We start from the raw sequence: 53,699 nt of genomic DNA on the forward strand, positions 1-53,699 counted from the left end.
CTTTTTAGGATATACACTGACATGGCATAAAAGACCCTTGTTGAAAGTAGCTTTGAAATCAATCAAGCGCCTTAAGGGAAAGATCAAAGAGATTTTCAGGATTGGAAGGGGCAGGAGCCTTTCCCAAACCATCCAAAAACTAAAGCCGTTACTGAGAGGCTGGTTTAATTATTTCAGCCTTTCAGAGGTAAAAGGCATCTTTGAAACTCTGGATGGGTGGTTGCGCCGGAGACTGCGCTGTATCTTGTGGAGACAATGGAAACGCATGATAACCCGCGCCAGGAATCTGATGAAACGTGGTTTGGATGAATCCACTGCATGGAAATCAGCAGGAAACGGACGGGGGGCCTGGTGGAACTCGGGTGCCCAACATATGAATAAAGCTTTCCCAAAGAGTTATTTTGACTGTTTGGGTTTGTACTCGTTCATCGATAATTGTGCGTTAAATCGTAACTGACTACGAACCGCCGTATACGGAACCGTACGTACGGTGGTGTGAGAGGTCGGAGGGCGTAAGCCCTCCTCCTACTCGATTGTTTCCGGTAATCGAGACCTTCGATCAGCGAGTCCAGTACGATTCCATTATGGGTGTTCCAGAAAAGAACGACCTCCCCTCTCGGGAGATTATCTTTGGCGTCACTCATGAGTGCGGCGAATGTTTTTCCGGTATAGGTCCTTTCAAGAGAAACACCTTCATGTTCCCCGACAAGCCGGATCGCTTCTTTGCCCTCGGGTGTCATATAGGCATATCCCTCACCGGCGAACCCGTACCTGACTTCGAGCATATCGCAGGGAAAGCGGAAAAGAGGAAAGCGTGGATCGTTTTTATGCAAATACCTGTTCGTATATACGAACAGACATCTGATCTTGTTTTTATCGACGAATTTCCCGCCCAGAATCGAGACCGCGTGGACCGTTGCTTCGAGACCGGTCGCGCAAAGGCCGAGTAAAATACCGGCAGTCGTTCCCATGGTTCCGGCCGCGACATAGATCCTTTCCGGTTTCGGCATGAGGCCGAGATCGATTTGTTCCCTGAGTTCGAATATGGCGCTGACAATGCCGGTGATGCCGGACGGGGTCGAGCCGCCAGACCAGATAATTTCCGGGAACCTTCCTTTTCCCATCGCGGAAACGAAATAGTGAAATAATGAGCCCAAAAAGAGGGAGACGATATTCGAATAATAATGAATGCCGGTTTCACAGCCCAGGAGAACGAGAAGGTTTTTCCGTACATAATCTGCACCGGGCTGCGGTAAAAGCATCGCGAGGGTTTTAGCCCCGCATTGACGGGCGTAGAGTGCCGTGGCTACCGCGTGATTCGACCCCGCATTACCCGAACGTCATCACCTCATCCGCGCCGCAGGCCGGCCCTTTTCCCAAAAGGAACTCCAGTTTCCGGATCTTGCTTCCCCCATAGTGTTGTCCGCTGACCGCATCGTCTTTCATATAAAGCCTGTCGAGGCCGATTAATCGGCCGCTGCGATCGAGTTTTTTGACCGCCGTCGGGAATTGTCCGAGTTTTATATACGGCAGTCTTTTTTGTAAAGCCGGAAAATACTCGAATATCGGTATCATACCTCGTCTTCCTTCCTTTCAAATATAGAAAAAATCAGTCAATAATGGTAGTAAAAGAAAACCGGTTTTACCGTCTTTTTTCGGCCGGCAAGATGCGATAGATAAATGACGGCCCTTTGTTTGCCATACGGCTGTGATGACGGCGTTTACATAAGCAGGCGTGTATGGTAGGGTCGTGAACATGAGGTGGTTCACAGGACCGGTACGGTCACTGACGGCAGACGGTCCATATGAAAGGAGTCGTTATGAGAATAGTATGTATCGCCGTTTTCGCTTTGATCTTCTGCAGGTGTGTCCCCCGGGAAACCCCGGAGATCGTTTCAGGGCGGACGCAAAAGCATGTCCTTTCGATCGATGCCTTGCGGGAGAGGGAGTACGCGCCTTCCCCGGTCGTTATCGAAAAAATGATATCGGAATCGGAGGAATACATCACATACATCGTTTCGTATATGTCCGAGGGGCTGAAATTGTACGCCCTCATGAATACCCCCCGGGGCGGTGACGGCGGATACCCTTTGATGATCATCAATCACGGCTACATCCCCCCAGACGAATATTCCACGACAAGATCTTACCGGACAATTTCCGACCGGTATGCGAAAAACGGATTTCTGGTACTCAAGCCTGATTACAGGGGGCATGACGAATCCGAAGGCAGAGGGGAAGGGCCGCTTCGAACCATCCATTACTCGATTGATGTCCTCAACCTGATCGCCTCCGCCGTTTCGATCGATGAGTGGGACAGTGAACATCTCTTTCTCTACGGCCATTCCATGGGGGGTGAGGTGACACTTCGTGTCGCAGAGGTAGCGGCCGGTATAACGGCATTCTCGCTCTGGGCCCCGGTTTCCGCGTTGATTCCGGAAAACACCCTCTATTTTATACGCCGGGATTCGTATAAAAATTCGGAATCGCATTTGACCGCCCTTCATAAAATAACATCCCGTTCGGATTATCCCGATTTATCACCGGTCGAACATACCGCCTTTATCACATCCCCGGTTGTTCTGCATCACGGCACGGACGACGAATCCGTCCCTTTTGACTGGAGTCTGAATCTCATCGAGGCTTTCACGGAGACGGGGGTCCGTTTTATCTTTTACCGGCACCCCGGCGACAATCATAACCTTTCCCGTTACGACTATCTCGGGCTGATCGACAAGGATATCGCCTATTTCAAAACGCTGATCGACTGACAAAATAAATACATCGATGCGGGATAACGGCATTGAACTATAACCGTTTGTGAGTAAACCGTATCAAAGGCCGTCAAGCGGGTTCCGGCCGTACCAGTTCGAGTAGGTTTTATCCGCGGGAAACCTGAATGTCGATGAGAGAACCGGGAGGTTCTGGATGCCGAGGCTTCCGTAATCGAGATGCCAGTCGGGCGGCGGACAGTCTTTCATGAAAACGACATACATAATCGTGTCATTGAAATCGACCTCGCCCGTATTGTCCTCGATTCCGAGTTTGAAAAAATAGGCGATACCACCCTTTATAACGCCTTTGCCCAATACATCAAAGGTTTCGCCTTTTTCCCTGATCACCTTGTACTTGATATATGTTTTTTCCTGCCGGACGTCGAATATTTTCAAGCGGCAGTAATGTGTTTCATCCGTTTTCATCCCGATCCAGATAAAATCGTGTTCAGTGGGAATGGTAAATTTCTTGAGTTGTTTAAAACTGTTTTCTTTGAGTTCTTCCCGGAAATCAACCGGCTTTTGACAATTACCCTTTGTGTAATAAAACTCGGTGGTTATACATGTCTCTTCGTTTCGATCGCACGCATACCAGAGACCGATATAGTCGTTTTCTTCTTTGAGTTTTTTCATGTTGATGAACAGGGCGTCCCCTTTCACTCCCCCCGCGAAATCGGTCTGAATAATCTCGAAGCTTTCTTTCATGGCGGCTCTCCTTTTTTATCAGTCAGTGATGCCCGGTTCCGGCGGCAGATCGTTTACCAGGGCTTCTGTAATAAGTGTAGGTGCGGGAAATCGGTAATGCAAGGGGAGACGGCGGAAATACGTGAATTATTTCAGGTATTGAAAGGCCGGTTACAGCTGATCCGGCGATTGCGGGACCGCCGCTTCCCGGTCATTGATTTTTTCATCCGAAAGACCGAATATATCCGTTAATATAGCGCGTGCTTCCCCGGCAAGGATGCCTTTTCTCACGAGATCGACGAGGTCGCCGACGGCCCCGTCATGGGCGGTCTTTTCGAGTTTTATCTCGCCGTTTTCGAGTTCGGAATACAGCCTTCGGGCCTCTTCGAATCGTTCCATCCTGAGATAGCAGAGCGCGATATTGTAATGTGCATAAAGCGCGACGACGGGATCGAGGTCGACCGCTTTTTTGGAAAGTTCGATGCACCGGGAGAAATCCCCCTTCAGATAGTATTCCCATCCGGCATTTCCGTAAACGACGGATTTCATGCTGCGAATGACCTGACTGTCTTTATCGGCGGGGGCATGTTGCTCGAGTACTTCCAATGCCTTGATATACTGTCCTTTTTCGAAATATTCCCTGACCGCCTCGGCCGGCAGGACATTGTTCCGGTAAAACGGCGATACGGTTAAAAGTGTTATCAAAAGATACGCGGCGATTCCCGCGACACCGAGATAGCGGAGATATCGCCGGGGTGCCCTGACGGGGGGAAGGCGTCGCCTGAGAAAGAATCCCGCGCCGAGGCCGGTAAGAAGCCCGCCGATATGCCCCGCGTTGTCGATCCCGTTGAAGGAAAACCCGATCACGAGGTTGATTCCCACGATAATGAGAAGGTTCAGCAGGATCCGGCGGGAAATCTGTTGAGGAATCTTCAGTTCCTTGGTCGCGAAAAAGGCGATAAGTGCGCCGACAATGCCGAAAATTGCGCCGGAAGCGCCTGCGCTCGCGCCGACCGGATTGAAATACAGACTGGCGACACTTCCGCCGAATCCGCTAACGAGATAGATAGTCAGAAAACCGATGTTCCCGAATAGCCGTTCCGCGAGGATGCCGAGATACCAGAGGGCCCACATGTTCACGGCAAAATGAAGCAGGCCGATATGAATGAAAACGGAAGTGGCAAGCCGCCACCATTCGTTATTGATGAGGACGAGCGGAGTCACTTTCGCCCCCCATCGGATCAACTGATCCGCCTGGGGAGAGAATATCGAGACCCCGTTCAGCGCCATGACAATGAAGACGATCGCGTTGATTGCGATGAGGGCGATCGTTACGTAGATACGGGGAGTGACCAGTTCGAGAAACTCACGGAAACTCATGACTTTCATACGATGTCCCGTGTTATATTCTATTGCGGCGTCATCCCGTGCGGATGAGGTCGAGGGGTGTTCGCTCTCCGGTGTATATATCTTTCCGCCGTTATCCTTTTCCGCCTCAGGTGCTTCCGTATCATTTTCAACCGGTTTTTCGGCGTTTTCAGTCGCTTCGCTTTTCATATCTGCCGTTTCCCTGTTTTCGGGCATGATCTCTTCGTTCTGCGGCTTTATGCGTATTTTACAATTGCACGGTTTTTCCGTTTTTACCGTTTCAACAGGGACTTCCGTCCAGGAAAGGCATTCAGGACAGAGGGCTTCCTTTCCCGTATCGCTTTTCAGCACAATCAGATCGTTCCCGCAATGGGGACAGCGGAACATATTCGGCATTCGATTTCCTCCGTGATCGTAATAATGGCAGGGCCGCACATACAATACCATAGAAACGGGAAAACGGCAATATTAAAGGCTTTTTATCCCTGCCGTTTCAAGATACTTTTTACGTCTTCACCTCCCGGCAGAAGTCATGACGGCATGATATGCTGTCCGGTTCTTTATAGACGGCGGTTTCTTTTATCGTCAATAAGCCGAAAATGATTTTTATTGTGGTAACGACAGAAATATGGTATACTACGTCGTCAATGAAGAAAATGTAAGTGTCGGGAAAACCGACAGGGAGAAAATATATGAAAAAAGATATCAAAATGATTGCCGCTCTCATTATATGCTTTCTTTTTCTCCCGACCGGTTGTGATTTTCACAACCCGGAGTTCATGAAGCCGGTTGAGTTGAAAACAGAAACAGTCGGCTTTACAACGACAGGAACCTATGTGTGGCAGCTCCCCGGGAACGCTTATGAAGAAGAAATCACACTGGAAATGATAGGAGGGGGGCAAAGCGGCGGAATGGCGGAAGCGGGAGGAGGACAAAGCGGCTGTTGGTGTATCACGGAACAGGGTCAGCGTGGAAGCTGCGGGGGATACTTTCTGGAAAAAATTTTAGTAAGTAAAAACACCGAATATACCGTTATCGTGGGACAAGGTGGAAAGGGCGGTTATCTCGTGTACGGAGGAATATCAGCTTTTTCGGGAAAAGATGCCAATAAATCGACCCCTTCTGCTTCTCCAACCTGCCATCCGGAAGGGTACGGGATGGGTGGGTTAGGCGGGACATGTTCACTTTGTAATCTCTCCCCAGGCTCTCCTGGCGCATCAGGTGCGGTCTTTATCTCCTATACGGCGAAAGTTGAATAACAGCGTACAGCAATAGCGGTGGGCGATACGGGAAAAACCGTTCTCCTGCCGTGGAATTTCGAAACGATGCCCTTTCATTCCCCCTGAAAGTCAAGCGCCTCCGAATTAATGCATTATTTCAGCCTGCACAGGCGTATGTCTCCTCTTTTTGTTGTTATGGAATATACCTGTAAAAGCCGATTCCGGGGCCGGATATCAATATCCGTCTCCGGATATTGACCTCCGGCCCCGGATGCGTTAACATGAAAAGGGGAGGGGAAGGAGCGACCAGGTGTCATTACTGAGAAAATTCGCGGTTTCAGAGGGTCGTGCCATGGTGCGCGTGAGGTATTCCGGTACCCATGACCGCGCGACTGTCGGTGTGTGTCCGGGGTGCTGGAATATCAGGGAACGCAGAAAGGTACTCCTGCTGAAACTCGAAAAAATGGGGCTCGAGGTGGTACACAAAGATGACGGGCTTGACGGAATATACCGGTTCGGTAAGGGCCACGCGCCCGGCTGCAGGTATGGGCGGATTTCTTCCGATCCGTGGAAAAGGTTTGAATCGGTTTTAAAAAAGGGAAAACCGTAGGGGCCGAAACCCGGCGGGCAGCCCGTTTTTCATGTCCGCTTTTACGGTCAATCAGTCGTTCCGGGCGATGGCGTGTTGCAGTTTTCTGTTTGCCCGCTCGTCCATCAGATATGAACGTACTTTCGGATTCTTTTTCGCATTCACTTCCCTGAAATAGACAAACTGGACGCCGATCGACTGGTTTTTCTGGATAATCGTACAATCGACCGTATACAATTCATCACCCAGCAAAAGAGAGCAGCGATCCAGTTTGACGCCCGGCTCCAGATCCTGGATGCGTTGCGGCAGTTTCGGGCTGAACCTGAGTCCGTCGGCGGAAATATCGATGACGCTGCCGCTTATGAGGATGAGGATTTTCGGATGCGTGAAGATAAATCCGATTTTATCCGATTCTTCGACCGGATAACGGGAATACTTGCGGTTGTCGGGGAGTTTCAGGTATCTTCGGATAATTTCTTCGAGGCGGTAGATCACGCGGTTGTTCCAGATATTGTCGGTGACGATACCGTTGATATCGAGGAAAATGGCTTTGGATGCCTCTTCGAAGGGGAAATCCTTGTCGCTGATCAGAATAAAAATACCTTTTTTCCTTGGATACTTTTCCCGCAGGACCTTGAGCAGCGGTTTCCAATGTCTGGGGTAATCGATTTCATAGTAGATGATGATATCGAAGTCGAGGGTGTCGATTTCATTGATGACCTCGATGGGATCTCTTTTATGAATGATATCCAGGCCGAGGGGCTTAAAATGATAGTCAAGAACATCCTTGAAATAGAGTTCATAGGAAATAAATATGATATTCATTTATTCGGTCCTGATCGGTACAACGGTATATCCGGATATGAGCCAGTATTGATCGTATTTCCTGACAGTATACGTATATTCTTTCACATCAGTATAGTCCGAATATCTGAATTTTTCAAGAACAACGACGCTTCCTTCCAATGGCCGGTATTCCGTTTTGAGGATTTCAAACTCCGTTGGTATTGCCAGAATTGCCTGCTCTATTTTCTGAAGCATCAGGCTGTTTCTGAAGTCTTCGAGCATCTGCTGCTGTGCTTCCTGGGACGCTTTTTTGAAACGGTTCGCCCGCGAATAATTCTGGAGAAAAAGGCTTTTCAGATCGAGGTAGAGAAAAAACTTTTCCCATTGGGATTTCTGACGGGCATGCAGCATATAGGTGACCACTTCATCCGGCGGGATCTGTTCACGTTCAAGTGCCTTTCCCGTTTCCACCTCAATCACCGCCTGCATTTCTTTGGAAACGACCGGAGGGCGTATGCTGAGTGATAGTTTATTCGATCTGATAAAAGTCGAACCCTGATACGCGAGTTCGGGATAAAAAACGGCCTGGATCGTATACAGTCCCGCCTGTTCGAATTTGACATACTCGTTCAGAATTTCCGTAAAACTGTATTCCTCCCCCGGTTCGATACTTACCTCGCGGTAAAAAACATGTTGCCTCGATGATCGTTCTGTGATAAATTTTTCCGCGTGGGGCAACGTGAGATTGGTCGGGGTTTTTACGTCGAAGTCGAGGTTGAAGAACCTGTTTGACGCGATCTTGAATCTGTAGGAACCGGTTCCATTGTTCGTGAGAGAGATTTTAACGGCGATATCGGTCTGATTGAGATAGTATATTCTCTTTTCGAAAAAACGGATGGTAACATCGATTCCTTCGACCGGCTGCGCAAAGATCAGCGGTGCGAACGACATGAGAGTGATAATAATGAAACATTGTATACTAAAAGATTTCATCCTTTTCTTTTATAATCTTCGGTAAAATAAATGATAACATTATGTATAAATGAAATTTTAGAAAAATTAAAGGGGTATCAGCCATTTTCTCACCTAATTAATTCCTTCCGAACGGGAAAACTTCCGGTTTCGGTATTCGGAATACAGGACGGTCTCCTGCCGTTTATCGTCAGTGAGATCCACTCACACGCGAAGGCCCCTTCTCTGGTGCTTGTTTCAACCGAAAAAGAGGCAGAAGATGTCATGGAGGATCTCAAATCGCTTTGCGGTGAAGAGGTCGTGCCGTTTCCCTGGTGGGGTGTGGCACCTTATAAGGATGTATCACCCGTGAGTTCGGTTTTTTTTGAACGGACAAGCGTTCTCGAAAAACTTCTTGCACATAAACCCGTCATTATCGTTGCCCCCCTTCGCGCATTTGTCGTCCCCCTCCCGGATCCCGTCTGGTTCAAACAACGGCTTTATACCGTAAGAAAGCGTGACGAAATACACGCTTCGGAAGTGGGGGAACGGCTGACACAGTACGGTTATCTCCGGGTTCCAAAGGTGAGTGTCCGGGGAGAGTTTGCCGTCAGGGGCGAGGTTATCGATATTTTTTCTCCGGATGCGGAGCATGCGATCCGTATCGTTTTTGCCTTTGATGAAGTCGAGGAAATCAGGCTTTTCGATCCCGCCACGCAGACATCCATCTCGAGGAAGGAAGAAATCACCATTTATCCGCTGCGGGAAGTGCTTTTCACGGAAGAGACCGGAGAGGTGCTTGGGGAATCACTCCGGGACCTCGGCGTCGCGGAGGATGACATCGCGGATCTCAAAGAAAAAATCGGTCTCAATACGGAATTCGACGGTATCGAACTCTATTATCCCCTCTGTTTCCGGGGAACATACTCCCTTCTGGACTATCTTTCCCCGAATTCTTCCATATTTCTCGCGAGAAATGAAATCATGCTCACGCTTTTTGACGCCATCGAAAAGGAGTATAACGAACAATATGCGAGGGCGAAACGCCTTGTTAAAACGTCTCCCCCGCCCGAAAGAATTCTCCTGGATTTTCCCCGTCTCGCAGAAAAAGACATGAGGAAAATACTCTTTTCATCACTCAAGAAAGAGTTTCACATGGACGGATTTCTCTTCCACTGTGATCCTCCGCGCTCATTCTTCGGCAATATTCCTTTTTTGAAGGATGAACTGCAAAGCCTTCTCGATGTCGGGTATACCATAGTGATCTTCGGTGTCTATGAGTCGCAGGCAAAAAGGATAGAAGAGATGCTCAAGGACCTGCAGCCGAAAAAAGGGAGGCTGCTGGTTGTCCCGGCGAGTATATCCGGGGGGTTCTCCGTAGCCGAGAGAAAACTGATATGTATCAGTGAGAGCGAGATCTTCGGAAGAAAGCGGCCGATTCCCCGTTCGATAAAAAACGCGAAAACTCAAATCATCGACAGTTTCGTCGATCTCGAACCGGGCGATTACGTCGTACACCTGAATTACGGTATCGGGTTGTATTGCGGTATCGAGCGTATCCGCACCCACCTGAACGAGAGGGATTATATCCATCTTGAATACGGGGACAGTGAAATCGTGTACCTTCCCATCGAGCAGGTCAATCTTATCCAGCGGTATATCGCCCAGGAGGGGAGAAAGCCGAAACTCGACAGGATCGGGGGCAAAGGGTGGGAAAAACGGAAGGAACGGGTACGGCGTTCGGTCGAGGATCTGGCGGACCGGCTTCTTTCCCTTTATGCAAAACGAAGGCAGCAAAAGGGATATTCCTTTCAAAAAGACAGTGAATGGCAGAAGGATTTCGAAGCCGGTTTCCCGTTTCAGGAGACCGACGATCAACTGCGCTGTATCGAGGAAGTAAAGACCGATATGGAGGCGACACTTCCCATGGACAGACTGGTGTGCGGTGATGTGGGATACGGGAAAACGGAGATCGCCCTCCGAGCCGCTTTCAAGGCCGTCATGGGGGGCAAACAGGTCGCGGTGCTGGCCCCCACGACAATTCTCACCGAACAACACTATGAGACCTTTACCGAGCGTTTCAGGGACTTCCCCGTTTCGATTGAAATGCTGTCCCGTTTCAGACCCAGGAGAGAACAGAAGTCGATTCTCGGGCGGCTCGCTTGCGGGGGGGTGGATATCATCATCGGGACGCACCGTCTCGTGCAAAAGGATGTCGTTTTCAAAAACCTCGGTCTGATCGTCGTCGATGAGGAGCAGCGTTTCGGCGTGAAGCACAAGGAAATACTCAAGGAGTTGAAGGTGAGTGTGGACTGTCTGACACTCACGGCAACACCGATTCCCCGAACCCTCCATATGGCGCTGATGAAAATCCGCGATATGTCGATTTTGAACACACCGCCCCAGAACAGACTGCCGATAGAGACCTCTATTCAGGAGTTCGACTCACATATTATCGGGCAGGCGATCAGGCGTGAGGTGGAAAGGGAAGGTCAGGTCTATTTCCTTCACAATAGAATAGAAACCCTTCCCCAGACCTTTCTTTTCCTGAAAGAACTCGTTCCCGATGTTTCCATCGATATCGCCCATGGAAGGATGACCGCGCTGGAACTCGAGGATGTCATGCATCGTTTCATCCACCGGGAATTCCGGATTCTTCTCACCACCACGATCATCGAAAACGGCATCGATATTCCGAATGTCAACACCATCATCATCAACCGGGCGGACATGTTCGGGATTTCCCAGCTGTATCAACTCCGGGGAAGGGTTGGCAGGTCCGACGTGCCGGCTTACGCCTATCTCCTCTATCCGAAATCGAGGGTACTGAGCGAGATCGCAATGAAGCGCTTGAGGATCATATCGGATTACACGGAGCTGGGTTCGGGATTCAAGATCGCGCTCAAGGATCTCGAAATACGGGGTGCCGGTAATCTGCTCGGGCGCGAGCAGCACGGCGATATTCTTGCCGTGGGATTCGACATGTACATCAAATTACTCGATGATGTAATCGCCGAGAAGAAACACGAAGGAAAGGAAGAAGAGGAAGAGGTATATCTCGAACTCGAATATTCGGGATATATTCCCGATTCCTATATCAGCGAACCGGTCGAAAAAATGGAGGTGTATAAAAAGGTCGCATCGATAACCAATGAAAGCGAACTCGAGATCATCTACGGGGAAATCACCGACAGGTTCGGTCCGCTTCCGGACGAAGTGACGAGTATTTTCTCCATCGCGGAGATACGTGTCATTTGCAAGAAACTTTCGATTTCGTCGCTCAGGGAACGGGACGGGGTGATAACCGTCGAGTTTTCTCGTCTGGCAAAGGTCTCGGCGGACAGGGTGCTGCGGCTTATACGGGAGAGCGGCGGATCGGTTTTCCTCGACAGCAGGCGGCCACAGTGCATCTGCTTTAAAATAAAAAATATCGGACTCAGGGAAAAGGCCGAGTTCCTCAGGGACAGGCTTTCCCGGCTGGTCTGAGGTGCCGCCGTTATGCCGGATTACTTGACAGCGGACCCGGAATCGATATAGTTAAAGCAAGGATATGGATCGACCATTCGAAAAACGGGAATATCGGCGTCTCGATATCAATATCGCGGTTTCCTACGATCTCGACAAGGGCCGGAAGTGGACTGAAACGGAGACCAAAAATCTGAGTGCCGGCGGCATCTGCCTTCTCACAAAGGAAGCACTCCAGGCCGGAACTCATCTCACATTGAAGTTCAGGCTTCCCGATACAAGCGAGTCGCTCGAGGTGAGGGGTGAAATTATGTGGAACCAAAAATATGTCATTAATGACGAGGAATATTACGATAATGGAATAAAGTTCATCGCGATGAGTGAAAGGGAACGGGGACTGATCGGGAAATACATCGACGGTATTGCCGTTAACGGTTGAATGAAAGCGAAAAGCGGTGAACGATAACAATCAATCCGGAGGAGCATGGTGAAAGACAAAAGACGATACAGACGGCGGTTTATTTCATTGAACGTGGCGTACGACATGAGTCCGGAACAGCGGTGGCTCGAGTCAACGACAAGGGATATCGGAGCGGGGGGAATCTGTCTGATTACGACATCCCCGATCGAGGTCGGAAAGGTCGTCGATATCAAGTTTCATATACCGGACGAACAAAAACCGGTCAAAGTTTCGGGCAAAATCGTGTGGAATGAAGAGTATAAGGAGGGTGGGGGCGGCAAATTCTACAACGGTATCCAGTTTATCCGGATCGATGAAGCGGACAGGGACCTGATCGGGAAATATGTGGACAGCGCGACCTTTCTGCGTAAATGATACGAAAGACCGCATGATCGATGAAACTTCTTGACAGATTCGGTAAAAAACGGTAGATTATAGCGTCTTTTATCGATGAATGCGAGGCCCCTTCGTCTATCGGCTAGGACAGGAGATTCTCATTCTTCAAAGAGGGGTTCGATTCCCCTAGGGGCTAAAAAAAAAGGCGGGTGGTTCCGTTCAATGTCGGAAACGGATTGCATTTTATTTCGAGCCGGCACCTGACCGAACCGACCACATTCGCGTACCACGGAGGGTAACCGCTGTAATAACTTTCGAGACCGAGTGAATGATACGTAAACCGGCCCAATCGTGAATCCTGTACGGCCCCATAATCATAAAAGGTGTCTATCCCGGTTTCGAAAGACACCCTGTCCCCGAAAGCGGTAAAAAGAATATCACTGACGGATTATTACTCCTCGTCGCTGATTAGAAGCGTTTTCGGATCGAGTGAGAGATGGAGGTCGTCTCCGGGGCTTCTCCGGTGATCCTTGACGAGGTTCAGCCTGATCCTTTTTTCTTCCGGTTCCAGGAGGATGATGACCTCCGCCTTTGATTCGTAGCCGGCAAGAACGGCGGGTAGTTTTTCATTTGCCGGGGCTTTCACCGTATCACGTAACGATGCACTGAACCAGAACCTGAGGCCATTGTCCTTCGCGAAAGCCTTGATCGTTTCAAAATCCTCCTTCGAACCCGAATAAAAATCATAGCCGTCGACGGCGATGCAATCGGCATTGAAATCCGCCTTTTGTATCATTGTTCCGATACGGTCAAGTATCTGTTGGATCGAAAGGCGTCCGGGGGTGAAGTTCATGATGATCCTGTTCCTGACGATTTCGTCGTGAACCTCCATCGCGTGTTCGAGGCTGCGCCGTCTGGCTATTTCGGTGAAAATGTCTTCGTACCACGATATGATGTGATCCGGCCTTTCCGTGAATGAGACATGGATGACATGATTTCCCTGCAAAAGCTGATCCGTCGCGATATGGACCAGACAGGCCGTTTTGCCCACTCCTTTTCGCGCCGCGATTATCCCGATATTTCCCTTCCCGACCCCGCCGTGTTCCGAAGTGTCGAGAACGCGCAATGGGCTTTTTTTTATCAGTTCGGATTTCAGCATTATTCCTTGCTCCTCTCCTTTTTTACAAGTTCCTCGGCGATAGAGGCCGGAACCCTTCCGTATCTGGCGAACTCCATGGTAAACTCGGCCTTGCCCTGGGACACGGAACGAATGACGGTCGAATACCCGAACATTTCCGAAAGCGGCACTTCGGCTTCTACCTGCGAGAATGTATCGTCTTCACTTGTGCTGACGATCATCCCCCTCCGCTGATTAATCGTGGTGAGGACCGCGCCGAGAAACTCGGAGGGGCTTTCGACAACGACCTTCATCACCGGTTCGAGGATAACGGGTTCCGCTTTCATGTAGGCCTGTCTGAATCCCCCGATTGCGGCAGACTGAAAGGCGACGTCGGATGAATCCACGGGATGGAACGTCCCGTCATTAATTGTGACCTTTACCCCGACAATCGGAAAACCGATAAGCCCCCCCTTCGAAAGACAGGCACGAAAGCCCTTTTCGCAGGACGGGATATATTCTTTCGGAATCACCCCCCCCTTGATCTCATCGACGAACTCGAAGCCATCCTCTGAAAAGGGCTCGATGGCACCGGCGATCCGGCCGTATTGTCCGGCGCCTCCCGTCTGCTTTTTATGGGTGTAGTCGAAGGCCGCCGGCCGGGTAATGGTTTCCCTGTAGGCGACCTGGGGCATACCCGTTTCGAGTTGTACGCCGTATTCTCGCCGCATCCGTTCGATGTAGACATCGAGATGGAGTTCGCCCATTCCCCGGATCAGGGTCTGGTTCGATTCGGGGTCGACCTCGCTCTGGAACGAGGGGTCTTCTTTTGTAAAGCGATTCAGCGCTTTCGACATCGCGTCTTCGGACTTTTTATCTTTTGGTTTCAGGGCAAGGGAAATCACCGGTTCGGGAACATACATCCCGGTCATCGCATACGCGCACCCATTCTCGTTAAAGGTGTCTCCGGACACGCAATCTATTCCGAAGAGTGCGACAATATCGCCGCCCGAAGCCTCGCTTATATCTTCCATCGTTTCCGCGTGCATCCGGACCAGCCGCCCGATTCTGACTTTTTTTCTTGTTCTGATATTGGTAAGTTCGGTGCCTTTTCTAATGGTTCCCCTGTACAGCCTGATGTAGGTCAGCTGTCCGTAAGGTCCGTCTTCGAGTTTGAACGCGTGTGCCAAAGCCGGGAGAGAAGGGTCCGGTTTCAGCTCGACTTTTTTTTCGTTTTCGTTCAGATCGAACGCGTGATGGACGACATCAACCGGGGAGGGAAGGAACCGTATAACCGCGTCAATAAGGGGTTGAACCCCCTTGTTTTTATATGCCGAACCGATAAATACCGGAGTCAATTCACGGGAAATGGTGCCTCTTCGTATCGCTTCGATAATGTGCCGTTCAGACTCTGTCCCTTCGAGGTAGTGTGCGGCAAGTTCGTCACAGTACATCGACGCGGTCTCGATAAGTTCGATACGCATCTCGGCTGCCTCACGGGCGTACTCCTCCGGTATCTCCGATTCCGTGACTATTTCTCCCTGGGCACCATCGAAGGTGAGGGCCTTCATGCCGACAAGGTCGATGACGCCTTTGAAATCAGCCTCGAGTCCCATCGGTATCTGCATGAGGACCGCGTTATGACCGAGTTTTTCTTTGAGTTGTTCCTTGACTTTCACGGGATTGGCGCCCACGCGGTCGCATTTGTTGACAAAGGCGAGACGCGGTACATTGTAACGGTTGAGCTGCCGGTTGACGGTGATGGATTGGGATTGAACACCGCCGACGGCGCAGAGAACGAGGATGGCACCGTCCAAAACTCGAAGCGCCCGTTCGACCTCGATGGTGAAGTCCACATGTCCCGGCGTATCGATGATATTGATCGAATGGTCTTTCCATGAGACATTCGTCGCCGCAGAGGCGATCGTGATCCCCCGTTCTTTTTCAAGGGCCATCGAATCCATGGTCGCCCCTTTACCGTCCTTGCCCCGCACTTCTCCGATGCGGTGTATCTTCTTGCAGTAATAGAGTATCCTTTCGGTAAGGGTTGTCTTTCCGGAATCAATATGCGCACTGATCCCGATATTTCTCATCTTTGTCGAATCCATATTCCTTGTGTCCTTTTGTGAATTCTTTCCTGATTGTATTGGATGTGCATATACAGGAAGTTACGAGAATATAGTCAGCATTCAAAAAAATGTCAAGAGGAACCCCCGGTTAATTTGAATCGGGGATTGGCCTCCGTCCCCGCGGGAAGGTTTCTTTCCTGGAGGGAAGAAAGTGTTCCCAAAGACAGTGCCATTGTGTACAATTGTCGTACTATGACAATGATTCAAATATTCGGACTCAAAAAATGCAGAAATACACAAAAGGCGGAGCGATTTTTCAGGGAGCGCGGCGTCGGGTTTCAGTTCATCAATCTGGAGGAAAAAGGAATGAGCAAGGGCGAGCTTGAAAGCGCGGCAAGAGCGGTAGGGATCGAAAACATGATAGACCGCGAGGGCAGGGAATACGATAAAGCCGGTATGCGGTACATGGATTTCGATATTGAAGAGGTTCTGCTTGAAAATCCTCTTCTCCTGAAAACCCCGATCGTGAGAAAGGGCGGGATGGCGGCGGCCGGGTTTATGCCGGATGAATGGAAAAAGTTTCTTCTGTGACGAATATATCGCTATTCACGGCAGGGGGTATTCTCTGAATGCCTCGATCGCCTCATATTCGGCAAAACCGAGTGAATCATAAAGCCTGGCTGTCGCGCGGTTTCTTCCCTCCGCCCGCTGCCAAAACTCGCGCTTGTCTACGGGGCCGGGAAACATGGCGAGGTCTTTCTGGGATTGGTGTTTGAAGATGGCAAGACGCTTTCTCATAAGCTCGTCGGGGGAAAGGGGAACGGCCATATCGATGTGTTCGGGCTCCCATTCCTGCCATGCACCGCGGTAAAGCCAGACCGTGCAATCCCTGTACCACGGCCGTGTTTTGAGTTGTTTAAACGCAGCTTCGATAGCGCGAAAGCATATGATATGCGTCCCGTGGGGATCGGTAAGATCTCCGGCCGCATATACCTGGTGAGGTTTTACACGATCAAGAAGGTCCGCGATAAGACGGATATCTTCCTTGCCTGGTTCGCGTTTTTTCAGGTGCCTGTCCCTGTAGAACGGCATATTGAGAAAATGAAGCCGTTCTTCGGGAACGCCGCATGCTCTACCCGCCGCCTTTGCCTCTGTTTTGCGGATAAGGACCTTTATCTTGTATACCTCCTCCGAATCACGATCCTTCGGATCCTTGTTTTTGAGAAATTGTCCGATATGGCGTTCGATCTTTTCCATTTCTTTTTGTGCGATCCCGAAGATTGAACTGAATTCGGTAACGAAGTCCGCGAAACGGAGCGCGTCGTGATCGAAGACGGCATTGCCGCCGTCCGTCTGGTAGGCGATATGGACTTCGTGTCCCTGGTCGGTAAGGCGGATGAGGGTTCCGCCCATGGAGATGACATCGTCGTCCGGGTGTGGGCTGAATATGATGCAACGTTTGGGGAACGGCCCCCGTTGCCAGGGTTTTTTTTGTTTTTGACTCGTTTCACCGTGGGGTAAGCCGGTTTTTCCGCCCGGCCATCCGGTGATGGTAGCCTGAATATCGTGAAAGACTTCGAGGTTCGCCTGATAGGCGGACCCGTAATGATCGAGCAGGTCGTAGAGGTCGTTTTCCGAGTAATCGTCTTCAGTGAGTTTCAGAATCGCTTTTTTCTTTTTCAGGGCAAGCCACACAACGGCACGCCGCAGAAGCCTGCGGTCCCACCTGACGGCTCCTTTTATCCATGGCGTTTGAATTTTTGTCAGGTATGAGGCGGCCGCACGGTCGCATATGATCGAAATATCACGATGATTTCTGAGTGAGTGAACTGCGGGGTGTTCGGCTGAGTCTTCTTCGACCATTTTTTTGACGATACGGGCCTTTTGTTCGCCGAAGGCTAAAAGAAGAATCGATCGAGCGGTCAAAATTGTTTCCAATCCTATTGAAAACGCCTGCGGGGGGACATTCTCCTCGCCGAAAAAATCGCCCGCGGCCTCGTGACGCATAATATGATCGAGGGTGACAAGACGTGTTCTCGTTTCCGGGGGCAGTCCCGGATCGTTCAATCCGATGTGGCCCTTGTACCCGAGTACGGTAAGCAACAGATCGATCCCGCCCGCGGACCCGATTGCCCTTTCATAATCACGACAGGCGTCTTCCATACGGTCCGGCGCCATCGTACCTTCCGGTATATGAATGTTTTCCGGTTTGATATCAACATGGCGAAAAAGATGTTCGTGCATGAACCATGTGGAACTTTGAAGCTGATCGGGCCGTATCGGATAGTATTCGTCGACATTGAAGGTGACGACGCCTTCAAAGCTTATTTTTTCTTCCCGATGAATTTTCACCAGTGTACTGTAGAGGTTGATTACGGATGGTCCGGCGACTAGACCGAGAGTGACTGTCTTCCCTTTTGCATTCCGTTCCTTTATAAGGTCGGCGATGAGACGTGCAATATGTGTGGTCGCCTCTTCGTTTGTATCATAGACGATTGCCCTGATTTTCTCTTTTTCGTTTTTCATAGCGCACCCCCCGTCAAACGGCCGATTGATGACAGTGTGCGGACCGCCGTACTATTACCGCGGCCGTCACCGGTTGTCCCCTGTGGAGCGGTTTTCGAGAAACTCCATGATTATTCCTGATAATTCGGGCCCTCCGCAATAGGTATACCTGCCGCCGGTATAATCCCCTTCCTGGTCGATACTTACGTTGTTTTCTGCAAGGTGTTGACGAATTTCGGAAAAATCATCGACCTGAAAGGCTATGTGATGGAAGCCTTCCCCTTTTGTGCGGAGGTGGTCTTTCCATGTACTCGGTTCCCCGACCGGCTCGATAAGTTCGATCGTTACCTGACCCATGGGGAAAAACGCCAGCCGAGCCCTTGCCGCTGTCTGTTTACCTCTGTATCTGGTATGGGCGTTCTCCACGCTGTCCGTGATCGTGATTTCCGGCTGCGGCATTCTGAATATGCGGCTTAGCCGTGCCACCGCGGCCTCTATATCCTTGACAATGATACCGATCTGGCAAAGAGTTCCGATTCCCTGTTTTTTGTCTTCCATTATCTTCCCTCCCTTGTATTGTTACGCGCATTGTGCTTCATTCAACCTGCCTATGTTTCAATAGACTATAAGCTTATAACGGGAAGCCGGTTTTTACAATACCTTTCACCATGTATGTATCATCGTTACGTCTTGACTTTCGATATCGTATCCCGTAAACTTTTTCGTATGGCAGAAGAACGAATCGGAGATTTTCTGGTGCGTATCGGAGCCCTGACATCGGAGCAGGTTGACGAGATATTGAAACAGCAGAAAAAGGAACCCGACAAGATATTCGGGGTGATCGCGATCGAACTCGGCTATATCAACGACGATGCCCTTCGTGCGTACGTTGAGGAGAAGAGAAAGTAACGAAACACACTGCCGGGCGTATTATGCAAGCAGATTGATACGGGCAAAGATATAGGAAAGCGGCTCTTTCTTCAGTACCACCTTATAGCAGGTGGTACCAACGATTTGCTCGCACTCGTAATTGGGATCTTTGAGATAGTTATCGCTTCTTCTGCTGTCGAACCAGTGAACCAGGGCGATTTCACGTTCCCTGATTTCGATACATGTCATCCCGCTTTTACCAATGCCGCATCCCGCGTTGAAAAGGTTCGGAACCAGCAGGGGGGTGCTGTATAGACTCGATATGAGGCTCTGATTTTTCTTTACCTGAAAATAGCGATGTAATTCTTTTTTATATTTGAAAACAGTTTTTCCGGTGAGTTCCCTCTCGGACTCCGTCATATCCGGATACGAGCGGCAAAGCTGTTCGATGCGGAAGCGCAGATCGTCGATTTTTGAAATGGATTCGAAAAGGGGGCGGTGCGTATGCCCGATGATCGAAATGATCTTTTGCCGTGAGGAAAAACGGTAGACGCGTTGTTCGGTGATGAATTTTTTATGGTTGCTGTAAGCCACGGAGAGGTTTTTTATGTAGAACGGCTTTGCCAGGTACCTGACGAACAAACCCGCGAGTGCATTATATCTCGTGAAAAAGAGTGAGGATTGGTGGCCGTGAAAGATATAGATCGGTATGTCGGAGTCGATGGTGAGGGAAAGGCATTCGTGGATCATGTATCCGTATCCCCGCCCCCGCCTTTGATCGAGAAGAAGGTCCTCGTCGTGATTGCCCGCCGTTTTATACAGCCGCGATTCATTGTTGAAAGCATCGAAGAGAGTGAAAACCGCTTTCCACCGTTTTCTGATTCCGTTGAGACTGAACTTCTGCAATTCCTCGATATCCCCGTTCAGGACGAGGTGATAGCCCCCGTCATAATACGAACGTTCGAGCAGTGTCGAAAAAAGCGTCCCGTTTTTAATAAAATCGTCGTTGCTTCCCCCGTTACCGAGGTGGAGGTCGCTGAAGATGACGATTTTTTTATCTTCTGCCGGGCCGATATTATATACGTTGCGTATTGTGTCAAAAAGGTTGGTCTCCATGGAACGATATGAACTGATAATACACATAGAAACAATCGTTTTCCCTTTGTTATATTCTCCCGTCCGGCCTTAACCTCATCCGCTTTTTTCTCCTCGACAATGTACCGTGTCACCCGCCGGTGTTTCTTTACCGGTATTTATTATATAACAGACAATGAGAAACCGCTAATGCGGTTCTCGATATTACGGGGCGCGCTAATTCCGAAGAATTGGAAAAAGTATTATCCAGTGGCTTTTATTTGACCATTCGGGGGGAATATCTCCTATTTCCCATCCGGTTGCAGTCGTTTCCACAAAAAAGTACCTGATGCCCCCATATGAAAGATAATCTCCAAATCCGACCTGTGCGATACCGAGCATCGCGTGCTGATAGTAGTCGCTGTAAAAAATGGCCACATCGTATCCGAAATCTTTTAATAGCAGATAAAGGAGAACGGAACGCGAATCGCAGTCACCTTTTTTCGACCGGATCATCTCGAGCGGGGTATAGATTCCCCAAGGAGTTTCCGGAATTTGATAGGTGGTGGCCTGGACGCAATTAATGACGAATGCGGCAAAATCCGCGTATCCCAGCGAAAGACCTTCTTTGAAGCCAAGCAACTCCTCTTTGACATGGCCGAGTCTATAGCTGTTTTGCTGGTAAAGATACCCGTAGAGATCGGAGTAGAATTCGCTGAAATCGATATCCCAGAGGGAGATATATTCACCCGTGTCTTCTGCCCTGCCGCGGAACGGCTGGAACGTATCGCGTTCGACCCGGGAGCGGTAATAATCCTCCCGGCTTATTCTGAAACCGGTGTTATATGATTTGCCCGAATGGGTCCAGTAAAATGTTGAATTGATTTCTCCATCATCGCCGGCAATACCGCTGTCCTCATCCGATCTCATCATCCCGGTGACGGATTCGGGGAGGCTGAACTGTATATCCTCCTGTAAAAGAAGAGTGTCGTCCGATGAATTGATGACCAGAAAAGTACCCCAATATGGTTCAATCGGATTTCCGTAGGAGGTGAATGCCGAATAGGGATAATAAAACCAAAACGATTCCCCATTCCAGACGGAATGATCGTAGGGAACATAGAGGGGATCGAGGGCGATCTCCGAGTCATCGATCCATTCGGCATTTTGCGACAGGATAAAAGCCGTATGGATATATCCGTCCTTCATGGCATACACATTAAGGTCGTAAATACGAAAATAAACCCTGTTTTCGACATTATGCTCCACCGTTATATGATCGATCTCCGCCGTCTGGGATGAAAGCGCCGTTGCGGTTATCAGGAAGACGAAGCGGATTGCAAATGAGAAAATACCGGTTTCCCTTTTCATCATGCTCACCTCCTTTTCCCTCTCTGATTGAGGACGGTACTACCCGATTCCCTTTGGAAGTTTTGGAAAGGGGATAATGGATTCGGTGAGAAGAGTGAAGCCGTCGCCTACGATGAGGGATATCACGATGATGACAACCGCGAGGATAATACCGATCGCGATATTGTTGTTGCGGATCTCCTCCATCTCGTTCAGTTTTTGGGTAAAGAGAGTGAAGAGAAAAAATGAAATGACGATGACGATGAACGAAAACACGAAGGCAAGTGAAAAATAAATGAGGATGTAGATGACGGCTGTTCCGATCGCCTCGCCGATTTCTTCCCGGCCGCCTAAAAGATAGCGGAATGTAGTGATAAGGGGTTCGACGATCGATTTGATGAAGTACCCGATTGAAAAAAGAACGCCCCCGATAAGGATGGCGAATGATGTATTGTACTGCTCGATCTTGTATATTTTACGGGCCCAGAAACCGATGAGTTTAAAACCGATAAAGAGAAGGATCGTACCGAGGATCAACCCCGCACCGATCTGAAACAGGGATATGACGAGAAGCTTTGTATTCATCTGATGCCTCCGGGAAGATAGAATTCACCCCCGCACGGACAGGGAGCATGCTATAAATTATAGGTCCCGGAAACAGATAGTCAAGGTTTGCACGGCATAATTTTGGTCCGGTATGTACCATGAAAATCGGTATGACATGAGGCTGTCAAAAACGTGTAAAAGGTTCATGTACCTTCCGTGAAGTACGGGATTATCTTCCCTTGTTATAATATGAAAATTTTATTACGTTATGCTGTATGTTTCTTCCCACAACCAGGAATGAATTGAAACGGTTTGGTTTCTCCGAATGCGATATTATACTCGTGACCGGCGACACCTATATCGACAGTCCCTTCATCGGGGTCGCCTTGATCGGGAAGGTTCTTCTTGAAAAAGGGTACCGTGTGGGGATTATCGCTCAGCCCGATACCGAAAGTCCCGGGGACATCACGCGACTCGGCGAACCCCGGCTTTTCTGGGGAATTACGGGCGGATGTATGGATTCCATGGTCGCAAATTATACGGCAACGAAGAAGTTCAGAAAATCCGACGACCTGACCCCGGGAGGAATCAACAACAGGCGGCCGGACAGGGCGGTCATCGTTTATGCAAACCTCATCCGAAGGTATTTCAAGAACACGGCGCCCCTCGTCCTTGGCGGTGTCGAGGCGAGTCTGCGGAGAATCTGCCATTACGATTACTGGAGCAACAAAGTGCGGAATTCGGTGCTTTTCGATGCCAAGGCGGATATTCTCGTGTACGGTATGGCTGAAAAGACCGTTGCCGCGCTTGCCGAAAAACTGGACAGGGGAGAGGATTACAGGGACCTCAGGGGCATCTGTTATCCGTCCGGAGAAATGAAGCGGGATTATATCATGTTGCCTTCGGCGGACGAGGTCGCGTCGGATAAAGAAGCGTTCGCCCGGATGTTTGCAGTTTTTTATGAAAATACAGATCCCCATGATGCACGCGGGCTTCTGCAGCGGCACGGGAACAGGTACCTCGTTCATAATCCGCCCGGATATTATGAAACGGAAGAAGAACTCGACAGAATCCACTCTCTCGATTTCGAACGGGACGTTCATCCCTGGTACGGCGTCCGGGGGCGGGTGAGGGCATTGGATACGATCAGATTTTCGATCACCTCACACCGGGGATGCGCAGGGGAATGCAATTTCTGTTCGATATCGATCCATCAGGGGAGGGTTGTCCGGTCACGGAGTGTGGATTCGATAGTAAGTGAAGCCGAACGGTTTAAGAACCATCCTGATTTCAGGGGAATCATTACCGATACCGGGGGGCCGACGGCAAACATGTACGGCGCACAATGCAGGCGGTGGGCGGAACGGGGTGCATGCAGGGGGAAACGGTGCCTTTTTCCCCGAATCTGCAACCAATATGAATCGGATCACAAACGGCAGATATCGCTTCTCAAACGGCTCGAGGAGATTTCCGGTGTCAAAAAGGTATTTCTCGCATCGGGGATCAGGCACGATCTGGTCCTTTCGGATAAAAACGGCTTCGCGTACCTGGAACAGATCCTTCGTCATCATACCTCCGGCCAGCTCAAACTGGCGCCTGAACATTCGGAGGAAAAGGTACTCGCCTTGATGGGGAAGACCGGGGGAACATCCCTTACGGATTTCATGCGTATGTTCGAGCGACTCGCCGAAAAAGACGGTAAAAAACAGTTTCTCACCTATTATTTTATGGCGGCGCATCCCGGTTGTACCGGAGAGGACATGATGAAACTTGATCGGTTTATCCGGACAAACCTGAAAATCAGGCCGGAGCAGGTCCAGATTTTTACCCCCACCCCGTCAACATGGTCGACACTCATGTATTACACGGGAATAAATCCCTTCACCTGCGACCGGCTGTTTGTCGAAAAAGGCATGAAAGCAGTTCAAAGACAGAAAGACGTGATTCAATGAAAGACCGGGGAGGATCCTGTTTGTTTCCGATACGACGACCTCTATCGCAGCGGGAGCCAGCCGTCCGGAGGAAAGGTGTCGTTCTTTCCCGCAATCGCCTGTTCGTATTGTGCGGTAAACAGTAAATAGGCTTCACGGATGATACGGACGGCATCGGCCGGTTCATTAATCGGTCCAAGATACACCCCGTATAAAGCATCGATAAGATCACGACTGTCCATAGGGTTTTTACGGCTTTTGGTATGAAAAAAGTCGATAAATAGTATTCCGACATCGAGAACACCCCTTGACTATTTTCATGTTTTTCTGGTATCTTGACTGTCTATACTATTATTGCAAGAGGTGAGGGAGATGTACGCACTTGTCGACATAAAAGGAAAACAGTACAGGGCAGAAAAAGGCAGTGTATTGAAAATAGACCGCGTTAAACAGGAAAAGGGAGAAAAGATAGCGTTTGATTCCGTTTTGCTCATTTCAGACGGCGGCAAAGTAAACGTCGGTACACCGTACGTCGATGGTGCCAGGGTTCAGGCTGTGGTTGAAGAACATGGGCGGGACAAAAAAATCGTGGTGTTCAAATATAAAAAGAGAAAACACTACAGGAAGAAAAACGGCCACCGTCAGCATTATTCGGTCATTAAAATACAGGATATTTCCAAGAGTTAGTACGGGCATATAAACGAGTGATTACCGTCACGATCACATTATATCCGGATGGCTGCGTGAAGGAGGTATCCGCTGCGGGACACGCCGGGTACGCGAAAAAAGGCGGTGATATTGTCTGCGCAGGGGTGACGACACTCCTCAGGTCCGCGGCAAAAGTATTATACGGGAATGAGAACGTGACGGTTTCAGGAATTGCCCCGGCTGAAGGAATCCTCCGGTTCGGTGTTTCCGATATTCCGGGAAGCGAATTTCTTTGGGTAAAGGGGATAACGGATGTCCTCATACAGGGTCTGAGTGATCTGTGTTCGGAGTTTCCGGACAAAATGAGGATTGAAATAAAAGAATAACATTCGATGACAAACCGGGCATGTTTCCGGTCGATTCGGTTTGACGTAAAGCGGAGGAACAACAATGGCACATAAAAAGGGCGGTGGAAGTTCAAAAAACGGGAGAGATTCGCAGTCCCAGCGACTCGGGATTAAGCGTTACAGCGGAGAAGCCGTCAGGGCGGGAACGATTATCGTTCGCCAGCGCGGTACGAAGTTTCACCCGGGCGACAATGTCGGCAAAGGTAAGGACGATACCCTTTTTGCCCTGAAAGACGGCACTGTTGTCTTTAAAATGAGAAAAAACAGAAAGCTTATCGAAATACAGCCATCCTGACAAGGTCATTGCAGCGTGAGTACATTTGTCGATGAAACAGTCATTGATGTGTATTCTGGTGGGGGCGGAAGAGGGGCTGTTTCATTCAGACGGGAGAAATATGTCCCTAAAGGAGGACCGGACGGCGGAGACGGAGGGAAGGGCGGGGATGTTGTCTTTATTGTCAGAAACAATCTGAAAACACTCGTTCACCTCAAACAGAAAAAGGTTTTCAAGGCAAAGAACGGGGAATCCGGGAAAGGGCAACGAAAACACGGGAAAAACGGGGATGATGTGACGATTGCCGTGGCACCAGGCACCCTGGTCAGGGATTTTTACACGGGCGAATTATACAGGGATTTCACCGATGCGGAAGAGCGGTGGCTTTTCCTTGAAGGGGGAAGGGGCGGCAGGGGGAACTGGCATTTCAGGAGTTCGACCAGACAGACTCCACGATTCGCACAGCCGGGTGAACCTGCGAAACACAGAAAACTCATTATCGAACTCAACCTTATCGCCGATGTCGGGCTTGTGGGGCTTCCGAATGCCGGAAAATCCACGCTGCTTTCAGCACTCACCAATGCCAGGCCCGAAATCGCCTCCTATCCCTTTACGACAAAAATACCGAACCTCGGCGTCCTGAACGTTTTCGGGAGGGAGATCGTCATCGCCGATATACCGGGAATCATCAAGGGGGCTTCGACAGGAGCCGGATTGGGAATCAGGTTTCTCAAACATATATCCCGGACGTTTCTCATCATGCTGCTGGTCGATTTGAGTGATGACAATTATATGGCCGCAGTCGATATTCTCAGGGGCGAGCTCGAGCAATTTGCCGGCGACCGGCTTCTTTCAAAAAGCAGAATGATCGTGGGGACGAAATGTGATATTGAGGGCACGGACGACCGTCTTTCGGAACTGAAATCCGCGTTTCCCGGTATGTGCGTTACCGGTATTTCCGCCGTGACGGGTATGGGCCTCGATACGTTAAAGAAGGACATGCTTCGTTGTTGCCATGACGATGAAACCGATACGGCCGGTCGATAGACATAAACCGGACGATCCCCGATCGAGGTAACGGCTCGACGGGCGGCTTTTGTCGTGGTTGCCGAACTCCCGCCTTGATAGTATAGTAGTTATTGAAGCGGTATGGATAAGGAGAAAAACAGCCGTTACTACAACATGATTTGCGATTACATTCTCCGTCATCTTTCCGAGAAGCGACGTCTGCATTGCACGGAAACAGGACGACTTGCGCACTCCCTGGCCCTGCGGTACGGCGCATCGGGGGCAAAGGCCCTTCTCGCCGGAACGGCCCATGATATGGCTCGCGAGATGCCGGCAGGTGAGATGGTGACGTGTGCACTCCGTGACGGATTTCCCTTGCGTAAATGGGAAAAAAAACACCCGGTGCTTGTACACGGGAGGGCGGCCGCGGTAATCCTCCGGGATATGATCGGTATTGATGAAGAGGATGTGCTGGATGCGGTCAGGATGCATACCTTCGGCGGTCCCGATATGGGAATTATCGCGAAGGTTGTTTATATCGCCGACTATATGGAACCGACGAGGAATTTTCTCGCCGACGATTACAGGCAGGCGTTGCTCGAGGAAGATATAACGAGGATCCTTCTTTTTGTCACCGAAGAAAAAATCCGGCACGTGAAAAAAAAGGGAAGAAAGGTGATCGGCATGACAAAACAATTATACAGGAGTCTAAAAGGAGGGAAAGCCAAGGCGTAATGAGAAAAAAAAGGCTTGATAAAAGCGTTCTATTGCTTGCTCTTATCGTCGGTCTGATCGGTATTATGGCGGTCATGGGGTATTTATATCTCAGACCCGATGTGATGACGGTAACGATGAAAAAAGGCCAGCCGGTAAAAATACTTTTCGTTTTTTCGGAAAACGGCGAACTGCGTTTTATGGAGTTGTTTCTCTATCATCCCGTCCAGAAAAAAGGGGGCCTTTTTCATATACCGGAGAATCTCGGGACAAAAATCGATCAACTCGACCGTGTCGATGAAATCAGTGTTCTGTATAAACCGGGAAAACTATCGGAATTGAAGAAGAAAGTGGAGCAGATCGTGGAAAGCGATATACCTTTTTATATTGACATGAGGATCGGCAATATTTCCCGCCTCGTGGATCTGCTTGAGGGGATCGAATTATATATTTCCAATCCCGTCGATACGGAATATAACGGGAAACGGATTCTCCTTCCTTCGGGCATCGTGCTGCTTGACGGGGAGAAAGTAGAAGATTATATCGGTTATGAGGAACCGAATGAAGAGGAACGGGACAAAGTATGGAGAAAGCAGAAGTTTCTCCAGGCCCTGCTTAAACGGATCGGGGAGCCTTCGGTATTGGCTTTTATGGAAAACGACGACGCGTTCAACCGCTTTTATGAGGAACTCGAAACGAACATTTCACGCCGTGATCTCCGTTCGTTTATCCGGGAAATGGCGGAGTTCGATCCGGAACATATCTATCCCGCCCGTGTCGAAGGGAAATTATACCTGGTCGAAGAGAAGGAGATTCTTTTCCCCCATTTAAAAGGTGAATATCTGAAATTGAATGTCAAACAGCTTCTCGATACCATCTCCAGTAACGAAATTTTCGACGACGAGCAACTGACAGTGACGCTCGAAATACTCAATGGAACGGATGTCAACGGACTCGCGAGCCGCACCGCACATCTGTATCAGAATTACGGATATGAGGTGGTTTCCGTCGGTAATGCAGACCATGACAATTATTCGGCGACCATCGTGCTTGATCGCAAAGGCAGGTTTGATGTCGCGGAAAAAGTGGCCCAAATCATCAAATGCGAACGGGTACGCACCGAAATATCGAATACGGAACTGGAAAGTACCGATGTGACGATAATTCTTGGAAAGGATTTCGATGGAACCAACTGTAAAAGATAACACGCTTGTCCTCGATATTGGAAATCTCATCGATGAACATAAAGGAAAAGAGACAATCGTCCTTTATGTCGGAGATATGTGTTCATGGACGGATTATTTCGTTATCACGACGGTCAGAAGCGACGCACATTTGAAGGGACTTCTCCGCTCCCTTTCCGAATATTTCGATGCGAATAATATAGTTCCGATTAACGCGAGGAAAAATATCAATGAAAAAGGGTGGGTATTAATAGATTGCGGTAATTTTGTTATACACCTCATGGAATCCGAACAGAGAGAATTTTATGAACTTGAGCGACTCTGGTTTAAGGGTGAAGTAATATTTCATTCATCCAGGTCGTCATAATCGATATCGTCGTCTATACCGTATTCATCATCGTCGTCGAGATACTCATCTGAATCGTAATCGTCGTCTTCTTCATCATCATCATCATCTTCTTCTTCATCTTCGTCATAATCGTCTTCTTCATCTTCGTCGAAATCTTCTTCGAAATCGTCATCGAAATCTTCCTCTTCTTCTTCCTCTTCCTCTTCCTCTTCTTCTTCATCGTCTTCTTCGATATCGCCCTCCAATTCATCATCGTCGATATCGTCATCGTAATCCTCGTCAAAATCATCCTCATAATCATCGAAATCGTCATCTTCGTAATCGTCATCGACATCATCGTCCTCATAGTCGTCATAGTCATCATCGCTACCCATGATCATGAGTTGATCCGGTTCTTCATTCGCCTGATTTTTTACATCTTGTGATTTTAACGTATTCATTGAAAACCCCCTTTCAATAATTATAGTATGAACACTCTATGCATTTCCGTGAAAATGTCAACTACGTTGTCAAAGAAAATATGAAGAATTTATGCTTCACCCGTTCACACTCCATATTCATTCACGGAAATTCACTCGTTTCCACATGAGAATATATGTAAAATATAGTGTGTTCGTCAAATTAATATTTATCAAACGGATATAATTTATCAAGGGGAAAGGTGAAAAAATATTGAAAAAAACAAGATCTGATACATGAAAACATGACGATTTTCTCGAAAAACCGTGAAATACGGTGAAAATGTCATTTTCCCTGAAAACTGTTTTTAAAATGAAAAGAAAAAACCATTTACAGAGGAGTGCAACTTTCTTATTATAATGGTATGGATATACGGGAATTCGATCGGATTATCGATTATGCGTGTGAAGAAGATTTCGGCAATGAAGGGGACATCACTTCGGATGCGATTTTTTCGGACGAGGTCGCCCGCGCGGTCCTCATTTCCAAGGATCATGGCGTGCTTGCCGGTTCATTTTTATTCGCCGGGGTTTTCGGAAGGATAGAACCGGCAATACGGGTCGAGTTTTTTCGTTCCGACGGCGATAGCCTTGCTCCCATGGAACGAGTCGCGGTCGTCGAAGGTCCGGTCGGCCGGATTCTTCAGGGAGAACGGATAGCTCTCAATTTTTTGTCGTTCCTTTCGGGAATCGCATCCGTGACCAGAAGGTGTGTTGAGGCGGTGGGTTCCGGAAAGACCCTTATCCTCGATACAAGAAAAACGATTCCCGGCTTCAGGAAGCTTTCAAAATACGCGGTGCGTATGGGAGGGGGGAAGAATCACCGGATGGGCCTTTATGATATGATTCTGATCAAGGATAACCACATCGATGCTTCCGGCGGTATCACCGAAGCCGTTGCAAAGGTTAAAAAGGCGTGGGGGAGCAGGTTTACCATCGAGGTGGAGTGCCGTTCGCTCGAAGACGTGAAAGAGGCGCTTCGGTGCGGTGTCGACATAATTCTGCTCGATAATATGGATTCAACGACAATCGGGAAGGCGGTCGAGCTGTGCTGCGGGAAGGTGAAGTGTGAAGCATCGGGCAATATGAATGAGGAGAGGATCAGGGAGGTCAGCGGGATGGGCGTCGACTATATCTCCGTCGGAATGATTACAAAATCGGTATGCGCCTTTGATTTTTCTCTTGACATCATGATTCGGGATGCAAAGAAGAACGGTTCGGGGAAATAAGGGTGCTTGTATAGCCTTCATATACGGAAAGGAGAACAATGGGGAACTCGCATGAGTTTGATCTGATCGTTATCGGGTGCGGTATTTCCGGACTCATTGCCGCAATTACCGCCGCCGAACAAGGTTGCCGTGTCGGACTGATTTCAAAAGAATCGTCGCTTTTTGAATGTAATACCTTCTACGCGCAGGGGGGAATTATCGCGACCTCACCGGATGATTCTTCCCGGCTTCTCGGTAAGGATATCACCGTCGCGGGCGACAATCTCAACAACCGGGAAGCGGTCTCCCTCCTTGCCGAAAAAGGCCCTCGACTGGTCGAGGAGTTTCTCGTCGATAGACTGGGGGTTGATTTTTCACGGGACGATAGCGGGAATATCGACCGGACCATGGAGGCGGCCCATTCGGTGCGGAGGATATTTCATGTGAAAGACACGACCGGTGAAAGCATCGAACGGGCGATGCTGGGGGATGCCGTATCCCGCAAAGGGATCACCCCCTTTCCCGCACACACCGTCATCGATCTCATCACCAATACGCATAATTCACGCGACACCCAGCAGCGGTACAGATGGACCAGGGTACTCGGCGCATATGTCTACGACGAGCAAGGCGATGCCGTGCATACCTTTCTTTCGCCCGCGGTGATTCTTGCCACCGGCGGCGTGGGGAATCTCTACCTCCACACTTCCAACCCCCCCGGCGCGACCGGTGACGGGATAGCGATGGCGTCCCGTATCGGCGCGGAGATAGTGAACGCGGAGTATGTCCAGTTTCATCCGACTATTCTCTTTCACAGGGATGTAAAACGTTTTCTCATTTCGGAATCGCTGCGGGGGGAAGGCGCCAGGCTGAAAAACAGGAAAGGGGAGTTTTTTATGGCCAAATATGAGCCGGAGCTGAAAAGTCTCGCGCCCCGTGATGAGGTTTCACGTGCTATTTTCAGAGAAATGGAACTCGAAGGCTCCGATTATGTCTGGCTTGATACTCAATCGGTAAAAGACATTTCACTCGATAAGCGCTTTCCCGCGATATATTCCAGGTGCATGGAGGTGGGGATCGATATCGCGAGGGAATCGATTCCGGTTGTCCCCGCCGCCCATTATTTCTGCGGCGGGATCAAGGTCAATCTGTGGGGAAAGACGTCGATACCCGGGCTGTACGCGGTCGGGGAAACGGCCTGTACCGGTGTGCATGGCGCCAACCGTCTCGCGTCGGTATCTCTTCTGGAAGGGCTTTTTTTCGGAAAGCGGGCGGCGGAAGAAATCGTTAAAACAATCAGGGAGATACCCGTTAAACTCAAAAAGAGTATCCCCGACTGGGTTCATCCCAGGCCGGAGGAAGCATTCGACCCTATTCTCATCAATCAGGACATGCTCAACATCCAGAACACGATGTGGAATTATGCGGGAATTATCAGAAAACAGAAACGGCTCAACCGGGCATTGAGTGATCTGGATTATCTTAGTCACAGAATTGAAAAGTTTTACAAACAGGCAAAAATGACGCGGAAAATCATCGAACTGCGCAACAGCGTTCTCGCTTCGAGAATCATCGTCAGGTCGGCCCTTTCGAATTCTGCCTCCCGCGGCTGCCACTATGTCGAGAAATAAGAGGTATTTGCACTGTGCCCCGTCTATGATCTTTACGACATGACAGAAAATGAGATCAAACTGGTGGAGGAATATGAATGAAAAAATTTAAGGTACAATGGATTAAAGACACTCATTGAAAATCTGGGGCTGGTCGAGGCAGAGAGATTTATTGCGCTTATACAGCGTGAGCACTGTGACTACACCAAATGGAGGAAAAAACTCTGGAAAGATACATCCGTAAGGGATATAAGTAAGGATGCGATGCAATATCGGGAAGAAAATCAATAGTATCAAATCTTTTATATTGTCGCCCGCTTTCGTATCTCATCCGTCAATTAACTATTGAGCGTATATAAAACGATGTAATTTAAAAACGAGTACTTTCCTTTTTTGCCGTTTCTGCCGATACAATGGTAAACCCGTCCGAGAGGGGAACGACAATAGTATCGGTGGCCGCCATGATTATAATGAAGAAAATGAAGCGCCGGCTCAAGCTCTTCATGAAAAAAAAACTCAAATTTATAGCCGGGACCATGCCGCAGAAGGTCGCGGAGGGGTTCCGTACGATTTTCAATACACCATTCCGATATGCCCTCGTGCTTTGTTCTTTCGCCGTTTTTATTCTTGTTGTTTTCGATGTGCGTTATTTTTGGGATAGCCGGGGAATTGACTGGATTCGGGTGATAGCGGGGGCCCACGGGGTTTTTTTTGATGTTCTTGTTTTTGCTCTTGTCGTGCTCGCGATCGATCTTCTTCGCGAACGGCGCAAGAAAATATACAATTGTCGTGAATTGCTCAAGGATTTTTGTTTTTGGGACGACAGGGAGGGGATCTTGCGGAAATCCGGAATTATAAGGCAGTTGAGCGACCTCGGTGCGGGGGTGCCGGCCATCAGGGGGTTGAACCTCCATGGCGCCGATCTGCGGAATCTGAAACTCAATAAATCCCGCTTTATCGGTTGTGATCTTTCGGGCGCGGATTTGAGTAATACAGAGTTGAATCATTCGAGATTCATCGTCGTTTTCGAGAATAATCAAGACAGAGACTCCGATTATTCATCGATCCGGTTCGATGGGGCAATCCTCGCAAGAACTTCTTTCTGTGACGCCCGGCTGGACAATATCGATTTTTCCTCGCTTGACATGAGGAGGATAAGGTTTTCCAGATCACATTTAAAGGATGCGGTGTTCATGGGAGCGTGTCTTCACTTTGCCGATTTTTGTGATTGCGATCTGCAGGGCGCGCTGTTTCTTCATGCCGATCTCTACAGGGCGCGATTCAAACGGGCCAATCTTTGCGGCGCACAATTGAGCAAGGGTAAACAGGAATCGTGGGAAAACGGATTTTGCGCGCGTTGTCCACATGCCAATTTCGAACGCGCGGTGTTGAATAATGCCGGTCTTGCCTGGGTCGACTTGTCATACGCGAATATGGCTCACGCTCATTTTGTCAGGGCGAGGATGGATCATTGTAATCTCAGCCGGGCGAGGCTTGATGGTTCGATTTTTGTCGATGCGGATTTGCGTTCGGCTGACTTTTTTCTCGCCACGCTGGACGATGCCGATCTATCCCGTGCGAACCTCAAAGGGGCGCGACACCTCACCGTCGATCAACTCAAACACGTAAAGACCCTTTATCAGGCGTCGCTCGATGACGAACTTGTCCGGGAGATCACTGCAAGTAACCTGGGCCGTCTGCTCACCTATCCCGATAACAATACCCGCAGATGAACGAGACGATCGCCATTCAGGCTCCCGCAAAAATAAACCTTCACCTCGAAGTGGGGGGGCTGAGAGGTGACCGTTATCATCAGCTGATCAGTCTTTTTCAGGCGGTCTCCCTATACGATTCCCTGACGTTTCGTCGTACCGCGGGAAGCGGCGAATGTATCATCAGGGGGAATTGTCTTCTCCCGATGGAAAAAAATGTTGTTTTTCACGCATACAAGGCTTTCATGAAGGAAACGGGTCTCAATGCGGGTGTGGCGGTCGATCTTGTCAAGGAAATACCGGAAGGCTCCGGATTGGGCGGGGGATCGAGTGACGCGGCCGCGACGCTTTTCTGTCTCGACCGGCTTTTCCGGCAAAACATGGACGGGGCGGTGCTGGAAAAACTGGCGGCCCGTCTTGGCAGTGATGTGGTCTTTTTCTTAAAAGCGGAGGCCGCTTTAGTGACCGGAAGGGGTGAGCGCGTTATGCCGTTAACCCCCCGATCGGATTTCCATATTGTTATCGTTTATCCTGATTTTCATGTCAGCACGGTACTGGCATACGGCTGGCTCGATGAGGCGCGCAAAGAAGATGCCCATGAATATATATTCGGCATGATGCCGGAAGAAATCGCGGTGGAGTACCGGGACCTTCACCCGTCTGTCTGGAGGTTTTTCAATTCGTTTGAACCTGTGATAAAAAACCGTTTTCCTGTTTTAAATCGGATCGAAGAGGATATAAAATCGGCGGGGGCTCACATAACCGGGATTTCGGGAAGCGGGTCTTCGGTTTTCGGCCTCTTTTCCGAAAGATCCACCGCATCGAAGGCGGCTTTACCATTAATGAAAAAATATGCAAAAGTATTTGTCGTCGAGCCACTTGATAAAATGCCCCAACCTGTAGTATTATGATCGGTACTGATTATATCCTGGTTATGTTTTCCTGTTCCAGGAAATAATAACATTATGCATCTATTGAATAGTAACTGGAGGAACATGTGTATGGAGATTACTGATGTTAAAATCAAGAAGGTGGTTTCGGACGGGAAACTGAAAGCATATGTCTCATTGACCTTCGATGATTGCTTTGTCGTTCATAATCTCAAGATTATTGAAGGAAAGGGAGGAATTTTCGTTGCGATGCCGAATCGGAAAACGAAAAAGGGTGAGTTCAAGGATATTGCTCATCCCATCAATTCCGATTGCAGGAGTTCTATACAAAATCGAATACTCTCCGAGTATGAAAAGGTAAAAGATCAGGATATCGAAACTGTGGAAGCAGATGAAGAATGAATAAAGATTGGGACGTCGGCAAGCGGTAAGCCACCGGTTTTTGGTACCGGCATTTCGCAGGTTCGAATCCTGCCGTCCCAGTAATCTATAAGAATAAGAATGAAAAGATTATCGAATAAGGAGCTTTACTATGGAGCAAAGAACGTTACAGGGGATTGAACGTAAAAATCTGAAAAAGGGATATACCCGGGAACTCAGAAGAAAAGGTAAAATACCGGCTGTTATCTACGGACATAGCGACCCCAGAGCCATTGCCGTTGACGGGCATGAGTTTAACTCGAAATTCAAGGTGATTTCGGAGAATATCATTATTAAATTGATGGTTGACGGTCATGTATATTCAGTTCTGGTAAAGGATTTTCAGGAGGACATTGTCACCGAGGAAATCCTGCATCTCGATTTCTTTGAGATAGAAAAAGGGAAGCACCTGAAAACACATGTACCGATTCACACCCATGGAACGCCGATGGGCGTGAAGGAGGGTGGAATCTTCGAGTTGCTTGTCCATGAGATTGAGGTCGAATGTCTTCCGAAAGATCTCCCGGAAGACATTGCCATCGATGTCACCAACCTCATCCTCGGCCATTCGATACATGTCCGCGACCTTCCCGAAATTACGGACGTCCGTTTTTTAAACGCGCCGGATCAGGTAGTATGTACGGTCGCGCGCAAACGTGAGGTGAAGGAAGTCGAAGTAGAAGAAGAGGCGATCGGGGAAGAAGCTGAAGCGGCGGCAGAGGAGCAGCCGGAGGAGGAATAATTCTGCCACTGGTTGTTATCGGGCTGGGGAATCCCGGCAAAACCTATATGAAAACCCGGCACAATGTCGGATTTCAGACGGTCGATACGCTTGCCGAGAAAATCGGCGTGAAACTGAAGAAACTCGTATTCAAGTCCTACATCAGGGCAAAAGGCGTATATCACGGCAGGGAGATCGTCCTTGTCAAACCGCTGACGTTTATGAACAGGTCCGGCATAATCTTGGGTGACGTGCTTCGCTACGCCCGGGCGTCGATTGACGATATTGTGGTCGTGTGTGACAACCTCGATCTCGAACCGGGTATCTGCAGGTTCAGACTGAAGGGTTCTTCCGCAGGCAACAAGGGACTCGCTTCGTTGATCGACCACGCGGGAACCCGGGATTTCAAGCGTCTGTATATCGGCATCGGGCGTCCCCCTTTTCGCGGCGACGTTATACGTTATGTACTTGGCGTTCCCGGAAAGGAAGATCGAACCCGTATAGCCGCTTCGATCAGGTGTGCCTCGGAAGGCATCCTCATGCTTTTGGAGAAAAGCCCGGAAGAAGTGATGAACAGTGTCAACGGCGGCGAGAGGTGAACTGGAAAGAAAAAACAGAAAAGGCACTTGGAGAATGTCATGTTAAAAAAGGCTTCCGGATACTGGTAGCGTATTCAGGGGGACCGGATTCGACCGCACTTCTCCATGTCCTCAAGGAACTTTCGGAAAGCTGGCGTCTTGGTCTGTTTGCCGCTTATCTCGATCACGGATTGAGAAGCCGCGGGGAAATTGAAAAGGAAGTCGCGTATATACGGAAATCCCTTGAAGTCTCGCATCTCGAGCTTTTTATTGGAAGAATACCGCAAGGCGAACTTGCCGAAATAGCGGCAAACCAATCACGCAGTATTGAAGATGTGGCGCGGGAAAAGCGGTACCTTTTTCTCGAATCGGTTTCCCGGAAGATTCACGCCGATCTCATCGCGTTAGGTCATACCGAAGACGATCATCTGGAAACCCTCATTATGAGGTTTTTTCAGGGCTCGGATATTACGGGGCTCAATGGAATCCCGCTCAAGAGAGACAGTATTGTCAGACCCCTTTATTATTGGTCCAGGTCCGATGTCATCCGGTTTCTGGCAGAGCGTGATATCCGATATATGACCGATTCGACCAACATGAAAACCGGATATTTGAGAAATAAAATCCGGTTGAACCTCATTCCGGTCATTCAGAATATATTTCCCGGTTTCAGGACGAGTCTCAGGCGGTTTTCGGAAAAAACAGCTGTACTCAATGATTATTTCGACGGGGAAACCGCTTCAAGATTGAAGTGGGAAAAAGTGTCCCGCGGTTTCAGGATAAACGGTGAGGAATTCCTTTCGGCGCATGAAAAAATAAGGCTTTTTTCGCTTTATCGCGTTATTAACCGGATGGGTAAAGTCGAGAAGGGGATTAAAAAAGGCCGATTACCCTACCATTTTTTATCTGTCGTTCTGGATGAGCATGCGGTCAGACGAAAAACCGTCATATTGCGGGGATACGGTATTATTCTTTTGTGGAAAGGAAATTATCTTTTTTGTATATCAGATATTGTCTATCCCAAAAGAATAGGTTATCTTATTATTGCAGAGAAGCGCAGGAGAGTTGTTATTCCGGATTCGGATATCATGATAGAGTTTATCCGTGAAAATACGGCAATGTCCGGTAATACCTTGGCGCAAGAAGAAAATGTCGAATATCTTGATGAAAGCAGGATCGACCATCCCCTTATTGTACGTTCGAGAATGCCAGGCGACAGAATGGACATGGAAAAGGGGAAAAAAAGCCTTAAAAAATTGTTCAATGAATGGAAAGTGCCGGAAGCAGACCGATGGATGATACCTGTCCTCGAGGATCGGAAGGGAATAATCGGGATTCTGGGCGATTGCACCGGTGTTCGAAATCGATTCATACCCGGTGTCAAAACAGAGGGGAAAAAGGCGGCCTGCAGCCTGGGCATCAAGGTGACGAAACTGCCGGGCAGGGGCAATGAAAGCCTTCCTGAATAACAGAATGCAAGCGTAACACCTTCCGATAATCCGGCATCGGGAAGCGGTAATGAGCGAATTGTGTTCCCGTTTTGCCATAATAAAAACCGGAAGGGGTATTTACAAAAAGGGGCTTGCCTGCAATACTATATAGTAAGACGAGGTAAGAGGAACGTGAGTAGCAACGGAAATAACAATACGAATAATGAAGGCAATAATTCAAATAAGAAACTGCCGAAATTCAATTTCGGAAACCGTGCAGCTCTCATATCGTTTCTCATTCTATTGGGATTTTTCCTCTTTTTTCTGGTGTTTCAGAACAGGGATTTTATCAATGAGATTTCATATACCGATTTTCTCAAGGACTTGAAGGCGGGGAAGATATCCGCCGTCAAAATTCTCAATGACAGGATCATTCTGGGAACATACGGTACATATAAAGATGAACGAATCAGCGAATTCAGAACCGTCATACCATATAACGACGAAAATCTCATGTCCGACCTCATCGATTCGGGAGTAAGAATTGAAGGGGGAAATATTACCCGTTCACCGATAGAGATCTTCTTTGATCTGCTTCCATGGGTGATCGGATTTCTTTTTATATGGTTTATGTTCAGACAGGTTCAGGGAAGTGGAAACAAGGCTTTTTCTTTCGGGAAAAGCCGGGCAAAACGATATCTGGATACGGGTAAAAAGATTACTTTTGCGGATGTCGCCGGTCAGAAAGAGGCCAAATATGAGCTTCAGGAAGTGGTTGAATTTCTGAAAAACCCCGGCAAGTTTGTAAAAATTGGTGCAAAAATACCGACTGGGGTGCTTCTTGTCGGTCTGCCCGGTACGGGGAAAACCCTGCTCGCAAAGGCGATCGCCGGTGAGGCGAATGTGGCGTTTTTCCATATGTCGGGATCGGACTTCGTCGAGATGTTCGTCGGAGTCGGCGCAAGCCGTGTGAGGGACCTTTTTGACCAGGGACGAAAAAACGCCCCCTGTATCCTCTTCATCGATGAACTCGATGCGGTGGGAAGAACACGCGGGGCCGGATACGGTGGCGGCCATGATGAACGGGAACAGACATTGAACCAGATGCTCGTTGAAATGGACGGTTTTGACACAAAAGACGGGGTGATAATCCTTGCCGCGACCAACAGACCGGATGTTCTCGATCCGGCACTGCTGCGGCCTGGAAGATTCGATCGTCAGGTTGTCATCGACATGCCCGACATCAACGAGAGGGAGGATATCCTCAAGATCCATTGTAGAAAAATACCGACATCATCCGGTATCGATTTTAAAAAACTCGCACGAGCGACACCCGGAACATCGGGCGCGGATCTCGCGAATATGGTCAATGAAGCCGCCCTTTTCGCGGCGCGGAAAAACAAACAAAAGGTCGAAATGCAGGATTTCGAGGAAGCGCGGGACAAGATCCTTATGGGGATTGCAAAAAAATCGAAGATTATTCCTCCCAAAGAACGGAAGATGACCGCCTACCACGAATCCGGGCACGCGATACTCCATTTTCTTCTCCAGAATGTAGATCCGCTGCACAAGGTTACCATTATCCCTCACGGCAGGGCTTTGGGCATGTCGCTTTCTTTGCCCGAACAGGATACCTATTCGCGCAGCAAGGCATGGCTTATCGACAGTATTACCATCAGAATGGGTGGTTATGCAGCGGAAAAACTCATCTACAACGAAACGACGACAGGTTCCCAGGCGGATATCGAGCAGGCGACGGCGATCGCAAGGAGAATGGTGTGCGAATGGGGAATGAGTGACGATCTTGGACCGATCGCGTTCGGACAAAAAGACGAACCGATATTTTTGGGAAAAGAGATAGCGAGACACAAGGAATATTCGGAGGAAACCGCGCGAAAAATCGATGACGAGATTGAAAGCATCGTCACCACATGCCTGAACCAGGCGCAAATGATGCTGAGAGACAACAAAGACAAACTCACCCTCCTGGCCGAAACCCTGGTGGTGCGGGAAACCCTCGACGGCGAAGAAGTGAGTGAGTTGCTTGGTTTCGAATACAAACGTGCCGTGGAATAGCGTTGATACGATATTGTTGCATCCGTAAAAATTCTGTAAACTGACACACTATGTTTTATAAAAAGGGAATACCTATTGGAACAAAAACCCTGAGAGCCGTTATCGGTATCGCATTCCTCCTTGCCGTCTCCGGTACGGCCCTTCATGCCGATAACAAAGGGATAGCCCTGCAATACTTCGAACAGGCAGAATTACTATATAATTCCGGTAAAACGAACGAGGCCGAAAAACTCCTTCTCAATTCCCTCCAGTTCTTTCCCAATTTCTCGGAATCGTGTTACCTTCTGGCCGTTATCTATCTGAAGGAACAAAAAACGACCATGGAGGGGCTCGACTATCTTGATAAGGCGATAACCGGCAATTCATGGGTTAAGCGTTCACCTTCACTTGCCGGGCGCGAGGAAGGGGCGGTTTTTTACAGGATCGGCCGTTACCGTCAGGCAAGGGATATACTTCTTGGTGTCAAAAACGTCAGGATCGAAGACGCCGTGGTATATCTTTTACTGGCAAAAACCTATGCCGCGCTGGGGGATGAAGCACGGCTTATAAACATACTTGTTGAAGGGGAAAAGCGCTTTCCCGATGAGACGGAATTTTATCTCCTCCACGCCGATTATTATAAAAAAAAGGGTAACGATACAGCTGCCGTGACTGTTATAAACAAAGGATTGGAAAAAATGCCGGATAACTCGTCCCTGCTTCTCCGTAAAGCCAAACTTGTCGACCGGGATGAAATAAAGGCTGAATTACTCGCGAGGTATTTCGAAACAGGCGGAACGGACCCTGAAGCGGCGATTGTCGCATTACGGGCGTCGATGGACGACATCGACCGGTATGTTTCCTTTTTTATCGGAAACGGAGGGACGATGTATATCGATCTGCTCGATGAGTTTTATACGCTCGAGCTTTCCGAAGCCTCGTATAGCGGGGCCTTCACTGAAACGGTCGAGAATTTTTCAGGTGAGAGGGTGCTTGATTCCGACAGAAACGCCTTTTTTGAAGAGAAGTATTATTATGATAACGGAACCCTCACCCTGTGGGAACAGGATCGGAACCAGGACGGACTGCTTGAAGCAATGGTCGTGTTCAGAGACGGAATGCCGCATTCGGTCACCTTTTTCGACGATAAAGATGGTAAAAAGATGAGTGTTACCGGAACGTATTCGACATATCCCTATTGCGTTTCGCTCGCTTATGCGCAGGATGAGAAAAAAAAGGAATATCAGCTTCTTCCCCTTTCCGTTGCCCTCAGAATGTTCGACGAAGCGGTGAAAACCGATGGCACCGGGGCGGTGAAAAAAAGGTTCAGACTCCGGGCTGCAAAAGGTGTGGGATATCCCCCGGAACGGACGGCGGTGATGAATGCATTCCGTGTGGATGAATATGAGGGCGGCCGGCCGGTTTCGGCGGCGGATCTTTTAAACGGGAAATATGTGGTATTCAGACACGATACCGATGAAAACGGAACCTACGATTATATAACGGAATATTCGAAGGGAGTTCCTTCCTTCGGAAGAAGAGATCTGGACGGTGACGGCATCTATGAGATTGAGGAAGTGTATAAAAAAGGGAAATTGGATAAAATCATCTACAATCATGACAGTGATAATCATCCCGATTGCATACAGTATTATTCGGCTGATTTTACCCTCTATGAAACCCACTGGGATTACAATAGTGACGGCAGGATCGACGCGAAGGAGGTCCGAAAGGAGAAAGGAAAAACCGAATATCTTTTCTCAACGCGGTACAACGGAAAATTCGATCTGGATGTCGTGTTTGTCGGTGATAAACTCGTACGCATGGAAAGAAACGGTCGTCGGCTATCGGTGCAGCCGGGCCGCACCAAAGGTGTCTACTGGATAGGTAAAAAGGGCCGTGAGTTCGAGGTCGAATTACGGGAGTCTGCCGGTATTTATCATAATAACGGTAAGATATATTTTATTTTCAGATACAACGATAATATATATATAGAGGTGGTGGAATGACTGACCCGCGGTTTCATAAACAAACCGGATCGAATCATAAACATGTCAAGAGGAGGAATCTCGAGGTATATAGGGTGGGAGTGCTGTTTCCGGCGGGTGTGTTCCTGCTGTTATTTCCATTGTTTTCCTTGATTTCATGTCGAACCCAGGGGAAACCGGTCGTGGCGGTAAAACCGCTTACCGAGGTTTATATCGAAGATGTGGAGAAACTCATCGACGATGAAAAACTCATGTACGCACTCCAGGATATCGCCTTTCTCAAAAAAAATAATAATGGAATCGGAAACGAAGTGCTGGAAGACCTGGAGAACAAGGTATATGAAAAGGTGGCCGCGCAATTCCGGGACTATCTCGAAAAAAAAGAAATTAATAAGGCGGCGGCGCTTTATCGATCGCTTGCCACTATCGGAAAAACGGACCTGCTTCCCGGCTGGTCGTATAAACGGATTCTCTTTTCGATTGCCGGGGAGGAGGTGGAAAAAGGAAACAGGGCGTCTGCCGTAATGATCTACCTCAAGGCTATGGAAACGGAAGAGTGTGACGCCGAAGATTTCGCGACCATGATTTCCCTCGCCTCAGAGATAGGCAACACGAAGGCGATAAAAAAAATATCGGATGTTATGAATGGTCTTGGAATCCCCGTAAAGAAAGAATACATGGAGTTGTTATCGGGAAAGACGACCAAGGCGGAAATGATGAACGGAACGGCGATCATCTGGGTGGATAAAGGGATAAAAATCGAACAGGGGTACGGGATACCGGATCGCGTGCTTGGCAGCGGGTTTTTTGTCGATTCACGCGGATACATGCTCACCAACCACCATGTTATCGAGAGCGAAGTCGATCCGGAATATGAAGGATTTTCCAGGCTTTATATCCGTCTTTCAAAAAATGTCAATGAACGGGTGCCGGCCAAAGTCGTTGGATACGACAGGATATTCGATCTGGCTCTTTTAAAGGTATCGATCACCCCGGATTACGTTTTTTATTCGGCGGGTGATGTCGAGGTTGAGCCTGGTGACAAGGTAAACGCGATAGGAGCGCCGCTCGGGCTTGAAAACACATTGACCTCCGGAATTATCTCCAATGTTTCCAGAAGATTTATCCAGATGGGCGATGTGATGCAGATAGATGCACCGGTTAATCCGGGTAACAGCGGCGGGCCGCTTCTCGATGATAATGACAATCTGGTCGGTGTCGTTTTCGCGGGACTCGAAATGTTTGAAGGCCTTAATTTCGCGATTCCCTATAATTGGGTAAACATGGTGTTTCCCGGTCTTTTCGAGGAGGGAGAAGTCATCCATCCATGGCTCGGTCTTGCGTTGGCGGAAAACGAAAAGGGGCTTGAGGTCATTTATACCGTTCCCGGGGAACCTGCCTGGAGGGTGGGAATACAGAAAGGGGATATTATCGAAAGCCTCGACGGTTCCCCGTTCAAGTCGATAAGAGATATTCAGGAAGCGATATTACGGTTCGAACCGGAAACCCTGATGAAGCTTTCATGGAAAAGGGGCGACTCGTCTGTTGAAAGTATCATTTGCCTCGGGAAGCGCCCGTTCAGTCCGATCGAATACGCGATAAAGCGTGATATAAAAGAAAATATTATCATTCCCCTTTTCGGTATGGAGATAAAAGCCGTTAAAAATTTCTTATGGGATACCGAGTATGTAGTGAATCGAGTGTATCAGGGTTCTATTGCCGATAATTCCGGTATTTCGGAAAACGATCCGCTGAGTATTCAGCGATGGCGTTTGGATATGGAGAACAGGATCGCGATTATCCAGGTTTTTGTGAAAAAAAGAAAGGCAGGGTTTTTCGAGAATATTGTTCAACTTGCAGCGTATCTCGAGACGGATAATTTTCTGTAACCCATTAATTCCGAAGTGTTTTGTGGTATGTATGATTGAATTTGTCATATCATGCACAAATTTTCAATTTTTGCGGTTGGTATAGGTGTTTTCTGGAGACGAAGTATCCAAAAGGGTGAATAATGACTCGTATACATTGTAGGCAGTCGATCATGACCTTGTCAATGTTGAATGATAATATACAATTGTCGTAAATTCCTTCGAGGATTTACTTGTATGCTCTTCTCCTCGATACTCCATTACTTAAATATTTTTTCGAATTCTTCGATAACTTTATTTCCATATTTCTCAACAAAAACCAAAAATAACTCCAATAATCCCCTTGCCGGCTGAGCACTACTATAACAATTCAAATCCGCATGCAAAAGCTTTATCTTCGATACATCCAATAATCATTCTCATGCATTGTATAACGCTAAAAAACTGCGTGCTGCTTTAAATTTTTCCTAAAATATGACAATAATTAAACCCTGCTGAATCTTGACCCCCAATGACCGAAGTCTATTTTCTATGTTTTTCATTTCTTTCGAGTTCCGGCAAAGCGGTGTGATCATCAAATAGAAATAAAAAATACTATATTTTGTGAAAAAAATCACAAAATAACTTGACATTCCCCTCGCCCGCAATGTATATTATTTGTGAAAGATTTCACAAATAATATACATGGAGAAAAATATGAGGGAAAGGGGTAAATGTATACCCGAACTTTCTATCGTCCGCCTCTGCCAGATGTATCGATATCTGGAAGATTGCAATCGTCATGGAATAACAACCGTGTTTTCTCCTGAAATCGGTGAAAATCTCGGGGTCCAGGCACATACGGTCCGTAAGGATATCAGCCGCCTTGGCGAGATCGGCAATACGGCGGCCGGTTATGATGTAAAAAACCTGAAAGCCCATATCTATCGCCATCTCAATCTGCAAAAGAAGCGGAATGCGTGCGTCGTCGGTCTCGGAAGACTGGGCCAGGCGATCATCAATTACCAGGAGTTTTTCGAGGGAAGTTACAGGATCAAAGCCGGATTTGATTCGAATATTAATACCCTTGAGATGATCAATACGACGATTGATCTTTATCCTTCATACAGAATTTCCGAAATCGTTCAAACATACCGGATCGAACTTGCCGTTATCGCGGTTCCCGCCGGTTCGGCACAGCAGGTATGCGACAGGCTTGTCGAGGGTGGTGTTCGCGGTATCATTAATTTCGCACCCGTTATTGTGAGAACAGGAAAAAAAGGGGTCATTATTCGTAATAGTGATCTCTATGGCGAGTTCAGAATTCTTTCGACATTGATGGATCAATCCAGGGCTCCGGCTGCATTTTACAGCAGGTAATGCCCTTTGTAATGATAAATTTATTTGACAAGGAGATTATTATGAAAAGAGTGTACAATTTTTCCGCTGGTCCTGCGATGCTGCCCGTATCGGTGTTGAAAAAGGCGCAGGAGGAAATGCTCGATTACGGCGGAAGCGGGATGTCGGTCATGGAAATGAGCCACCGCGGTTCCGTTTTCGCGGGCATACTCAAGGAAGCGACCGAACTCCTGCGTGAGGTGATGGGTGTGCCGTCGAACTACAAGATCCTCTTTCTCCAGGGAGGCGCATCGCTTCAGTTTGCCATGGTGCCGGTCAATCTTTTCAGAAAAAGCAGAAAGGCCGATTTTATCCATACCGGTGCGTGGTCGAAAAAGGCCATGGCGGAGGCGAAAAAACTGGGAACCGTGAATGTGGTCGCCTCATCGGAAGACAAAAACTTTACTTATATCCCCGATTGGGACGACAACGCCTTCAGTCCGGACGCCGATTACGTTCACATCACGACGAACAATACGATTTACGGGACCAGGTTTACGACGTTTCCCTCAACGGGGAATGTCCCGCTCGTCGCGGATATGTCCTCCAATATCCTCTCCGAGGCCGTGGATGTATCGAAATTCGGCATCATCTACGCGGGCGCACAGAAGAATATCGGACCTGCGGGCGTTACCGTGGTCGTCATAAGGGAGGACCTTCTCGGACATGCACCGGAGAAAACCCTTTCGATGCTCGATTATAAAATACAGGCGGACAATGATTCCTGTTACAATACCCCGCCCTGCTACAGCATCTATATCGCAATGATGGTCTTCAAATGGATAAAGGACCAGGGAGGCCTTGCCGCGGTCGAAAAGACGAACAAGGAGAAAGCGAAGCTGCTGTATGATTATCTGGACGAATCGGCAATGTTCAAAAGTCCCGTCCGGCCAAAGGACAGATCGATCATGAACGTTCCCTTCGTGACGGATTCGGATGAATTGAACGCGGCATTTATCAAGGAAGCCGCGAACCGGGGATTGGTCACCCTGAAAGGACACCGCTCGGTGGGCGGAATGAGGGCGAGTATTTATAACGCGATGCCGGTCGAAGGCGTTAAAAAACTCATCGAGGTAATGAAAAAATTCGAACATGATAATCGTTAGTTCGAAGAAACCGACATGACAAGGAGGAAGCAACATGTACAAGATACAGACATTGAATAAAATTTCAGCGATAGGACTCGAAGGCCTGCCGAGAGACAGATACGAGGTGGCCTCCGAGATTCTCAATCCGGACGCGATCATTGTCCGGAGTTTCGATATGCATACCATGGATTTTCCCCCGTCGCTCAAGGCAGTCGCGCGGGCGGGGGCGGGTGTCAATAATATACCGATTGAAAAGTGCACCGGAAAGGGTATTGTGGTATTCAATACACCGGGGGCGAACGCGAACGCCGTCAAGGAACTTGTTCTGGCATCGCTTTTTCTCAGCTCGCGGAAGATTTACGACGGTATTGCCTGGGCAAAAACGCTCGCGGGCAAAGGTGATGAAGTTCCCAAACTCATCGAAAAAGGCAAATCCAGTTACGCGGGGCCCGAAATTATCGGGAAAAAACTCGGGGTCATCGGTCTGGGGGCGATCGGGGCGATGGTCGCCAACGACGCGCTTTCACTCGGTATGCAGGTCATGGGATTCGACCCGTTCATTTCGGTCGCTTCCGCCTGGGGATTGTCGCGGAACGTGAAACGGGCGAACGTTCTCGAAACCCTTGTCGCCGAATCGGACTATATTTCCATGCACGTCCCCCTGACCGACCAGACGCGGGGGCTGCTCAACAAGGAACGCTTCGCGCTCATGAAAAAGGGGGTACGCATCCTCAATTTCTCGAGGAACGGACTCGTCAATAATGAAGACCTCAGGGAGGCGATCGACCAGGGTATTGTGGCGGCCTATGTCACCGATTTTCCCGACGACAACCTCCTCAATATGCCGAATGTGATCGGCATTCCCCACCTCGGGGCTTCGACTCCCGAAGCCGAGGACAACTGCGCGGTCATGGCGGCCGACCAGGTGATGGATTTTCTCGAAAACGGGAATATCACCAATTCCGTGAATTTCCCGGCATGCTCCATGCCGCAGTCCGGCAAGAAAAGGATCATCGTCGCGAACAGGAACATCCCCAATATGGTCGGACAAATTACGACGCTTCTTGCGGGCAACAAGATCAACATCGCGGATATGATCAACAAGCACATGGGCGATTACGCTTATAACATCATCGACCTCGACAGCGAGATTTCGGAAGAAAACATCGACAAAGTCAGAAAAATCGAGGGCGTCATCATGGTTCGGGTTATTTAGCCCGGGCCGGTCAGGGGCGGCACCGGCCGGTGCCGCCGTCTTGTCCTCCGTTCCTTCCTCGAAAAGCGCGACATTTCCCCCGACTTTTTTTTGTTTCACTTTATTTTTCGCCTTCCGTGTAGTATACTTTTTCTTAAAGAGACTAACGATAAAAGGAGTCTGCCATGGCAAGAAAAATACTCCCCCTCTTTCTCCTTTTTTCCCTTACGATGTGCGCGACCCTCAATGTCCGGCAGGAGGAGACGGCGCTTATAGATATTATAGGACTGATCAATGACGGTGACGGCGCCGGGCTGGCGGAACGTTCCCGAACCCCCTTTCTGCTGGACGGGGAAATCGTGATGATGAGTGCGGATATGAGGGCACTCTGGAACAACCTCGCCGCGTCGGGGTTCGGCATCACGGGCGCGGTCGTGACGTCGGTTGAAAGAACCGGAAAGGAAACCTACCGGGAGTTTTCTCCGGCCATGGAGGTGGAGGTTTTTTTCCGGAAATACGTCCCCCCGACGGCCGTGGTGTCGCATATCAGCTCGAACGAAGGGGAGTACATCTTCCTGACCGCACGGGGCAGGGGGAACCGGACGCTCCTCTACGGCTTCAAAGGACCGGTGCTATGAAAAAAACGATTGTGCTTTTTTTGACATTTGCGTGTTTTACCCCCGCGATTTGTACGGCGGATTCCTACCTGGATTACGCCGACGGGGAGGTCGATATCAGGGACCTAAAGGGCGCGATGTATGAAGCAGTCGAAGGCGACGAGCTTCTCGTCGGGTATTCGGTGATCACGGGTCCTGACGGATACGCGGAAGTGCAGTCCGACGGCTCCCTGATCCGGATCAACGAAAACACCATATTCAAACTCATGGAAACGGAAAAGGAAGGGAAAAAGACCGATGTCCTCTCGTGCCTCGCGGGCTCGGTATATCTCAAGATGAAAAGCCTCACCGAAGACGAAAACGGCCCCCTCATTACAACACAGAGTGCCGTGCTGGGGGTCAGGGGTACCGCCTTTTCCGTTTTTACCGGGATCGACGGCGCGAGCCTTATCGCCGTCGACGAAGGGAAGGTGGCGGTCAGCGCGGCGGGCGAGTCGGTCGAACTCGCGGCGGAAGAAGGGGTCGAGGTCAGGCCCGGCGAGGCGCCCGGAGAAAAGTTCCCGGTTCTTCGGGGCAAACTCGATTTCAGAACGTGGAACGAAGCCCGCCTCGTGGAGTTCGATAAGGACCCGGTCGAGGCGATCGGGCGGGTGAAAAGGCAGATGGACGTCCTCATCGCGAAACTCGAAGAGGAACTTGAGGCCCATAAGGAGAGTCTCTACCGAAGGAACGAGGCACACGGGAAACTCGAAGCTTTTGGGGAAAACGAGAAGAACGAGCGTGAAAAATATTACAAGGAGACGGTATTCCCCATCGAGGTCGAAACAAGCTACCGGTACCTCAATGTCCGCTATTATGCTCTTTCCGCGCTGTCGCTTCGACGCTATGTCTGCGGAAGGATGTACGTGACGATGAAAACGTCCTATATTAATAAGAGGGGAAACACGGTCTACGAAGCCTTTCTCCGGGTATACGGTGAGATCCTCTCATCCTATACCGGACACGTGGTCCCCCATCTCGTCGCGGCGGACATCTGACCGTGATCCGATGCCCGGTTTTTTACCCTGAAAGGAGGAATGATCGATGAAAAAATATTGTGTTTACCTTGTGACGTTTCTGGCATTATCCGCCCTTCTGATGGCGGGGCTCGCTTCCTGCGATCTGTTTCCGGTCTCGATCGAACAGCGGATTTCAATGTTCGAGGACGATTTGAACACATCAGGCAGGGGTGATATCTACCTCCACTTTCACCCGCAGGAGACGGCGATGTACGATCAGATAAAAAACCCCGCTTTTTTCGAAGGCAGCCCGCTCGATTATGATAACGAGCCGTTTACGATTACGATTTCAAGCGGTCCCACGTCTATCGGAGGAGGGCAGGAACAGCTGACGGGGACTTTTTCACATCAGTATGATTCTTTTTCTCTTTTACTCATCATGATGCAGGCAAACGACAGTGATGACTGGCTTATCAAGGAATTCGATCTTGATGGAGGAACCTTTGAAATAAAGCGGGAATAGCCCTCCGCGTTCTTTCACACGCACTGCGCCTCAGCGGTCCTTCGCTTACCGGAACGATCAATTATGAGTGAACTTGTTCAGCATATCGATCCTGCAATTGGAACGGCACTTTTTATATATGTTTTTCAGATGGGTATTTACCGTATGCGGGGAGACATTGAGCCGGTCTGCGATCTCCTTGTCCGCGTACCCCTGCCTGACGAGCAGGATAATCTGCTTTTCCTTTTCCGTGATATTGTACAGCCTGCACCGTTCGTCAAAAATTTCAGTGTGTGTTTCTTCCTCCCCGTCCCCGTCCAGGAAAAACCGGAAAAGCCGTTCCCGGAGTTGAATCGTGTCCGCCCGTTTCTGGTGATCCTTCAGCTTTACGAGGGAATCTATTTTATGGACGACTTCGTCGATCAGGAACGGCTTGCAGATATAATCCACGGCCCCGAGCGAGAGGCCGCGGAGTTTGTCGTCGACCCTGGCGGTCAGAAAAAGAAAGGGGACATGCAGGTACTCACGGATTTCCGCTACCGTACGGTGAAACTCCCATCCGTCCATGACCGGCATCATGATATCGGAAACGATCACATCCGGGGGATGCCGCATGCTTTTCAACGTTTCCAGAGCGGTTTTCCCGTTCCGCGCGGTGACGACATTATAACGGGTCCCGATGGTTTCTCCCAGGTAGGAAAGCAGCTCTTCATTATCCTCTACCAGCAGGATGTTCTTTTTTGCCGCTTCCGTCGTCTTCCCGGGGGAAAGGGAGCTTCCTCCGCTTTCAACCGCATCATGTCGAGCCCCGGTTTCCGGCGTGATAAAGGGATGGACAAAGACGGCATCCTCATAATAGCGGTGATGGTCGTATACCGGGCCGCCTTCGGGTTTCAGGACGCAGTCGATCCCGCCGTCCGACGCCCCCCCGTCCGCCGTGTGGAGGGAACCGGATTGCACGGCGCTACCGGCTTTAGCGTTTTCTTTTTCCTCAGCCGGGCGCCTGAACGCGGGGAGGAGGATGGTGAAGGTCGTCCCTTTTCCCGGCGCGCTTTGCACCGATATACTCCCGCCGAGGAGGCCGATATATTCTTTCACGATGGAAAGCCCGATCCCCGTACCGCTGTATCTCCTCGTGCTGGAACCGTCCGCCTGGCGGAAGCGTTCGAAAATAAAGGGTAGTTCTTTCTCCGGTATACCGATCCCATTGTCCGAAATGACGATTTTCAGCAGTCCCGTGGACATTTCATCGGGCGTTCCCGAAGTATGGGGCCGGACGTGCGGTTTTGTCCGATAGGTTTCCGGGGCAAAGGGGAATGCCGTTTCCAGACATATGGAGCCCCCGTCCGGAGTGAATTTGAATGCGTTGGAAAGGAGGTTCGAAAGGATTCGGAGTATCTTGTTTCTGTCCGAATAGACGGAAACAGGCCCGCCGGGGACGTTGACCGTCCAGTTCATGTTCCTGCTCGAAGCCAGGGAAGAAAAGGACGAACGAATCGATGCCATTAATGAAGAAAAATCAAAATACTCGGGGGAAAGCTGCATCCGGCCCGCGTCTATCCTTGAAAGGTCGAGGACCTGGTTGATTATATTAAGCAGGTGGTAAGCGTTTCGCCGTGCGCCCGAGATCAACCCGGCGGCCTTTTCCGGAAGCCCCGATGTGGTATTCATCAAATTCTCAAGGGGCCCGAGGATGAGGGTCAGGGGTGTTCTGAGTTCATGGGTGATATTCTGGAAGAACTCTGTTTTATATCGGTCTTTTTCCTTGAGCTGCGTATTTATGCTATGTAATTCCTTTGTACGGGCTTCGACTTCCTTTTTGAGATTCAGGCTGAGGTATTCGGCTGTTTTAAAGGCACGGGAAAATCGTTTGGAAAGGATTATCGACTGGAGAACGAGAAAGACGATATTGCCGTAATGAACACTGTCCGGATTCGAGGGCAGGGATCGTATGAATACGGTCACGACATTATAGACGATAAAAAAGAGAAAAATGAGATATCCCCCGAAAATGTAAGGGAATTCCTTTTGCGCGGTACGACGGGCTTTCATCAGTATATAAAATATATATCCGCAATATATGGCTATGGTAAAGTAAAAGGCAAAGACCATTCCGGCAACGATCCATGCCGGGACGATAAGGATATATATCGTTTCAAGGACGATAAAGATGAGGCCGGCGCGGACGGTATTCCTGAATACGGCGGGCCACCTTATCGTATAAAGCTCTTTCACATATAAAATAAAAACCGGAAAGGCCCATATGACCGATATCCCTTCCAGTTTGAGCCGGACGCTGAAAATATGCGGGAGTGTCGCGGGTAATATCACATCGATTTTCAAATTCAAATAGCGCACGAAGCATATAATACAGAAAACGAAGAAATAGAGACTTGCCCTGTCACTCTTTCGTTCCAGCCAGAGAACAAAATGATAGCAGGACATCATAAACAGGATACCGAGAATAACCGCGTATTGAAAAATATCCATGCACAGGTGCCGCGTCAACTGGTTCATCGTTCCCAGCTTGAGACTATGGGAAGGTCCCCCGAAATTGTTGATAAAGTTGGATATTTTCCAGGATATGACGTATTCCCGGGTATCCGGGGGAAGGGGAATGATGACAGGAAGGAATCTGGGCACAGACCCTTTTCTGGTATCGCCGGCCTTTCCGGATTCCGCGATTTTTTTGCCATTGACATAGAAAACGGATGAAGTGAGACTCATTTTGCAGTATAGGCCGATGGGGGTTTTCGAATTGCTTTTCAACCGTAAACGGAGCCAGCAATACCCGAAACGTTCTCCCGTCCGGTCATTCCAGTTGCCCGGCACCTTGAAATTTTCCCATGCCGAATCATCGTAATCCGTACCGGTGAAATCGGGATCGTCCCGCATCCATGTGAATTTCCAGTCCCCCGTCAGGTCGATTATCCCGTCCTTCTCGAATTCCCAATCGCCCGTATCGATACGGCCATTCTGAATGCATGGTGCCGTTTTTTGTAAACCGGAATGACAGGAATAAGCAATGATACCGGTAACAATAATTGCCAGTATCGCGGGAAACGTTTTCGATCGACGATTATTTTTCAATTTTCTCATCTATTTTTATTCATAGACCACTATGTGCGAAAAAATTATATGCTGATCGGTATATTTTCTTATACCATGGGATATACCGGACACCGGATATGCCGCAGAAGGCATACACCGGCTGTGATTTTCTTTTGGCAGGTAAAAAAAGGCCTGTCCGATAATGTTCGGACAGGCCTTCATCGGATATAGCGCCCTCGGGGGCGTTTTTTCGTTATTACTTCGACTGCCGGCAGTAATTCTGAAGCAGTACCCTTGCCTCGCCGCAAATATCGAAACTTCCCCATCCGCCCAACATCTCTATGCAGAATATCGTGGCGCCCAGTACGTAAGCATCCTGGCGCAGATTGTCGTCATACCATTTCAACTGCTCGACATAGTCCTGAGCGTTCGTGAAATCTTTCCACCCCCCGCCGTGGCCGATGACTCCCCCGTCGATGCCGCATTCGGTAATAACGGCATTGATCACGCGATTGGTCGGTATGAGGTATTGATTGTATAATTTCCGGTACCTCAGTGTGTGCCATCCGTCCCCGATCATCGATGGGGCGTCGTATTCGTGAAGCCCCAATATTCCCCCGTGTGCCATTGCCGCATCGATCGCTTCGTAAAACCTTTGAATGATGGCAGGGTTGGTGACATCCGGGGTGCCCTGGCTGAAATTGCCGATACAGGCCTTTCTGCCGTGCTGGGCGAGAATTTCGACACGGCGGACTTCAAAAGCATTGTACCACACCATCGCGCCTTCGCTTCCGACACCCGGTTCGTTCAGTCCTTCCCAGTAATCGACATCGGGATTGTTCAAAATCGTATTCCCGAACTGGTTCCACCAGAGTTGCGCCTGTGCCCGTGCGTCCGCTTCGTCCCATTCTTTTCCCGCCGGCTGATTCGGTATGAATAGTCTCGCGATTACCCTGGTATTGGGGGAGACCGATTTGATCTGTTTTACCCAGCCGACTTCATTCAGCACTTTTACGAATCCCGGTTGGGCGGCCTGAATAAATTGACCGGATTCCCCGAACCCGTTGCAAAAGGCGGTATGAATTGTCAGTTTGCTTCGTGTCGGTGGGGGCGGGGGTGTGGGCGGGGGCGTCGGGAGATCTCCGACGTGGATGACGGCCGAATCATGCAAAACGCCGTCACAGGAAACGGTAAAGGTGTAGGTGCCGGAAGAGGGCGGGATGATGCGCTCTTCATTGGCAGGGGAGCAGCGGA

51 protein-coding genes, 2 tRNA genes and 1 pseudogene are annotated in these 53,699 nt (G+C 49.2%); 36 read left to right on the forward strand and 18 right to left on the reverse strand.

Features of this window, described 5'->3' with window-relative positions; genetic code table 11:
* Positions 1-457, forward strand: a 457-nt coding sequence (locus tag JW881_08115) for a hypothetical protein (GenBank protein MBN1697464.1), incomplete at its 5' end; no start/stop codon positions are given.
* On the opposite strand, the pseudogene JW881_08120 reads toward JW881_08115, so the two are convergent.
* Both JW881_08120 and JW881_08125 read right to left on the reverse strand, forming a co-directional pair.
* Positions 426-1,325 (reverse strand): annotated as a pseudogene (locus JW881_08120) (pyridoxal-phosphate dependent enzyme). The gene JW881_08115 and the pseudogene JW881_08120 sit on opposite strands and share 32 nt — an antisense overlap.
* Positions 1,326-1,329: 4 nt before the next feature.
* Positions 1,330-1,575 carry a hypothetical protein gene (locus JW881_08125; GenBank protein MBN1697465.1) on the reverse strand — a complete coding sequence of 82 codons (246 nt, stop codon included), beginning with the start codon at positions 1,573-1,575 and terminating at the stop codon, positions 1,330-1,332.
* A gap of 245 nt (positions 1,576-1,820) precedes the next feature.
* Here JW881_08125 and JW881_08130 point away from each other — a divergent pair, with 245 nt between their 5' ends.
* Positions 1,821-2,771: an alpha/beta hydrolase gene (locus tag JW881_08130; protein MBN1697466.1), complete on the forward strand. Its 951-nt coding sequence runs from the start codon at positions 1,821-1,823 to the stop codon at positions 2,769-2,771.
* 63 nt (positions 2,772-2,834) lie between these two features.
* Here JW881_08130 and JW881_08135 read toward each other — a convergent pair whose 3' ends face one another.
* Entirely contained in the window at positions 2,835-3,479 is a 645-nt protein-coding gene (locus tag JW881_08135) for a hypothetical protein (protein ID MBN1697467.1), read from the reverse strand.
* A gap of 150 nt (positions 3,480-3,629) precedes the next feature.
* Positions 3,630-5,222: a rhomboid family intramembrane serine protease gene (locus JW881_08140; GenBank protein MBN1697468.1), complete on the reverse strand. Its 1,593-nt coding sequence runs from the start codon at positions 5,220-5,222 to the stop codon at positions 3,630-3,632.
* A gap of 296 nt (positions 5,223-5,518) precedes the next feature.
* Between JW881_08140 and JW881_08145 the strand changes: the two genes are divergently transcribed.
* Together JW881_08145 and JW881_08150 are read left to right on the forward strand one after the other, a co-directional pair.
* Positions 5,519-6,085 carry a hypothetical protein gene (locus tag JW881_08145; protein ID MBN1697469.1) on the forward strand — a complete coding sequence of 189 codons (567 nt, stop codon included), beginning with the start codon at positions 5,519-5,521 and terminating at the stop codon, positions 6,083-6,085.
* Positions 6,086-6,356: 271 nt separating this feature from the next.
* The gene (locus JW881_08150; protein MBN1697470.1) at positions 6,357-6,656 is read left to right on the forward strand and encodes a hypothetical protein; all 300 of its coding nucleotides are present in this window, start codon (positions 6,357-6,359) and stop codon (positions 6,654-6,656) included.
* Positions 6,657-6,707: 51 nt separating this feature from the next.
* On the opposite strand, the gene JW881_08155 is transcribed toward JW881_08150, so the two are convergent.
* Together JW881_08155 and JW881_08160 are read right to left on the reverse strand one after the other, a co-directional pair.
* Positions 6,708-7,460: a hypothetical protein gene (locus JW881_08155; protein MBN1697471.1), complete on the reverse strand. Its 753-nt coding sequence runs from the start codon at positions 7,458-7,460 to the stop codon at positions 6,708-6,710.
* A complete protein-coding gene (locus JW881_08160; protein MBN1697472.1) occupies positions 7,461-8,414 on the reverse strand; it encodes a hypothetical protein in 954 nt (317 codons plus the stop codon).
* Positions 8,415-8,444: 30 nt separating this feature from the next.
* Here JW881_08160 and mfd point away from each other — a divergent pair, with 30 nt between their 5' ends.
* From mfd to JW881_08180, 4 genes are all read left to right on the forward strand, one after another.
* Positions 8,445-11,858, forward strand: coding sequence for a transcription-repair coupling factor (gene mfd / locus JW881_08165; protein ID MBN1697473.1), 3,414 nt, complete (start codon positions 8,445-8,447; stop codon positions 11,856-11,858).
* A 64-nt stretch (positions 11,859-11,922) separates the two neighbouring features.
* Complete coding sequence (locus JW881_08170; protein ID MBN1697474.1) at positions 11,923-12,276, forward strand: PilZ domain-containing protein; 354 nt, start codon at positions 11,923-11,925, stop codon at positions 12,274-12,276.
* 45 nt (positions 12,277-12,321) lie between these two features.
* Positions 12,322-12,672 (forward strand): PilZ domain-containing protein, encoded by a 351-nt coding sequence (locus tag JW881_08175; GenBank protein MBN1697475.1) that lies wholly within the window; start codon positions 12,322-12,324, stop codon positions 12,670-12,672.
* Positions 12,673-12,757: 85 nt separating this feature from the next.
* Positions 12,758-12,829 (forward strand) — tRNA-Glu (locus JW881_08180).
* On the opposite strand, the gene JW881_08185 is transcribed toward JW881_08180, so the two are convergent.
* From JW881_08185 to JW881_08195, 3 genes are read right to left on the reverse strand one after another with little or no spacing between them, the layout of a single operon-like run.
* Complete coding sequence (locus tag JW881_08185; GenBank protein MBN1697476.1) at positions 12,827-13,042, reverse strand: hypothetical protein; 216 nt, start codon at positions 13,040-13,042, stop codon at positions 12,827-12,829. The two genes, JW881_08180 and JW881_08185, sit on opposite strands and share 3 nt — an antisense overlap.
* A 42-nt stretch (positions 13,043-13,084) precedes the next feature.
* On the reverse strand, positions 13,085-13,792 hold the full coding sequence (locus JW881_08190; protein MBN1697477.1) for a hypothetical protein: 708 nt from the start codon (positions 13,790-13,792) through the stop codon (positions 13,085-13,087).
* The gene (locus JW881_08195) at positions 13,792-15,858 is read right to left on the reverse strand and encodes an elongation factor G (protein MBN1697478.1); all 2,067 of its coding nucleotides are present in this window, start codon (positions 15,856-15,858) and stop codon (positions 13,792-13,794) included. The genes JW881_08190 and JW881_08195 overlap by 1 nt, the downstream gene beginning before the upstream one ends.
* Before the next feature lie 219 nt (positions 15,859-16,077).
* On the opposite strand from JW881_08195, the gene JW881_08200 reads away from it, so the two are divergent.
* The gene (locus JW881_08200) at positions 16,078-16,410 is read left to right on the forward strand and encodes an arsenate reductase family protein (GenBank protein ID MBN1697479.1); all 333 of its coding nucleotides are present in this window, start codon (positions 16,078-16,080) and stop codon (positions 16,408-16,410) included.
* A 15-nt stretch (positions 16,411-16,425) separates the two neighbouring features.
* On the opposite strand, the gene JW881_08205 is transcribed toward JW881_08200, so the two are convergent.
* Positions 16,426-18,345, reverse strand: a complete 1,920-nt coding sequence (locus tag JW881_08205; GenBank protein ID MBN1697480.1) for a glucosamine-6-phosphate deaminase — start codon at positions 18,343-18,345, stop codon at positions 16,426-16,428.
* A 66-nt stretch (positions 18,346-18,411) separates the two neighbouring features.
* Positions 18,412-18,882 (reverse strand): VOC family protein, encoded by a 471-nt coding sequence (locus tag JW881_08210; GenBank protein ID MBN1697481.1) that lies wholly within the window; start codon positions 18,880-18,882, stop codon positions 18,412-18,414.
* Positions 18,883-19,050: 168 nt separating this feature from the next.
* On the opposite strand from JW881_08210, the gene JW881_08215 reads away from it, so the two are divergent.
* Positions 19,051-19,233 (forward strand): hypothetical protein, encoded by a 183-nt coding sequence (locus JW881_08215; GenBank protein ID MBN1697482.1) that lies wholly within the window; start codon positions 19,051-19,053, stop codon positions 19,231-19,233.
* A gap of 21 nt (positions 19,234-19,254) precedes the next feature.
* Here JW881_08215 and JW881_08220 read toward each other — a convergent pair whose 3' ends face one another.
* From JW881_08220 to JW881_08230, 3 genes are all read right to left on the reverse strand, one after another.
* Entirely contained in the window at positions 19,255-20,337 is a 1,083-nt protein-coding gene (locus JW881_08220) for a metallophosphoesterase family protein (protein MBN1697483.1), read from the reverse strand.
* Between the two features lie 168 nt (positions 20,338-20,505).
* Positions 20,506-21,642, reverse strand: a complete 1,137-nt coding sequence (locus JW881_08225; protein ID MBN1697484.1) for a hypothetical protein — start codon at positions 21,640-21,642, stop codon at positions 20,506-20,508.
* 36 nt (positions 21,643-21,678) lie between these two features.
* Complete coding sequence (locus tag JW881_08230) at positions 21,679-22,203, reverse strand: DUF350 domain-containing protein (protein ID MBN1697485.1); 525 nt, start codon at positions 22,201-22,203, stop codon at positions 21,679-21,681.
* Positions 22,204-22,466: 263 nt separating this feature from the next.
* Here JW881_08230 and JW881_08235 point away from each other — a divergent pair, with 263 nt between their 5' ends.
* Complete coding sequence (locus JW881_08235) at positions 22,467-24,116, forward strand: YgiQ family radical SAM protein (protein MBN1697486.1); 1,650 nt, start codon at positions 22,467-22,469, stop codon at positions 24,114-24,116.
* Between the two features lie 41 nt (positions 24,117-24,157).
* On the opposite strand, the gene JW881_08240 is transcribed toward JW881_08235, so the two are convergent.
* Complete coding sequence (locus JW881_08240; protein MBN1697487.1) at positions 24,158-24,337, reverse strand: hypothetical protein; 180 nt, start codon at positions 24,335-24,337, stop codon at positions 24,158-24,160.
* A 130-nt stretch (positions 24,338-24,467) separates the two neighbouring features.
* On the opposite strand from JW881_08240, the gene rplU reads away from it, so the two are divergent.
* The 7 genes from rplU to rsfS all read left to right on the forward strand — a co-directional run bounded on the left by rplU (position 24,468) and on the right by rsfS (position 28,697).
* Positions 24,468-24,782, forward strand: coding sequence for a 50S ribosomal protein L21 (rplU, locus tag JW881_08245; GenBank protein MBN1697488.1), 315 nt, complete (start codon positions 24,468-24,470; stop codon positions 24,780-24,782).
* 56 nt (positions 24,783-24,838) lie between these two features.
* Positions 24,839-25,129, forward strand: a complete 291-nt coding sequence (locus JW881_08250) for a ribosomal-processing cysteine protease Prp (protein MBN1697489.1) — start codon at positions 24,839-24,841, stop codon at positions 25,127-25,129.
* Between the two features lie 64 nt (positions 25,130-25,193).
* Complete coding sequence (gene rpmA, locus JW881_08255; GenBank protein MBN1697490.1) at positions 25,194-25,445, forward strand: 50S ribosomal protein L27; 252 nt, start codon at positions 25,194-25,196, stop codon at positions 25,443-25,445.
* Positions 25,446-25,460: 15 nt separating this feature from the next.
* Complete coding sequence (gene obgE / locus JW881_08260; GenBank protein MBN1697491.1) at positions 25,461-26,471, forward strand: GTPase ObgE; 1,011 nt, start codon at positions 25,461-25,463, stop codon at positions 26,469-26,471.
* Positions 26,472-26,573: 102 nt separating this feature from the next.
* Positions 26,574-27,167: a bis(5'-nucleosyl)-tetraphosphatase (symmetrical) YqeK gene (gene yqeK, locus JW881_08265; GenBank protein ID MBN1697492.1), complete on the forward strand. Its 594-nt coding sequence runs from the start codon at positions 26,574-26,576 to the stop codon at positions 27,165-27,167.
* Positions 27,167-28,351: an LCP family protein gene (locus tag JW881_08270; protein ID MBN1697493.1), complete on the forward strand. Its 1,185-nt coding sequence runs from the start codon at positions 27,167-27,169 to the stop codon at positions 28,349-28,351. Before yqeK ends, JW881_08270 begins: the two co-directional genes overlap by 1 nt.
* Complete coding sequence (gene rsfS, locus JW881_08275) at positions 28,329-28,697, forward strand: ribosome silencing factor (protein MBN1697494.1); 369 nt, start codon at positions 28,329-28,331, stop codon at positions 28,695-28,697. Before JW881_08270 ends, rsfS begins: the two co-directional genes overlap by 23 nt.
* Here rsfS and JW881_08280 read toward each other — a convergent pair.
* Positions 28,676-29,119, reverse strand: a complete 444-nt coding sequence (locus JW881_08280) for a hypothetical protein (GenBank protein ID MBN1697495.1) — start codon at positions 29,117-29,119, stop codon at positions 28,676-28,678. The genes rsfS and JW881_08280 overlap by 22 nt on opposite strands.
* A gap of 383 nt (positions 29,120-29,502) precedes the next feature.
* Here JW881_08280 and nadC point away from each other — a divergent pair, with 383 nt between their 5' ends.
* From nadC to JW881_08370, 18 genes are all read left to right on the forward strand, one after another.
* A complete protein-coding gene (gene nadC / locus JW881_08285) occupies positions 29,503-30,366 on the forward strand; it encodes a carboxylating nicotinate-nucleotide diphosphorylase (GenBank protein ID MBN1697496.1) in 864 nt (287 codons plus the stop codon).
* A 38-nt stretch (positions 30,367-30,404) separates the two neighbouring features.
* Positions 30,405-31,976 (forward strand): L-aspartate oxidase, encoded by a 1,572-nt coding sequence (gene nadB, locus JW881_08290; GenBank protein ID MBN1697497.1) that lies wholly within the window; start codon positions 30,405-30,407, stop codon positions 31,974-31,976.
* A 392-nt stretch (positions 31,977-32,368) separates the two neighbouring features.
* Complete coding sequence (locus tag JW881_08295) at positions 32,369-33,688, forward strand: pentapeptide repeat-containing protein (GenBank protein ID MBN1697498.1); 1,320 nt, start codon at positions 32,369-32,371, stop codon at positions 33,686-33,688.
* Positions 33,685-34,578: a 4-(cytidine 5'-diphospho)-2-C-methyl-D-erythritol kinase gene (gene ispE, locus JW881_08300; protein ID MBN1697499.1), complete on the forward strand. Its 894-nt coding sequence runs from the start codon at positions 33,685-33,687 to the stop codon at positions 34,576-34,578. The genes JW881_08295 and ispE overlap by 4 nt, the downstream gene beginning before the upstream one ends.
* Before the next feature lie 90 nt (positions 34,579-34,668).
* Entirely contained in the window at positions 34,669-34,959 is a 291-nt protein-coding gene (spoVG, locus tag JW881_08305; GenBank protein MBN1697500.1) for a septation regulator SpoVG, read from the forward strand.
* Between the two features lie 8 nt (positions 34,960-34,967).
* Positions 34,968-35,040: transfer RNA gene (locus JW881_08310), tRNA-Gln, on the forward strand.
* A gap of 49 nt (positions 35,041-35,089) precedes the next feature.
* Positions 35,090-35,719, forward strand: a complete 630-nt coding sequence (locus JW881_08315) for a 50S ribosomal protein L25 (protein ID MBN1697501.1) — start codon at positions 35,090-35,092, stop codon at positions 35,717-35,719.
* Between the two features lie 47 nt (positions 35,720-35,766).
* A complete protein-coding gene (locus tag JW881_08320; protein ID MBN1697502.1) occupies positions 35,767-36,297 on the forward strand; it encodes an aminoacyl-tRNA hydrolase in 531 nt (176 codons plus the stop codon).
* Positions 36,294-37,745, forward strand: a complete 1,452-nt coding sequence (gene tilS / locus JW881_08325; GenBank protein ID MBN1697503.1) for a tRNA lysidine(34) synthetase TilS — start codon at positions 36,294-36,296, stop codon at positions 37,743-37,745. Before JW881_08320 ends, tilS begins: the two co-directional genes overlap by 4 nt.
* A 153-nt stretch (positions 37,746-37,898) precedes the next feature.
* Entirely contained in the window at positions 37,899-39,782 is a 1,884-nt protein-coding gene (gene ftsH / locus JW881_08330; GenBank protein MBN1697504.1) for an ATP-dependent zinc metalloprotease FtsH, read from the forward strand.
* A 50-nt stretch (positions 39,783-39,832) separates the two neighbouring features.
* The gene (locus tag JW881_08335; GenBank protein MBN1697505.1) at positions 39,833-41,770 is read left to right on the forward strand and encodes a hypothetical protein; all 1,938 of its coding nucleotides are present in this window, start codon (positions 39,833-39,835) and stop codon (positions 41,768-41,770) included.
* A gap of 161 nt (positions 41,771-41,931) precedes the next feature.
* Entirely contained in the window at positions 41,932-43,638 is a 1,707-nt protein-coding gene (locus JW881_08340) for a trypsin-like peptidase domain-containing protein (protein MBN1697506.1), read from the forward strand.
* A gap of 675 nt (positions 43,639-44,313) precedes the next feature.
* Positions 44,314-44,976, forward strand: a complete 663-nt coding sequence (locus JW881_08345) for a redox-sensing transcriptional repressor Rex (GenBank protein ID MBN1697507.1) — start codon at positions 44,314-44,316, stop codon at positions 44,974-44,976.
* A 41-nt stretch (positions 44,977-45,017) separates the two neighbouring features.
* Positions 45,018-46,100: a 3-phosphoserine/phosphohydroxythreonine transaminase gene (gene serC, locus JW881_08350; GenBank protein ID MBN1697508.1), complete on the forward strand. Its 1,083-nt coding sequence runs from the start codon at positions 45,018-45,020 to the stop codon at positions 46,098-46,100.
* Between the two features lie 34 nt (positions 46,101-46,134).
* Positions 46,135-47,298, forward strand: coding sequence for a phosphoglycerate dehydrogenase (locus JW881_08355; protein MBN1697509.1), 1,164 nt, complete (start codon positions 46,135-46,137; stop codon positions 47,296-47,298).
* A 164-nt stretch (positions 47,299-47,462) separates the two neighbouring features.
* Entirely contained in the window at positions 47,463-47,915 is a 453-nt protein-coding gene (locus JW881_08360) for a hypothetical protein (protein MBN1697510.1), read from the forward strand.
* Positions 47,912-48,931, forward strand: coding sequence for a FecR domain-containing protein (locus JW881_08365; protein ID MBN1697511.1), 1,020 nt, complete (start codon positions 47,912-47,914; stop codon positions 48,929-48,931). Before JW881_08360 ends, JW881_08365 begins: the two co-directional genes overlap by 4 nt.
* Before the next feature lie 46 nt (positions 48,932-48,977).
* Positions 48,978-49,415, forward strand: coding sequence for a hypothetical protein (locus JW881_08370; protein ID MBN1697512.1), 438 nt, complete (start codon positions 48,978-48,980; stop codon positions 49,413-49,415).
* A gap of 57 nt (positions 49,416-49,472) precedes the next feature.
* Here the strand turns inward: JW881_08370 and JW881_08375 are convergent, their stop codons facing one another.
* Both JW881_08375 and JW881_08380 read right to left on the reverse strand, forming a co-directional pair.
* On the reverse strand, positions 49,473-52,493 hold the full coding sequence (locus JW881_08375) for a response regulator (protein ID MBN1697513.1): 3,021 nt from the start codon (positions 52,491-52,493) through the stop codon (positions 49,473-49,475).
* 208 nt (positions 52,494-52,701) lie between these two features.
* On the reverse strand, positions 52,702-53,699 hold a 998-nt coding region (locus tag JW881_08380), incomplete at its 5' end, for a hypothetical protein (GenBank protein MBN1697514.1).

This window comes from Spirochaetales bacterium, assembly GCA_016930085.1.
Lineage (GTDB): Bacteria > Spirochaetota > Spirochaetia > SZUA-6 > JAFGRV01 > JAFGHO01.

Coding starts and splice junctions, on each gene's coding strand:
- JW881_08125 (MBN1697465.1), bottom strand. CDS start 1,575: ATGATACCGATATTCGAGTATTTTCCGGCTTTACAAAAAAGACTGCCG.
- JW881_08130 (MBN1697466.1), top strand. CDS start 1,821: ATGAGAATAGTATGTATCGCCGTTTTCGCTTTGATCTTCTGCAGGTGT.
- JW881_08135 (MBN1697467.1), bottom strand. CDS start 3,479: ATGAAAGAAAGCTTCGAGATTATTCAGACCGATTTCGCGGGGGGAGTG.
- JW881_08140 (MBN1697468.1), bottom strand. CDS start 5,222: ATGCCGAATATGTTCCGCTGTCCCCATTGCGGGAACGATCTGATTGTG.
- JW881_08145 (MBN1697469.1), top strand. CDS start 5,519: ATGAAAAAAGATATCAAAATGATTGCCGCTCTCATTATATGCTTTCTT.
- JW881_08155 (MBN1697471.1), bottom strand. CDS start 7,460: ATGAATATCATATTTATTTCCTATGAACTCTATTTCAAGGATGTTCTT.
- JW881_08160 (MBN1697472.1), bottom strand. CDS start 8,414: ATGAAATCTTTTAGTATACAATGTTTCATTATTATCACTCTCATGTCG.
- mfd (MBN1697473.1), top strand. CDS start 8,445: ATGATAACATTATGTATAAATGAAATTTTAGAAAAATTAAAGGGGTAT.
- JW881_08170 (MBN1697474.1), top strand. CDS start 11,923: ATGGATCGACCATTCGAAAAACGGGAATATCGGCGTCTCGATATCAAT.
- JW881_08175 (MBN1697475.1), top strand. CDS start 12,322: ATGGTGAAAGACAAAAGACGATACAGACGGCGGTTTATTTCATTGAAC.
- JW881_08190 (MBN1697477.1), bottom strand. CDS start 13,792: ATGCTGAAATCCGAACTGATAAAAAAAAGCCCATTGCGCGTTCTCGAC.
- JW881_08195 (MBN1697478.1), bottom strand. CDS start 15,858: ATGGATTCGACAAAGATGAGAAATATCGGGATCAGTGCGCATATTGAT.
- JW881_08200 (MBN1697479.1), top strand. CDS start 16,078: ATGATTCAAATATTCGGACTCAAAAAATGCAGAAATACACAAAAGGCG.
- JW881_08205 (MBN1697480.1), bottom strand. CDS start 18,345: ATGAAAAACGAAAAAGAGAAAATCAGGGCAATCGTCTATGATACAAAC.
- JW881_08210 (MBN1697481.1), bottom strand. CDS start 18,882: ATGGAAGACAAAAAACAGGGAATCGGAACTCTTTGCCAGATCGGTATC.
- JW881_08215 (MBN1697482.1), top strand. CDS start 19,051: ATGGCAGAAGAACGAATCGGAGATTTTCTGGTGCGTATCGGAGCCCTG.
- JW881_08220 (MBN1697483.1), bottom strand. CDS start 20,337: ATGTGTATTATCAGTTCATATCGTTCCATGGAGACCAACCTTTTTGAC.
- JW881_08225 (MBN1697484.1), bottom strand. CDS start 21,642: ATGATGAAAAGGGAAACCGGTATTTTCTCATTTGCAATCCGCTTCGTC.
- JW881_08230 (MBN1697485.1), bottom strand. CDS start 22,203: ATGAATACAAAGCTTCTCGTCATATCCCTGTTTCAGATCGGTGCGGGG.
- JW881_08240 (MBN1697487.1), bottom strand. CDS start 24,337: ATGGACAGTCGTGATCTTATCGATGCTTTATACGGGGTGTATCTTGGA.
- rplU (MBN1697488.1), top strand. CDS start 24,468: ATGTACGCACTTGTCGACATAAAAGGAAAACAGTACAGGGCAGAAAAA.
- rpmA (MBN1697490.1), top strand. CDS start 25,194: ATGGCACATAAAAAGGGCGGTGGAAGTTCAAAAAACGGGAGAGATTCG.
- yqeK (MBN1697492.1), top strand. CDS start 26,574: ATGGATAAGGAGAAAAACAGCCGTTACTACAACATGATTTGCGATTAC.
- JW881_08270 (MBN1697493.1), top strand. CDS start 27,167: ATGAGAAAAAAAAGGCTTGATAAAAGCGTTCTATTGCTTGCTCTTATC.
- rsfS (MBN1697494.1), top strand. CDS start 28,329: ATGGAACCAACTGTAAAAGATAACACGCTTGTCCTCGATATTGGAAAT.
- JW881_08280 (MBN1697495.1), bottom strand. CDS start 29,119: ATGAATACGTTAAAATCACAAGATGTAAAAAATCAGGCGAATGAAGAA.
- nadC (MBN1697496.1), top strand. CDS start 29,503: ATGGATATACGGGAATTCGATCGGATTATCGATTATGCGTGTGAAGAA.
- nadB (MBN1697497.1), top strand. CDS start 30,405: ATGGGGAACTCGCATGAGTTTGATCTGATCGTTATCGGGTGCGGTATT.
- JW881_08295 (MBN1697498.1), top strand. CDS start 32,369: ATGGTAAACCCGTCCGAGAGGGGAACGACAATAGTATCGGTGGCCGCC.
- ispE (MBN1697499.1), top strand. CDS start 33,685: ATGAACGAGACGATCGCCATTCAGGCTCCCGCAAAAATAAACCTTCAC.
- spoVG (MBN1697500.1), top strand. CDS start 34,669: ATGGAGATTACTGATGTTAAAATCAAGAAGGTGGTTTCGGACGGGAAA.
- JW881_08315 (MBN1697501.1), top strand. CDS start 35,090: ATGGAGCAAAGAACGTTACAGGGGATTGAACGTAAAAATCTGAAAAAG.
- JW881_08320 (MBN1697502.1), top strand. CDS start 35,767: ATGAAAACCCGGCACAATGTCGGATTTCAGACGGTCGATACGCTTGCC.
- JW881_08335 (MBN1697505.1), top strand. CDS start 39,833: ATGTTTTATAAAAAGGGAATACCTATTGGAACAAAAACCCTGAGAGCC.
- JW881_08345 (MBN1697507.1), top strand. CDS start 44,314: ATGAGGGAAAGGGGTAAATGTATACCCGAACTTTCTATCGTCCGCCTC.
- serC (MBN1697508.1), top strand. CDS start 45,018: ATGAAAAGAGTGTACAATTTTTCCGCTGGTCCTGCGATGCTGCCCGTA.
- JW881_08355 (MBN1697509.1), top strand. CDS start 46,135: ATGTACAAGATACAGACATTGAATAAAATTTCAGCGATAGGACTCGAA.
- JW881_08360 (MBN1697510.1), top strand. CDS start 47,463: ATGGCAAGAAAAATACTCCCCCTCTTTCTCCTTTTTTCCCTTACGATG.
- JW881_08365 (MBN1697511.1), top strand. CDS start 47,912: ATGAAAAAAACGATTGTGCTTTTTTTGACATTTGCGTGTTTTACCCCC.
- JW881_08370 (MBN1697512.1), top strand. CDS start 48,978: ATGAAAAAATATTGTGTTTACCTTGTGACGTTTCTGGCATTATCCGCC.
- JW881_08375 (MBN1697513.1), bottom strand. CDS start 52,493: ATGAGAAAATTGAAAAATAATCGTCGATCGAAAACGTTTCCCGCGATA.